A 57671-nucleotide genomic window follows, 5' to 3' on the forward strand; every position below is an offset into this window, starting at 1 on the left:
ATCATACCCTTGTAACAGCGGGTACAAAAATTCGTGAATTGCGATAGGCTGTCCTGTAGTATAACGTTTATTGAAATCATCTCGTTCCAGCATTCTTGCCACAGTATGTGTTGCAGCCAGTCGAATCAAATCAGCCGCATTAAATTTATTAAGCCATTGTGAATTGAAAGCCACAGTAGTCTTATCAGGGTCAAGAATTTTAAATACCTGGTTTTGGTAGGTTTTTGCATTTTCCAGAACCGTTTCCTGACTCAATGGCATTCGGGTTACATTTTTTCCACTCGGATCACCAATCATGGCTGTGAAATCACCAATCAAAAAAATAACCTCATGACCAAATTGCTGAAACTGCCTCAACTTATTAAGCAGTACAGTATGTCCCAAATGAAGATCTGGCGCTGTTGGATCAAAACCTGCCTTTATTTTCAATGGGATACCTTTTTGTAATTTCTTCTGCAACTCAGGTACAGGAAGAATTTCCTCACACCCCCGCATTAATTCGGAACAAACTGAATCTTGAACTATCATGTCATTAAAACCCGTATAAATGATTGACCTATCTTCTCGCAGCGAGTATCTTAGCCCGGTTAGCAATTTCCTGCTATACCAAATGATACATTTTGAGATAATTTATTACTCTAAATTGAGAAAAATATAGCAAAATATCCAAATAAGAGTCGATTTAGTTGACTCAAGGTAGCGGTCACTTCCAAATAATGACTGTGATATATTGATTGAAATTTAAATAGCAGCATTTTTCAGATGACGGCAATATAGGCAAAAAATGGATAAAAGACCGAATATACCAAAAAGAAAATCTAGTAACTCATCAAAGCTATTAGCGTTTTTTGCGTTGGTATTTGCCTTTTCGCTTCCGTATTTGCTAGTGAAAAATTTTTCACACCCTAAACGAAGCAGTTATACTGACCAAACTGATTTATACCCCGAACTATCAGACGAGTTATCAAGAGATATAGCTGCTGAAGCTTTCACGGAAATTCCGCATGAAAAACCTGATATTAAATCTGCTACAAAACCTATGCAAACAAAGCAAGATCAGCAAGGCAAGCCAATCAATACAAGTCATGTAAAAAAAGATAATGAATGGCAAATAGTCAATCCTCATTCAGGAGATTCTATGGCGACCATTTTCCATAGGCTAGGACTAACAGCGCAAAATTTAAATGATGTGATAAAAAATAACCCGCACGCCAAGATGCTTACAAGAATTAAACCCAACCAGAAATTACAATTTTTAATTAAAAAAAATAAATTGGAAAAGTTAATTGTCCCTGTAAACACCATTCAAACACTAACAGTTTATCGCGCAGGGAAAATATACAAAACCAAAATTGACTCAAAAAAAACAACCACTCAAAATCGTTATGTGACTGCAACAGTCCAAGGTTCTTTGTATACAACAGCCCAACGATTTAATATCCCCTCAAAATTAGTCCGTCAAATGACCACTATCTTTAACAAAGAAATTGATTTTTCCAGATCTTTGCGCTCCGGAGATCAATTCTCGATAATTTATGATGCTTATTATATTGAAGATAAAATGGTAGGAGTTGGTGACATTCTAGTAGTGACTTATACTAATCGTGGAAAAACCTATCAAGCAATACGTCATACTAACGCTCATGGTGAGCAAGACTATTTTACCCCGCAAGGCACCAGCTTTAAAAAGGCCTTTACTCGCTATCCAATTAAATTTAGCCACATAAGCTCGACTTTTGCTTTATCCAGATACCACCCCATTCTTCATTACAGGAGAGCGCACAAAGGCATCGATTTGGCAGCCCCGATTGGCACTCCGATACATGCTACTGGTGATGGGGTTATTACCATCATCGATAGACATAACGGATATGGCAATATGATTAAGATTAAACATGATAAAACATACAGTACAGTTTATGGGCATTTACTCAAATTCCAGAAAGGTCTATCAAAAGGCAGTAGAGTAAAACGAGGTCAAGTAATTGGTTATGTAGGACAAACCGGTCTAGCAACCGGACCTCATTGCCATTATGAGCTTCATGTCAATAATCAACCAAGAAACCCAACTACAATAAGCTTGCCTACTGCAGCACCAGTCCCAGCAAGAGAAATGGCGGCATTCAAAGCAAAAGCCAGTACACTTTTAGCCCGGCTAAAACTTTTCGAGCAAGCCCAATTAGCAAGTAAAGGGAAAAAGAAAGTTAACGTTGGATAAAAACTGTGCGTGGGATTTTTCCATACCTAAATACCTAATCTAAATGACAGCAGACTCTTCTTTATAAGCCGAGTAAGCTGCAAGTAATTCAAACATAACGTTACTCTTTTTGTGTTAAAAAAATCTTATATCATGTAAATAAATATCGACAAATTAAAACCGAGGCAATGATTCCAGCTAAATCTGCCAATAATCCGGCAGGAATAGCATGTCTTGTTCTTCTGATACCCACAGAACCAAAATAAACGGCAATCACATAAAAAGTAGTCTCTGTACTTCCCATCATTGTTGCTGCGGTTTTTGCGATGAATGAATCTCCTCCGTATTTATGAATCAGCTCTGCCATAACTCCTGTTGAAGCACTTCCAGAGAAAGGTCTGATAAGAGCTAAAGGCAATAATTCGGAAGGCATTCCTATCATAGTCAACGCTGGCGATAAGATCTGACTCATTAAGGAAAAAAAACCTGAAGCTCTTAACATGCCAATGGCAACCATCATCGCAACTAAATAAGGTATGAGCTTTACGCTCACATCAAAACCTTGTTTTGCTCCAATTATGAAAGCATCAAATACATTTACTTTTTTAATTGCAGCGTACAAAGGGATACCAACGATGAAAGTCAAAAACAACCAATTGGATAAATGATTAGCGAATCCATTCATAAGCTGTCTGTCCTTTCAATTTTAAATCGCGGTAATTTAGCCAATTGTTTTACAGCAACGATAGCTACCAGAGTAGAAACAGTAGTCGCGATCAAAGAAGTGAAGACCACACTACTTGGGTTTGTGCTCCCGTTTGCAGCAAGAAATGCGATAGCGGTGACTGGAATTAATTGCACACTGGAAGTGTTTATTGCTAAGAAAGTACACATGGAATTCGTGGCAACTTTCAAATTCTGATTAAGGCTCTGCAATTCTTTCATTGCCTGCAATCCAAAAGGGGTCGCGGCATTAGCAAGACCCAACATGTTCGCAGCAATATTCATTACCATTGCTCCCATTGCAGGATGCTCAACAGGTATATCAGGAAATAATCGCTTTAACACTGGTTTGAGTACTTTACCTAAAATAGAAACTAAACCCGATTCTGTAGCAACCGACATTATTCCTAACCAGAAAGTCATTATCCCAGCCAAACCAAGCGCTAACTCAAATCCCAGCTTGGCAGAGTCAGTAACTGATCTTACCACCTCGTCAATACGCCCCTCAATAACTCCAACCACCACTGAAATCAGTATCATTCCTAACCATATTAGATTGAGCATTATTGCCTCCAACCCCTGAAAAAGGTTAATATGTAACTAAAATTAGATTTAAAATACCAATCAGGACTTATGAAACATACTTACAATCCCTTAAGATACTTAATATATTTCGCTTTTTTTATCACCAGCCTTTCCAGTTATAGCAGCCAAACAACCAACATTAAGGAACAAACTGATACAGGTTTAGCCCCACCCGCCCCTTCGATTACCACTAACTCAGCTGCTATTGAAGAACAGGCTAATTCTTCAATTAGGAAACTATATCACACACTCAATACCATGCCGAACACTTCTATGGCAGATAGAATTAGCCAGATCAGCGCATACTTTAAAGGGACAAAGTATATTCTTGGCTCTTTGGGCGAAGGTCCGAATGCTCGTTATGATCAATTTCCCAGATATCGAGTTGATGGCTTTGATTGTGATACCTATGTCAATACCGTACTTTCTCTAGCATTAGCTAACTCTCTGGAATCATTCCAGGATTGTTTAAAACATACTCGCTATAAAAATGGAAAAAGATCTTATATCAACAGAAATCATTTTACCTCTATAGACTGGAATAACTATAATCAGAAGAGAGGTTTACTTAAAGACATTACCTTCTCTATCAGAAATGAAAAAAAGCAGCCTGTTGCTCTTTATGCTAATGCCTTAATCAACAAACCACAATGGTACAATCATAAAACGATCGATACCATTCGATTGCAAAAACAAGATAAAAATGAGCAGGAAAAACGTCTTGTGGAACTAAAGGCCAAAGGTAAAATGCTGGAAACCTCTCTTTCTAATGTCCCTTACATTCCGTTCACTGCCTTATTTTCAGAGAACAAACCTAACCTGCATTTATTTTCCCAAATTCCTAACGGGGCTGTTATCGAAATTATCAGACCTAATTGGGACTTACGCCAACAAATAGGGACAGAATTAGATATTTCGCATTTAGGCTTTGCTATTTGGATTAATAACGAACTGTTTTTTCGACAAGCCTCTTCTCAATATGGTAAAGTAGTTGATGTATCCTTAATTGATTACCTTGATAAAGCACGCAGTAGCCCAACTATAAAAGGGATTAATATTCAAGTTGTATTGCCTGAAAAACCAGTATCCAATGGGTGCCAGCTTTTTGATATTCGATAGCTTATAAATTAATATCTTAATGGTTAACCTATAATTTTGCGTAATTATGCCCGTATAACTATTATTTATTTTATGAAATGTCCGGAGTTTTTATTAGCGATATACTCGTGTTTCTTAATAAAAAATCGATTTCTATTTTAATTGACTCACTTGGCTATTATCTAGCATTTGGCGGCTGGAAATATGCTCAATGATATGAAAATAGAAAAGGCTTATTTTGATCAAATAAGCCTTTTAAAGGAATTATTTCTTTACTTCAGCAGTTGTTTTTTTAGCTTCTTGCACCAAACTTAACATGGCTTTTTCAATAATTTGAAATGATTTTTGCATATAATCCAAAGCCTTGTGGCCATTTTCCACTGCCAAATTAATTTGTTTTTCCAGCATTTCTTCGGGCTTTTTAACTTGAGCCAGTTCATCAGGCTTCAAATAACTTAACCCTTGCAGGGTTTTAACATTCAGTTCAGCAATGGCTTGGAAAGGCTCTTGTATTTTTTTTGCCATTTCACTCCATCTTTCAAAATTGTATTGGGTCATAATATTCTCCATTTGTTGCACTGCACAATACAATAGTAGACCTTATCTTTATTATTTGTCAATATCTTATCTAATTATTTTTTGCAGTGCACCAAAAATCACGATTACATTCATGGATTTTTGATGTGTATTGCACTTTCCAAATCATCAGTAAAATTCGTAAAGGGAAACATTCTATTAACTACAAAAAAGTTTGGGAGCAATTTTTAGACTTTAAACATTTTTTGCCATTGATGCACCATTTGTTGCATTTGCTTATTCCAGACTTCAGTCGCTTGCTGGTAAGGATTGTTTTGCAAAGGTTTGTCCATTGCATGAAACATTTGTTCCATCATTTCCTTAAAGGAAACATGCATTGGATGATTAGCTAATGAAATGATTTGACGTAAAATTTCTGAAGACAAAAATTGCGTTGGTCCCGCCTCCATTTCCACTATAATTTGCAACAGAACCGAATTAGTTAAATCCTTTCCTGTCTCTGAATCTTCTATCTTGAAATCAATTCCATCCACAACATACTTTTGTAGTTGCTCAACAGTAATATATTGACTAATTTCAGTATCATACAGTCTTCGATTTTTGTATTTTTTTATGAGTCGAGTCATTATTTTCTCAAGTATCAGAATATAATTATAAAATGATGTGCAAAATTGGTATAGTTTGCTTCTTTAAGCCCAAGAGTAAATCTTTCACACTTCTTTTACAAATTCTTTCAAGGTTAAAAAAGTTAATACATATGCAAACCACCATTGACACTAAGATTTGCTCCCGTGATATATCGACTTTTCTCACTAATCAGAAATTCAATAGCCCAACCAATTTCTTGTGGCTCTGCCAATCTTTTTGCGGGTATCAAATTAATAATCCCCTCCAAAATATCTGGTCTAATACCTTTCATTAGACGAGTATTAACGTAACCTGGAGAAATACTGTTTACTGTAATATTTTTAATCATTAGTTCCTGGGCAAGACTTTTGGTGAAGCCATATACTCCAGCCTTTGAAGCAGCATAATTGGCTTGGGAAAATTGCCCTTTCTGGGCATTAACCGAAGACACATTCACTATTCGGCCTGACTCCTGAGCTTTCATACTCTCTACTACTTGTTTAGTTACATTAAACATTCCATCAAGATTGACACGTAACACTTCATCCCATTGCCTTTTGGTCATTTTGGTGAACACGGCATCTCGAGTAATTCCAGCATTATTAATCAGCACATCAATACCGCCAAACTCTTCAATAATTAAGCCTATTACTTCAGCACATTGCTCATAATCAGTTACATCCATATGCCTGAAATTAATATTTTTATAACCTTGTGTCTTCAAATCATGAAGCCATACTTCACCCTCATCATAGGAAACTAAATCCAAAGCAATGACATGTTTAAAAGTTGAATCCAGTTGTTTTGCAACAGCCGTACCAATGTCACCAGTTCCACCAGTAATTAATACCACATTATTATTCAGCATGAATTTCTCTATTAGTTTTTCCCTATCCCCAATTGATGATTCGATATTGGAGCTTATATTTTATTCATTGTTAACGCTAATCGCAGCCACTTTTTCAAAATCCCAAGGTGCCTTGCGAGCAGTAAATAATATGTTCACAAAACCTCTTGAGAGTCTTAATCGGTGAATCAAACTCTGACTACATATACTGACCACCATTGACGTCCAGATTTGCCCCCGTAATAAATCCGCTATCTGGTGATGCTAAAAATGCAACGGCATCTGCAATTTCTTTTGGGTATCCCAATCGACCAACAGGAATACTGGATATGATTGAATTGAGTACATCTTCTTTCAATGCAGCCAGCATGGGAGTTTCAATATACCCAGGCGACACTGTGTTTACCGTAATACCTTTACTTGCTACTTCTAGTGCAAGACTCTTGGTAAAACCAAATAAAGCCGCCTTGGTGGAAGCATAATTGCATTGGCCAAACTGCCCTTTTCTTCCATTGATTGAAGATATACTGACGATACGGCCATAACCTCTTTCCAACATCACTGGAACGACATTGCGCGTCATATTGAATACACTGGTCAAGTTGGCGTCTAAAACCTGTTGCCATTGTTGGGGTGTCATTTTTCTTAAACTGCAGTCTTTAGTAATACCTGCGTTGTTAACCAAAACATCTATACGGCCATAACGCTCCATCACCAGGGATGTGATTTTTTCGCAATCACTATATTGAGCTATATCTCCATATACGATATCAATGTCATAACCAAGTTGCTTTTGTTCATCTTGCCATTTTTTTGCTTCTTCATGTCTTCCATCTTTATAGTAGCATGCCACAACTTGGTAACTATCAGCTAAGCGCTGACTAATAGCAGAACCAATACCGCCTGTTCCTCCAGTTACAATCGCTATCATTTTATCCATCGACAACTCCTTTTGTTGCTAGTTCACATTACATTACTACAATCTAATTTCACTTTCTTGTCAATGACATATATATAATACTAAGTTGGTAATAATAATTCAGCTACTTTATTTTTGATCATGTTACGGATCTGATATAAATGTATTAATGATGACTAATTTGCATTACAAATCGAATAAAGATACCCTAAATCTGCTTTTAAGTAAGCATCGTAATATAAGTGTTTTTTAATATTAGAAGTAACATTCAGAGAATGAGGGTATTATGTTTAATAAATTTTTAGTTATAACACTATCCGTAGTCACATTGACACTTTCACCATATGGTTTTGCCAAAGATGATTCATGCGAAGTTCAAGTGGCTGTTTCCACTCCCCCTGTTCAATTTGATCAAAGTGTGGCGTTTAACGTAACGAATGATGATGGGATTAGTAAATCCATTATTTTACAAGGCGGAAGCAGTCCAAAAACTATAGGGAAATTAATTTGTTCTCCACTACCTTATACCATTAGCGCCACCCAATATTTTACACCAACAGGCTTAACCAATAAGCATGCTCAACCTGTTGGCCAATGCGTATTAAAAGCTGGAAAAGTCATATTGGATGGTTCTAACAATAGCGTTGCTGTTGTTTTCCCCAATGATTTTATATGCCACCACTAAAATATTAGCTGCATTGTGCATTGATGGGGAGTGCAAAAACATCACTCCCTGGTATACACCGGTACGTAGCCTTTCAATTGTTGAGCAAACTGTTTCAGCACATCAAGACCCGATTCCTCTGCCTGGCGGCACCATTGCTGCAGAGCTTCTACTAATTCTTTTTGAGTCGTTGCTGTTTTCAGCCAAACATTTTGTAATGATTGCTTGTAAGAGTAAACTACTCTCAACTGTTCGCGGGCATCAAGCAGTTTTTGCAAACGAGTTTTAGCTTTTGTCGATAATAGCTTATCTTCTCGACGCAGTAATCTACCTGCCCGTTGAAACAATTTCTTGTCTTCTTTTGTCTCAATGCTGGTATTTTTTTCATACTTCAAAATAGGTCTGATGACATTCTTATAGTAATTAGACATCACTTGAAAGCGATTTGAAATAACTGCTCTCACAGTATCCAGATCAACCTGGAATTTTCCTTCATCCATAGCCAATTTGGGAGGTAATTTTTTTACCTTGGCCAAACCGAAAAAGGAAAGAATGCGAATATACATCCAACCAATATCAAACTCCCACCATTTCACTGAAAATTTGGCTGAGGAAGCAAAAGTGTGATGATTATTATGTAATTCTTCTCCACCAATCCAAAATCCCCAGGGAATGATATTAGTAGCAGCATCAGGGCATTCAAAATTCCTGTATCCCCAATAATGGCCGATGCCATTGATAACTCCCGCAGCAAAAAGCGGAATCCACATCATTTGGATTGCCCATACAGTCATTCCAGGAATCCCGAAGAAAAATAAATCCAGTAATAACATCAGCAAAATACCTTTACTTGAATGGCGCGAGTAGACATTACGCTCTATCCAATCGGTTGGTGTGCCATGAGAATATTTGGCAACCATATCCCTGTCCTTGCGTGCCTCTCTGTAAAGTTCAGCGCCTTGCCAAAATACCTTCCTGATTCCCTCAACCACTGGGCTATGAGGGTCTCCCTCAACATCAGTTGTTGCATGGTGCTTGCGATGGATAGCAACCCAATCCGCAGTAACCATACCCGTAGTTAACCATAACCAAAAACGGAAAAAATGACTGACCACAGGATGTAATGTTAGCGCTCTATGAGTCTGGTTCCGATGAAGATAGATAGTAACAGATGCAATTGTGATTTGAGTCAGGATAAAAGTTGCAAGAACATATCCCCAGAAAGACAGGTTTAAAAAGCCGAATACCATAATAACCCCACATTGTACGGAATTATAAAAATAACTATAATTTAAGAGTAAATGTATTTTATTCCTAAATTATAGAATCAATATATGTGTAATGATAACACATTTTTTATCATTTCATTGCATGATTTCATGATGTAGTCGATAATAAATTTACTCATCTTATTTTATCAGGATATAGACATGAGCGATAAAGTTCAGAAATTGATTGAAAATATTGTGCCTTTTATAGTGATTGGTGTTGGGATCGCAATAGTTATAGCCTTATTGTTCATGTTTTTTTATGTGGCCATTTGGGGCGTAATCATCGGTGGAATACTCTGGCTTGGGGCCTTAGCTAAGGAATATTTCTTCCCCAGCAAATCATCCCAGAAAGAACAAGGAAGAATTATAGAACATGATGATAAGAAATAATGCCTGAATTACCCGAAGTCGAAACAACAAAGCAAGGTATTAAACCCCATCTTGAAGGCCGTATGATTACCGCGTTGCAAGTGCGTAATCGAAAACTTAGATTACCAGTACCTCTAAACCTGAATGAATTATGCCAAGGAAAGCATATAACAGCTATTACCCGGAGAGGGAAATACATCTTACTTCATATGGATAAAGGTTATCTTCTCATCCATCTTGGAATGTCCGGACATTTGCGTATCGTCTCCCAGACAGCAAATCCTCAAAAACATGATCATGTTGATCTGCACATTAATAATGGGCTTGCTCTCAGATTCTGCGATCCAAGAAGATTTGGCTTATTTATTTACATTGATGAAAATCCTTACCAACACCCACTGCTAGCACATTTAGGCCCGGAACCTCTGTCTGATGACTTTAATAGCGAGTACTTATTACGTAAAGCTGCGAATAAATCGCAATCCATCAAGTCATTTATTATGGATAGTCAAATTGTTGTCGGGATAGGTAATATTTATGCGGCAGAGAGTCTTTTTCTTGCCAAAATCCATCCAAATACCTCTGCAAAAAAGATAACTACAGAAGAATTCAATTCTCTGACTGGTCACATCAAAAAGATACTTGAATCTGCCATAGAGGCTGGAGGGACGACACTTCGTGATTTCTATTCTTCTGATGGTAAACCAGGATACTTTCGTTTTGCTTTAAAGGTTTATGGCAGGAAAAATCTCCCCTGTTTGGTATGTGAAAATAAAATAGAAACTGTTGTGATTGCCGGGCGCCACTCCGCATTTTGCCCACATTGCCAACCAATCATTATATAATAAGTTTAATAATGGCCACCTGGAACCATTTTTGTTTCTTAATTGATTCTGTTCTTGTGACAAAAGGTTAATTTATGGATATTAAAAAACTAAAAAAGGCAGCCTCTGATTTTCTGGAAAGATATCCAGGCGGTTTCTACCACCCTGAAATGATTGAAATAGGTAAAAAACATAAAATGGATAAGATGGTTGCTTTGGCCCAAGGGAGTTTTGCCAAGCAAAATTTTAAAAACCCTGATGAAATAACAAATTCCATGTTGAAAATTGTTACTCAGTCATCTCTGATTTCAATATTTGAAAAACCTAAATTTAGAGATTTTATTAAAAGAACTCCTCCAAACGATAAAGTACTTATTGCAAAAGGATTAAAAGAACTTTTGTATGGAAATGAACAGGAAGGCTTTGAAGAGCTTCTTTTTCAATTTCAAAGAGAGAAACTGGCGAAGTGGACTTTAATGACTATTTTTCAGGCTTACTTCAATCCGGAAGTGGATGTGTTTATAAAACCTACAACAACCAAAAATATCATTAAAGAACTGAACCTTGATATCGTATATAACCCAACCCCTTCCTGGGAGTTCTATGAATCTTATAGGAATATCATTAACCAAATGAAAACAAAAATTGAAAAATCACTAGCGCCCAGCAATGCGGCATTCTGTGGTTTTTTAATGATGAGCCTGGATGATGGTTAAATTTTCTATGAGTATCGCTTGATGGGCTCTATGAAGACATGCCACATTTTTTTATTGAGCGGGTGATGGGAATCGAACCCACGCCATCAGCTTGGGAAGCTGAGGTTCTGCCATTGAACTACACCCGCAAAAACTCACGAACCCTTTCGTCAATAGAATATTAAGGTACCATTTTATAATAATTGATTCAATTAAGTTATCACAACGGCGATTTAAATTTAAAAACAGGTTTTAAAACTCAACTATTAACTTAAACTATACAAATGTATGGTAAGTGTAACTCCCAGAACATAGCTTGGTTGCTTCTTTTGATTACAATCTTATATTGATATCTAAATAAAGTAAAAAATAGTTATTCTTTTAGACTATACTTTACAGCTTCAAGAAAATCAGCTAAGACCTAATATGAAATCCCTGTTATTGCAATCTGTGATTGAAAAATGAATCCGATAAGAAAAATTATCATATTGATATGGACTGTTTTTATGCGGCAATTGAAATGCGTGATTTCCCTGAGCTGGCAAATAAACCTATCGCTGTAGGCGGGGATGCAAAACGTCGTGGAGTTATAGCGACCTGTAATTATGCTGCCCGCCAATTTGGCATACGCTCTGCAATGCCAACAGCCCATGCGCTTAAACTTTGCGGAGAGTTAATCTTGCGGCCAGTACGTATGGATGTATACCAAAAGGAAAGCCAATATATCAGATCCCTATTAACAGAATATACGGACCTCATTGAACCTTTATCATTAGATGAAGCCTATCTGGATGTCACTGAATCCACAGAATACCAGGGAAGCGCCACCTGGATTGCTGAAGAAATACGCACCCGCATTTATCAAACAAGACAACTCACTGCGAGTGCGGGCATTGCACCAAATAAGAGTCTCGCAAAAATAGCCAGTGATTGGCTTAAACCGAATGGGCAAATGGTTATTAGACCTGAGGACGTTAGCGCATTTGTTCTTGATTTACCAGTACGCAAGTTATTTGGTGTAGGGCCCAAGATGGAGGAAAAATTGGGTGCGCTCAATATTAAAACCTGTGCTGATTTGCAGCGATATTCCATTGAATATTTATTACAAAAATTTGGCACCATGGGTCAAAGACTTTATGAATTAGCGCGAGGCATTGATAATCGCCCCGTCAATCCTGAGCGTATTCGAAAATCCATCAGTGTTGAAGAAACCTATACAAAAGACTTGCCAAATAGTGAAGCCTGCCTAGCAGTCTTGCCAGATCTTATGGCGCGCCTTGAAGCAAGAATACAACGTGCAGGTAAAATTTCTGGCATTCACAATTTATTTGTAAAATTGAAGTTTAATGACTTTCAGCAAACAACTATTGAACGAGTTATGGACAAACTTGATTTAATCGTTTTACGTCAATTGATACAAGAAGGTTTTGCCAGAAGAAGCATCCCAGTACGATTATTAGGTATAGGAATTAAATTGAAACAAGAAAATACGTATCAAAGCATACAATTGCCATTACTTGACTTATAACAAGTATCTAAACAGTTGATATCAGATTCTTTCCCAAACTTGCCATAATTATCAGAACTTAATACATCAGCTCTCTTTTTTATGCAACATCCTGCAATAGTTAACAAAATCAGGACTTGTATATTGAAAATATCAATCAACTGACGTGCGTACTGTAATTTTCATAACATAAACAAATAGATAGGATAAATTTAAAAATAGTCTTATTATTCATGTATCATAACACTTAGTAATATTATTTTGATGCAGCCATTAATTATCAGGCATTGTAAACACCAATGCAATGAAAGTGCAAAACCCTGCCGTATTATTAATGAGCTATTCTTAACTGAGCTATAATCTATACTATATCGCTCAATTTGACTCAGGGAATACTATTTCCTTGTAAGCAGCGATATGCTATAAAATAATCTCCGGACGAGACGCGCCGTACCCGGTTAAGACAAGACGACGCCTTTAATCAATCTAAAAGGAGTCGTTATGCTACTACCCTGGCTTTATTTAATTATCGCAGGGCTCTTGGAAATCTGTTGGGCTGTCGGTTTAAAATATACCGATGGTTTTTCGAAATGGCAGCCAAGCCTGTTTACAGTCACCACACTGATTATCAGTATGTTTTTATTAGCCAAGGCCGCCCAAACATTACCTATCGGCACTGCCTACGCGTTATGGGTAGGGATAGGTTCACTGGGGACTGCAATCATGGGAATACTGCTGTTTCAGGAACATCTATCTGTCTTCCGATTGCTATACCTTGTATTAATGCTAATATCTATCTTTGGTTTAAAATACACGGCTTGATTTGAATCGTTCCAGTATTTCTCAACTTGTTGTATGATGGCCCTCTCATAATCCCATGCGCTCTAACGATGAAAATAAGTCGATTAAAAACTTTTTGGATAATTACCCGCCTATTTTATTACACAGGTGTTGCTTGCACTCGCTCCATATTTAAGTATCTTTTTAGCACTCCTACGAGGCCATGGGTTGATAAAGTCATCCACCATTGGGTTGATCAACTCTTAAATGCTGTGAAAGTAGAATATAAAGTAATCAATCCACATAATGTCCAGCCTCAGCCTGGCAAGGCAACGATCCTTATGTGCAATCATTCCAGTGCTTATGATATTCCTTTAGGCTTCAAAGCATTCCCTAATAACTCTATTCGTATGCTTGCCAAACGAGAACTCTCCAAAATTCCACTTTTAGGGAAGGGAATGGCTGCAGCGGAATTCCCTTTTATTGACAGAAAAAACAGATTTCAAGCCATAAAGGATTTGGAATTTGCCCAGCAACTGATGGAAAGTGGAATTATTCTATGGATTGCACCAGAAGGAACTCGCTCAAAAGATGGCAAACTAGCCCCATTTAAAAAAGGTGGTTTTATCACTGCTATTCAAGCCAAGGCTATTATAATTCCCATAGGAATTCGCGGAGCTTTTGATATTCTCCCTGCCCGCACCTTTAATATACATTTGAATCAAAAAGCAGAAATTCATATTGGGGAGCCTATTGATGCAGCTCAATATACAATTGAAAATAAAGAGGAATTAATCGAAAAAACCCATCAATCAATAAAAAAGCTGGTTGGGGAGAATTGAAAAAACTCACATTCCGGTTTGCTGAAAAGATGACTAAAAATACCTACAATAACTAGTAAAAAAAGACCTCGTTATACAAAAAATAAAATTGATTTCAACAATAGAATAAACAATCCAGGCTACCTGTTTTTTAATATCGGTACTAACTGTTTTGAAATTTCCTAAAACTTCACCTAGACTTTAAAAAGAAAATCAATATGGCCGTGCCATGAGCATTGATAAAATAGAAGAAGACAGGGATACCTCTTCTGATCTGGAAATGAAAGCCAAGATGTACTTAGTACACCGAATGGATAAAGCGGGGCCATTAACAGTTAAAGATGTTCACATCCTGATAAACAAGTTAAGTAAAGATTTGCAGAAAAATCAATTAACATTAATTGATTGTCAACTAATAATAAATCTTGTTGAATCTCGCTTTACTTTGGTCAAACAAGCAATAAGATATCTACAGTTTTTTCTAAATAAACTTGATGGCAAATCAATTAACCCAATCTTAATCCCACTTTCAAATAAACCCTTTTGGCAAAATGGACCACATCCATTCGATCATTATCGATCTACCGATCAACTACCTGAAAAAGCAGATATCGTAATCATAGGAGCAGGTCTAACTGGCGCTTCTACCGCATATCATCTGATCGATGCAGTCAAGAAAAGAAACCTTACTGTTGTATTGTTAGATAAAGGAAATCCAGCCACTGAAGCAAGTGGTCGCAATGGGGGTAATTTTGAATTATTACCTGAAAACTCTGTGGGAATCTATAGTGGTTTAGTCTCAGAGCGGTTTCGTTTTTTAAAACGATGCTACCCCCATGTTCATCCGTCAATATTACAAATTGAAAGCGAATACCATGCCTCACTGGTTTTTCAATTTGCTTTAAAAAATCGCAATCGCTTTAAGGAAATTGCCAGAAAAGAACGTATTTATTGTGATCTGGCAGCAAAAGGATGGCTCTACATTGCTCATACTGAACAGGAAGAACAAGCAATTTGTGATGAAGTCACTCTGGCTGCCCAACATGGCGAGCGCATCTACATTTGGTCTCGAAAAAAAATTAGAGAACAATTCGGCATCAACTCCAAGTTCATAGGCCGATTTATTCCAGATGACGGCACCTACAATCCCTTTAAATATACGTGCTGTCTGATTAAGTCGGCAATCAAAAGTGGTATCAAGCTCTATACGTTTGTGAAAGTTCAACAAATTAAGAGCATGGATACAGAATACCATCAATTGAAAACCAATATGGGTTTGCTTAAGGCTCGGCAAGTGATTGTTGCAACAAACGCATTTACTAGTGAGTTGCTCCCGGAATTGAGCGCGATTAAGCCTCACCAAAGTCAAATTGCAATTACCGAGTTAACACCAGATTACTGTAAGGGTCGATTAATAACTAGCGAAGATGGACCACTCTATCTCAATCAACCCAGAGTCAGATCAAAAAATGGGTTGGTGCCATTGCTTATTGGTGCCGGTGACGACCGACCAATGAAAAACCCTTATTATCGCAAGCGTTCAAAAAAAGTTCATGATCTTATTGTGCAGCAAAGAGATAAGTATTTCCCGGATCTTAAAGGGAAACCATTTTCAACCGAGTGGGTTGGCGCCTTAGCTTTTACACCTGATCAATTACCCGCTATTGGTTACCTGTCTCCAGGAATAATTATTGTGATGTGCTGTAATGGATATGGAGGAAGCTATACCACAGCAGCAGGATTTGCCGCAGCTGAAATTGCATTAACTGGAAAAAATCCCCCATGGTTACCCGCAGATGTATTTTCTCCTAAACGCCTCCTATCAGACAAGCCACTATTTTTGGAAGATAGTGACAGTTTATGGCGGATTGGAAAAACACTTTGTACAACACTTAATAATCTCAATCAACTTCTGGCTGAGTCCCTTTCATATCAGTCCATGTATCAACCTTATTCTACAATTTCTTCATTACCGCATGGGCACCAAGAGAGGGCTTGCAATCTTGAACCACTAAGAGTAATGCATCAATTAGCAATCTTTAGAACTTTTGCATATCAGGAATTAGAAATATTAATTCGCTATACCTCGCCTGTTTGCTTAAATAAGGGAGAAATTCTTTTTAAACAAGGTGATGCGGGACATTCTTGTTTTATTCTGATTCAAGGAAAAATCAATCTTTATTATGAGCATGCTGAAGGCTTTACTTCAATGGTTGCAGAACTGGAGGCCGGGTCAGTATTTGGTCAAATGGCATTATTTCTTGAGAATAAACGTATGGCCACTTGCCAAGCTACAGAAAACTGTTCCATGTTAGAAATCATGGTAGAACCTTGTAAATCGCTTTTTATTCAGCAACAGGCTCTTGGAATTAAATTACTCCGCCTCTTAAACCAGGGAGTCATCGATGCGTTACACAAACTCAATAAGCGATTGAAATACACTTAACAAAAATCATAAAACACATATTGATTTTGATTGCTTTATTCAGCACTAACAATTTATACACCAAGTGTAGCTTGCCAATTCATTTCAAAAATGTATTCTAGTAATTAACCCCATACCCATATGCCATATTGGATATCGCAGCAGCTAAACCAATATGTCTTGGATCAGAAGCAGCCGTTAAGACATTACTTTCTTTGTCCCATGTAATGGCTTGCATATCTCCATAATATTGTTTCAATGGCATTAAATGGTATCCCATAGCTTGTAAACCTTGTTGAATTGAACTTGGGAAAGTATCAGGCTCAAATTGCAAAACATCTGGTAAATATTGATGATGAAATCGCATGGCTGAAACCATACTGATAGCTCCATACCCATCATAAAATAATAGTGAGGCAAGTAAAACCATAGTAGGAATACGGCTTCCTCCAGGAGTCCCCAGGATAGCTACACGCCCTGGCATCTCCAGGAAGGTTGGAGCCATACTGGATAGCGGCCTTTTTCTTGGTTCAATGGCATTGCGCTCACTTCCCACCAAACCAAAGACATTTTGCTTACCCACTTTAGTAGAAAAATCATCCATTTCATCATTTAATAATACCCCTGTTCCCTTTGCAACTACACTGGACCCAAAAATGTAATTAATCGTCATTGTTGCAGCAACACGATTTCCTTCCGTATCAATAATCGAAATATGTGAGGTATTTGAGTGTTTTCCCGTCGGAACTGAGCCTTGCAAGACTTTACTATCAATCGCTTTATTTGGTGAAATCAAGCGGCTTAATTGTTTCGCATTATCTGAGGAAATCAATTTATCAAGAGGAACCTTAATAAAATCAGGATCACCCAGAAATTGATCTCTTTGCCAATAAGCCAATCTCATCGATTCAACGACGTAATGAACCCATTTTAATTTGGGAAATGAAGACAAAGGAAATTTGGATAATATATTGAGCATGGTTACCAATGCCACTCCACCGGCCGAAGGCAAAGGAGCTGTGATAATTAACATATTATGATAAGCACTAATTAAAGGTGGCCTCACTTTAATTTTATATTGAGCCAGATCATCAAGAGACCAAATTCCACCTGCCGCATTGACACCTTGAACGAGCAGAGAAGCCGTTTCTCCTGAATAAAATCCGGCATTTCCGTACTTGGCTATCAATCTGAGTGTTTTTGCCAAATCTTTTTGAACAAGTTTTTCTCCAATTTCAAAAGGCTTACCATTCTTTAAAAAAATAGCGGCGGTATCGGGATATTTCTTCAAGTTTTCCAATCTATCATCCAGAGTGGAGAAATAACGAAATTGGGGATCTACAGGAAAACCCTCTTCCGCAAGCTTAATAGCCGGAGCTAATGTCTTGCTAAGCGGAAGACGTCCATAGTTCTTGGCTATATAAACCAGGGCAGCTGGCTGTCCAGGTATAGCCGCAGATAAACCACCATTTAGAGAAAGGCCGGGAATCACTTGGCCGTCAGGAGCCAAATACATATCCTTACTTGCGGCCAAAGGAGCTACCTCCCTGCCATCAATAAAGAGATTTAAATGTTCCTTTTCCTGATGAAGTAGCCAAAAACCTCCTCCTCCAAGCCCCGAATGATATGGCTCGACTACTGCCAAGGCAGCAGCTACCGCAACTGCAGCATCAAAAGCATTTCCTCCTGCTGCCAAAATCTCCAAACCGGCATGAGTTGCCAAGGGGTGAGCACTTGCTACAGCATATCCAGGAGGGTGTTGTGGAAATGTTTTTGCATTAACCTGATAAATATTACAAATTAAAAAAAATAAACAACTCAGCCATTTATAGTTATATTTCATTTTGTCTCTTTTTTAATTCTCTAACTACATTGGGAGGAACAAATTGAGAAACATCGCCATTTAAGGCTGCAATTTCACGAACTAAAGTGGATGAGATATACATTAAATGCTCTGCGGGAGTTAAAAATAATGTTTCCACCTTTTTAGATAGCTTTCTATTCATTCCAGCCAGTTGAAATTCATATTCAAAATCAGAAACAGCTCGCAATCCACGTAAAATAATGCCTGCGCTTTGTTCTAATACAAAATCAATTAACAAATTATCAAAACCCACAACTCTCACGCCAGTTAAATGTCCAACGGACTCTTCCAGTAAACTAATTCTGCTTTCCCAAGATAAATAAGGCCGCTTGTTTTTATTACTCGCTACAGCAACTATCAATTCAGGAAAAATACTGCTGGCCCGAGTAATAATATCAATATGGCCATTGGTTACAGGGTCAAATGTTCCAGGGTAGATTGCTTTTTGTTTCATCTCGTTAATTACCATTTGCATATAGAAGCAGTCTAGCGTATTGTAAATTGAAAAACTATAAAAAAATGGAATTGAGGTAAGCAATGAATGCGATAAAACGTTTGACAATCATTTTAATTTGCTTTTTAACAGCATGCGCTCCCCCAAGACCCTCTGAAGAGCCGCCTACAAACCGTGAAATTCCTCTTGAAGAACGTAAAGCCGAAACAGCCACTGTTTCCTCATGGGAAATTAAAGGGGCTCTGGCTGCAAAAACCAAAGCGAAAGGATGGTCTGCTACTATGAATTGGGTCCAACAAGGGGCTAACTCATACCAAATTCGTTTAATAGGGCCATTAGGTGGTGGAGCCGTTCTAATCAGCAAAAAAGGGAATACTATTACATTTCAAGATGGCTCCAAAGTAACTACTTCGACTAATGCCGATGAGTTATTACTAAAACAAACTGGCATTCGACTTCCAGTAAATAATTTGTATTACTGGGTAAGAGGTTTACCTGCACCAGGTGGAGTCCAATCAGAAAAACATGACCAATTCAATCACCTGATACAATTAAAGCAAAATGGATATACCATTGATTTTACTAAGTATACTTCGGTCAAGGGAATAGATTTACCAAGTATGATTCGCCTTGAAGGAAATGGCGTCATGGTAAAGGTAGTGATAAAGAATTGGGTTGTATAATTTAATTCTTGTAATTTATTTGCTTTCTGAAGTTGACATCGATAAAAAAGCACTGCAAAATACGCAGCACATTGCAGGGAAGAATACTATTTATAAACTCATGGATGATTAAAGAATCTACAATTATAGGGGTGTCGCCAAGCGGTAAGGCACAGGGTTTTGATCCCTGCATACCTAGGTTCGAATCCTAGCACCCCTGCCATTTTCTTGTTGATTCAACCTAGAATATGAAGTTGAATCTAGGTACAAGTAAACAGACGGCAGAAGATAACCTGGAAGGATGCGTACTTCGTATCGCTCAAATAATAATAATATCTTTTTGGCTGTCTTCTGCTATGTGTTTAAGTTATGTGATTAACCTAAATCTAAGGCTTTTGACACATGTCCACGATGATGATTTTTACAGGGAATGCTAACCCTGAATTAGCACTAAAAATTTCCTCACATTTGCAAATACCTATTGGCAAAGCCACCGTTGGTACCTTCAGCGATGGAGAGACTATGGTTGAGATTTTGGAAAATGTCCGAGGTAAAGATGTTTTTGTCCTCCAATCAACTTGTGCGCCTGCAAATAATAATTTAATGGAATTGCTGATTATGGCGGATGCCCTCAGAAGATCATCTGCTGGTCGTATTACAGCTGTAGTTCCTTATTTTGGCTACGCACGCCAAGATAGGCGAGTGCGCTCCGCACGTGTTCCTATCACAGCTAAAGTAGTGGCAGACATGATGGCTTCCGTTGGAATTTGTCGAGTCCTTACTGTTGATTTGCACGCGGATCAAATACAGGGTTTCTTTTATATGCCGGTTGATAACGTATACTCAACTCCGGTATTGCTGGAAGATATAACCAAACAAAAATTAAATAGCATCATGATTGTATCACCAGATGTCGGTGGGGTTGTTCGTGCAAGAGCAGTTGCTAAAAGGCTGAATGACGCTGAGCTGTCGATTATTGATAAACGCCGTAGTGGGCCAAATAAATCAGAAGTAATGCACATTATTGGTGAGCCCGCCAATAAAAACTGTATTATTGTAGACGATATAGTAGATACTGCTGGAACACTTTGTACGGCTGCTCAGGAATTAAAGAAAAACGGAGCAAAAAGCGTAAGAGCTTACATTACACATCCTGTGTTGTCTGGTCCTGCAGTTAACAATATTAAACATTCAGGTCTTGATGAGGTGGTAGTAACTGATACCATTCCTTTATCAGCCGAAGCACAAAACTGTGAAAAAATCAGAGTGGTCAGTCTTGCTGATATGTTAGCTCAAGCAATCAAACGAGTAAATGTTGAGGAGTCAGTAAGCTCCATGTTTGCTGAATAAAATGAAATATTCTTTGATGATAAAAAGGGAGCCTTAGCTCCCTTTTTATCATCAATCTATCTTAATCCCTTGTACCAACATATTTATCATCAAAATAACGTCTTAATTTAGTTCTTAAAGTTCCACGACTAATTCCCAGCATGATTGCAGCGCGGGACTGATTATACTTGCAATGTTCCATTACTGCACGAAATAGAGGGGTCTCAATTTCTTCAAGTACAAACTGGTATAAGTCAACAGGATCAGTTCCCTTAAGCTCTGAAAAATATTTTTGTACGGATTGAGTCACGCTTTCGGCTAGTGAAGCAGTGGTATCTCCTGCATCATTACTGATTGTTGTCATTATTATTAGCTCCTCCTTTTAAAAGCGGTATATTACCGAATTGAGCAATACGAGACAAGGGCAGAACAGAAAAAACTGCATTAAAATTCAATATATACTGTTTGCTCTTGAATCATTGCCACGTTTCTCACCACAGTGGATTGAAAAGAGGATAAGCCGCTCTCAACAGCTTATCCTATATCTAACGAACTACTGAAATTTCATCATAGATGGATCAAATGGTTTCCCATTAACTGTGAATTTTCCTTCACTCAAACTCATCTCAATAACATAGTCTTTGCCATCGACAGTAATTAAACCAGATTGCTCCAACTCATTAATTTGCTTATCTACTTGCATTGCAGCGATTTGCTCAGGAGTAAGTTCTGCTTGGTTTGATTGACCTTGACTGTTTTGCAGCTGTTGAATTAACGCTTGTTGCATTTCTGGCTGTTTTGCCATTTGTTGCATAATCGATTGCTGCATCAGTTGCTTCACTACCTCGATTGGCATTTTTAACTTGGCATTACCTTGAGTTTTTTGAATCAATTCAAAGGGATTAGAACTATCTCCTTTGGGTAAAGTGATTAACAAATTACCATCAATCATGCCTTGTGGAAGTTTGATACTTAATTTGGAGATTTCAAACTCTGCACCTTTACTAAATAACTTTGGCAATTCTGGCAGCATTGCCATCAACGCTTGTTGACGCTCTTGATCTGTGCCCCTTTGCATCGCATTAGCTTGTTCATTGATTTTAGCCAATACTTCAGCATCAAGGTTTCTTAAGGACATCTCCACTTCACCAGGACCGTAATTTTGCCCATTGGCGAATAGTGATTTTAAAGCGGCACTAAAATGCGTGCTGAAGAGATTATCGTCTATATCGCTGCTTGAACTTAATGTCAATTCACTAATTTCAAACATCTTTTGATCTTTAACAACTACAGCAAGTGATGGCAATGAAAAACTGGCTTGACCCAAGTATAACCCTGTAGTCGTTTTATGTAAGTCATACTCGCTGGTTACCTTACCCAAAGAGAGATTGGTATCATCTTTAGAAAACTCTGCACCATCAAATTCAATTTCCCCTTCCACTTTATCCAAATTGGAAGACATTGATGTAGTACTGTCCATACCCATCCAATTAAATTTACCATTTCCATCTTTAGCAGTTAATTTGAAAGAAGGAATGGACAACTCAACTGTACTTTTATTCAAATAATTTACAAAAATACTTAAATCCAGCTGAGGCTTTTCTGAATCTTGAGAAAAAAGCTCATTGAATTGCTGATTATATTTTTCTGGAAATGGAAATACGGTTTGTGCAAAGCCCATTCCAAAACGTAACTGCTTATTCGCGTATATAATGGGGCCATGATAAATCTTAATCGGCATTTCCATTTGATAATCTTGGGCAGGAGTAGTTTGCAATTTTCCATCATCGTCTTTTACTACTCGCTCAGGTACGTGTAAACGCCATTTAACTAATGCATCAGAGCAAAACCAACCTCTCTTATATTGCTGAATGTCAGCGAAAAGCCCATTGGATTGATTAATTACCTCGACAGTTTTTTTAACCGTTCTTTCGGTTAGAATTCCCATGCCATAATATCCACCTAGGATTAAAACAGCCAGGATAATTACTAATCCTGTAAGTTTTTTCATTATTATCTCCATGTTATTAATTTGCAAATAGCATTACTCGAGCGCAGCAAAGTGCTGCGAAAAGTATAACAGCAAATAACCTAAAAGTGCGACAGTCTAATGCAAGAAGATTAAAACTTAATGAAAAATATTTTCATTAAGTTTCATAAATTTGATGTATTTACAGCAAAAATCAAACAATGATGGCATATTTATAATGCGATGCTCAATGTTTGATTTTTACTATCTTAATGTCTTATGGGTTTGCAATAAGTCTCTTTAACAGTAAACGCGAGGATTAAGGCCACTAAGGAACATAAGGGAAGTAATTTTAGACCGGCTTGGAAATCCGATAATAATAACGTTTCAACATTATAGGCTCTAGGCCCAGACACCATGTCTATGATACGTCCTACTAAAGGCTGGAATAAGGCCCCGACAAAAATTGAAGTCATATTGGTAAATGCGATAGATGTACCAACAACACTCCTGTCATGTATTTCTGTAGAAACAGCGTATGAAATCGCAACTCCAGTGTTTGTGAGACCAAAAACAAAAAATAGTATGTAAGCCGTTGTTTGGCTCATTTCAGGAATAAAAACAAATAAACTGCTCAAGATCACACCACATACTGCGGAAATAATCATCAATGGCTTACGACGTCCCATTTTATCAGAAATCCAACCTGATAATGGGCCACTAATTCCCCAGCCTATAAAGATCAATCCTGTTGCAAATGCAGCTGCGTGCGCCCCTAAACCACGTCCGAACTGTAAATATGCCGGACCTATTGCCTCTCCAATTACAGCGGTGGGGCCAAATAAAAATCCAGCATACATCGCATTAAGCCAAGTTTGTTTATTTGATAAAATGATCTTTAAGCTATCCAAAATACTGATTCGATTAACAGAACGAATTTCATTGCGATGCTCACCGGGTTTATCTTGCACAAATTGATACAATAATCCTGATAAGGCAATAAATAAGAAGGCGATAATCAGCATACTATGGCGCCAGCCAACATTACTCACTAAAAATGAAACAGGGGCCTCCCCTGCAGCAGCACCAAGCATTCCTAACGCTTGAGTTAATCCAGATAATAATCCAAGCATAGTTGGAGGAAACCATGAAGTGGCAAGGCGAAGTGAGCAAATGAATGCAAAAGCGGCACTGAAACCAATCAACATTCTTCCAATTGATGCAGTCAGCAGACCATCCGCAAGGCCAAATACACAGCAGCCAAAAGCAGTAACTAATGACATAATAGTCAATAACCATCGTATGCTTAATCGATCAACCGTCAATCCTACAGGAATTTGCATTAAGATATATGGAACATAGAAGGATGCAGTTAATATGCCGAAGCCAGCCTCATTAATGCCAAAGTCCATTTGTAGATATCGGTGCATTACACCAGGCGCTACTCTAGCTAAATAATCAGAAAAATAAAAAGCAGCTGCCAACCCCCAAACTAACCACGCAAAACCCAGGTAATTTTTACGTTTATAAATTTCCACTTTAGATATTCCCATTTTGGTATAACCACCACATGCTGTATTTATTTAAAAAATGATCAATAAATTAACAATGATAACTTATCATTATACTGCTGTTGTAACTTATTTCAACATATAGTTTATTTTTACCTTTTCCCTATTAGTAATGTATTGAGGATTTAGGATATAATCCTAATTTTTAACGACTCATCATCATCCAGTAAAACAAAAATCCTCTGGATTGAATTGAAAGATTAAAAGACCAGGGCTTGCGAAAAAATCCAAGGTCGAGGAAAAAAGTGTTTTAAATGAGAGAATTTAGACAAATTAAATGACTGAATTAAAAACATTTTTTAACCAAGAGATTGGAGTTTTCCGATATCCAGTGGATGAACTCAAAACAAAACTAAATAATCCTCGAGGGTTCACCAAGAAGTTTTAAAGAGAGTAAGGCAAAATCATATTTTGATTATATAATGAAATATTCGAGTCGCTTCGCCTGTGCGGGTGACCAAAATAGGTTCAAGTTTATCAAGTACCAGGGCTCATAATTGACCGAAATTGGTATGCCCTTGTCCGCTTAAAGTTGAATCTTCATATATTTTCATGAATGGAAGTTGGTTACTCTGAACAAGTTTAAAAAGCAAATTTTCAAGATACTATACAGACATGAGATCTACCCCTAATGAACAAACTAAATATAGCCATTAAAGAAGCTTTTGAATCTTCCGGAAGCTCAAAAGAAGCGAATAAAGTTTACCTTGAATTTATCAAGGCAAATTTTATTATTCCTATTGAATCCAATTCTGATGATAGTGAACCCAGAGTATTATTTTTGGAAGAAAATAACCATGTTTTTTTGCCGGTATTCACTGATATGAAATACCTCGATGCTTGGGCAAGTGAAATTAGCCAACATATCAAATTACTTAAATTATCAGGGGTTGACCTGCTGAAAGGTTTAGGTGAGGAAGTTACAGTTTGCCTTGATATTGGCAGTGAGCTTTATAAAGAATTCAATCCATCTGAAATTGAACGAATGAGGTCGATGGTTTTAAAACTATTTAAAGACTGAACTCAATAAAAGTAACACTCCTATTCAATTGAAGAAGCATTACATTATGCTCTTCAATTGAACGTGATGATCATGCTACGAGCTCAAGTAATTGGTAGCCTACTATTGCGGAAGCGGCTATCGCACCACCAATTTCAAAGACTAAAGATAGAAAGCTGTTTTTATGATGATATTGCTGATCATTTGCAGCTGTGGTTTTATCTAAAAGAATATCTTCCTCGATATTGTTCAAATCAAATAATGGTTTTTCTCCATATATGCCAGCCCACCATCCTTCGAGCCATTGTTCTGCTTCTTGAGAACCTTCACGGAAAGGATTATCCTCTTCTGGAACTTCTGCCAATGCACATTCGTACCCAAAAATATAACATTCTTCATAGCTTGGGTGTTCAATGTTAAATCGTAATCTAAGATGTGATAATAATGATGTTGTATCGTTCATGATGATAGCCTCTTTTATGTATCCTGAATATATTTCCGCTTTTCAACTCATTTACTCCTAAGTCTATAATTATTAACGCAATTGGTGCAGAACTGCTTTTTAGTGCATATAACTCCGACACTTAAATCAATTTTACGACTTTAATTTGCCCCCTGCCTTCGAAGATCAAATATTTACATTATCTTGACAAAAATCTTTTTACCTTTGGTTCTTTAAAACGATACTTCATTAACTTATTGATTTTATTGATAGAGATGCAAGTATTAGGCCAACTTTTTCATCTTATTTTTTCATGGATTTTTATGATTAATAAATGGTTTTATTGCTTAAAATAACAACTGCCAAGAACGATAAAATATCCCGCTCTAACCCATCTATCCCCAACAGAATATTGATAAAACGGACACATCATTCTAAGGTCAAAGCTCAATATATTTTTAACAAAGAGATTGGAATTTTTCGCGAGTCCTGATTTATAAATCTGGGAAAATTTGCGAATCCCGTGTGCTTATTCAAAAGAATTCAACCATTAACTAACCTGCCATGAAAACTCATCCTTCTATATCTTAATAGTAAAATGATACCGGCAGGAATGATGACAAAAACTGCCGGTCAAGGTGCCAATCTACGGTGCGTCCATTCATGACCATGCCGGTAATAATGAATTCGATCATGTAATCTGTTATCTCTACCCTGCCAAAACTCAATCTCATCCGGGATTATCATATATCCACCCCAGTTTTCCGGTCTGACTACGGGTTTTTGGCCATATTCTTCAATCAACTGATTTAAAGCATCTTCTAAAGAAATCCTATCCAGAATTTCTTGGCTTTGGGGAGACACAATCGCACTAAACTGACTTTTTAAAGGTCTGGAGGAGAAATAAGCATCGGATTGCTCGCTACTGATTTTTTTTACTCGACCACGAACACGTACTTGTCTTGCCATTTGAGGCCAATAAAAATTAAGTGCGGCATAAGGATTCTTTTGGATTTGCATTGCCTTGGCACTTTGATAATTGGTATAAAAGATAAAATTACCGTTCTCTAATCCTTTTAATAAGACAACTCTTGAATCTGGATAGCCCTTTTCATCTACTGTAGACAGAACCATTGCCGTGGGATCATTTTTTTCATTTAGTAATACATCATCAAACCATAGTTTGAATTGAGAAATGGGATCATTTTCAGCGGATTCTTCACTGAGCTGCAACTCACCATAATCTCGTCTAATATCCGCAAGACTTCTAAATTTGCTCATAGCAAACCTTCACTAAAAAAATGTAAATAATTATACTCTCTAAAATTTATAATTTGCGACAAATTTTGCAGTTAAAATTTTTCAATCGACTTCTTGCATAAACTGATTATTTTCAGAACTTATGAGAACCCCCATGGCCAAGGCAAAAGTTCTTTTAATGAGGGAATATAGCAATAAACTAAATTAAAAAAATTTTTAACAAAGAGATTGATGGTCCTAAGACCTGATTTTGTTTTAGGGCAGGTTATGAAATGGATCTAATCTTATTTAACCAAGTGACAATATTATCATGATGGCTGTTGGGCTGCGCTTGATACACAGCACCAACGTGATTCGAGGAAAAATCACCAATTTATTTTAATCAGTTCCTATTTTTATAATGCAAGAGCTGTTAAGTGAGAAAAAGTACTTTCTTACCAACCAGTTACCTCAGCTATTGCATCTCCCAAGTCAGCAGGAGATCGAACTGTTTTCACACCAGCCGCTTCCAGAGCAGCATATTTTTCTGCTGCGGTCCCCTTCCCGCCAGAGATAATTGCTCCAGCATGCCCCATACGCTTTCCAGCAGGTGCTGTGACTCCAGCGATGTATGATACTACAGGTTTTTTTACATGAGACTTAATGAATTCAGCTGCCTCTTCCTCTGCTGAACCACCAATTTCTCCTACCATGATGATAGCTTCTGTTTTAGGATCTTTTTCAAATAAAGACAAAGCATCAATAAAGCTGGTTCCTGGAATTGGATCGCCACCTATTCCTATGCAAGTACTTTGACCAAACCCTTTATCAGTAGTTTGTTTTACTGCTTCGTAGGTTAAAGTTCCTGAACGTGAAACGATTCCAACTTTTCCGGGTAAATGGATATAGCCAGGCATAATACCTATCTTGCATTCGCCTGGTGTAATTATTCCTGGACAATTTGGACCAATTAATCTAGCCTGTGTATTGTTTTCTATATACACTTTTACTTGCAGCATATCCAATACAGGCACACCTTCTGTAATACAAACAATCAATTTAACACCTGCTTCTGCTGCTTCAATAATGGAATCTTTGCAAAATGGTGCAGGAACATAGATAACGCTTGCATCCGCCTGGGTTTCCTCAACTGCTTCACGCATAGTATTAAAAACAGGCAACCCCAGATGCATTTGACCACCCTTACCTGGAGTAACTCCCCCCACCATCTTAGTCCCATAAGCCAGCGCTTGCTCTGTATGATAAGTACCTTGTTTTCCAGTAAAACCCTGACATAGTACTTTTGTATGTTTATCAACTAATACACTCATTGTTAACCTCGTAATTTAATGGCATATCCGCTTTGAAAACTACCTTACCAATAATGCCAAAATTAATTTATTCTTTATTCGGAAACTGCTGCTACAATTTTCTTGGCTGCGTCTGTCAAACTCGTTGCAGCAATCACATTTAAATTGCTTTTATTCAATATCTCAGCACCTAACTGGGCATTATTACCTTCCAGTCTGACAACAACAGGAATTTTTACATCCACTTCTTTTACAGCGGCAAGAATTCCATCAGCAATAAGGTCACAACGAACGATTCCACCAAAAATATTAACTAGAATTCCTTTGACTTTTTCATCTGACACAATAATCTTCAAAGCTTCGCTGACTCTTTCTTTTGTGGCGCCTCCCCCAACATCGAGGAAATTAGCCGGCTCACCACCATGTAATTTTATCACGTCCATGGTAGCCATAGCCAAACCAGCACCATTTACCATGCAACCTATTGTCCCATCCAAAGGAATATAATTAAGTTCCCAATCACTGGCACGATTTTCTCGATCATCTTCTTGGGAAACGTCTCGCATATTTTTCAATTTAGGCTGTCGGAATAAAGCATTTCCATCGATATTAATTTTTCCATCCAGACAAATCAGTTGCCCTGATTTTGTTATGACAAGCGGATTTATCTCTAATAAACTTAAATCACAATCAACAAACATTTTTCCTAATCCCATCATCAAATGAGTGAATTGTTTGATTTGATCGTCTTTTAATCCAAGTTTAAAAGCTGTTTCACGACATTGAAAGGGCGTAACACCAACTAAGGGATCAACAACCACCTTGAAAATTTTTTCAGGTGTTTCATGAGCAACCTTTTCAATTTCAACACCACCTTCTGTGGAGGCCATAATGACAACTCGTCTGGTGGATCTATCAACAACAGCACCAAGATATAATTCCTTGTCTATTTCGCAGGTTTCTTCAACCAAAATAGCATTAACCGGTTGACCTCTGGCATCAGTTTGATAAGTAACCAGACGTGTGCCTAACATGGATTTCGCAACTGTAGCCAATTCATCTTTGCTAGAAACCAGTTTCACACCACCTGCCTTACCTCTTCCACCAGCATGGACTTGTGCTTTCACAACCCATCGAGAAGTTGATAATTGAGAAGCAACGAGCAAGGCATCCTCAACATTATAAGCGACCTCACCACGAGGAACTGGTAAACCATAGCTAGCGAACAATTGCTTGGCTTGATATTCATGTAAATTCATTCTAATTACCTTTTAAAAAAGCAAAACCCGTCAAGACGGGTCTTGCAGTTAAACATGATTCATTAAACATTCAGTAAAAGTCGGGATGGATCTTCCAACAGCTCTTTAACACTCACTAAAAATTGTACAGAATCTTTTCCATCAATTAAACGATGATCATAGGATAAAGCAACATACATCATAGGACGGATTACTATTTGCCCTTTCTCTACAATAGGCCTTTCCTCAATTTTATGCATCCCTAAAATACCAGTTTGCGGTGGGTTGATAATGGGAGTAGCTAATAGTGAACCGAAGACTCCACCGTTAGTTATGGTAAATGTCCCCCCTTGCATCTCTTCCATAGATAATTTTCCGGTTCTGGCTTTTGATGCAGCGTCATTAATGGCTAATTCAATTTCTGCCATACTTAACTGATCAGCGTCTCTAATCACCGGAACGACTAAACCTCTTTCAGTAGAAACAGCAATTCCTATATCATAGAAGCCATGATAAACAATATCTTGGCCATCAATTGAAGCATTTACAGCCGGAAATCGTTTAAGCGACTCCACTACCGCTTTCGTAAAAAAAGACATAAATCCAAGTTTTACACCATGTTTTTTTTCAAAGCTATCTTTATACTGAGAGCGCATATCCATAACTGCCTTTAAATTCACTTCGTTAAAAGTGGTTAACATGGCAGCATTGTGCTGTGCTTGTAATAAACGTTCCGCAATCTTGGCTCTTAGTCTCGTCATAGGGACACGTTTTTCTTCCCTACCACCAAAAGAAAGTGCTCTCATAGAAGATTCTTTTTGAACTTCAGCAGTCTGGTTTGATTTTTCTCTTTTGGATTCTATGTAAGATAAAACATCTTCTTTGGTTATCCTGCCATCTTTACCAGTACCTTGAATCTGACCGGCTTTCAAATCATTTTCAGCCATCATCCGTCTTACCACCGGACTGGTTGATTTATCTTCTTTTGTGCTAACTGATTCATTTTCGGAAATTTTTATTTCTTCTTTTTTGACAGGTTTCTCTTCTTTCTCAGTTTTTTGAGATTCTACGGAAACACTTTGAGAAATTTTTGCCAGTAAGTCTCCTGAACCAACCGTATCTCCGGTATTAAACAGAATGTCAGACAATACCCCATCCACAGGTGATGGAACTTCAAGCACAACTTTATCTGTTTCCAGATCAACTAGGTTCTCATCGCGAGATACTTTATCACCCACTTTCTTATGCCACGCAGCCACTGTTGCATCAGCTACTGACTCAGGTAGAACAGGTACTTTGACTTCAATAGACATGGTTATACCTTCTCTTAATATTATATTGTTTAGATTTATTTTTTACTAAGTAATGCTTGCTCAACCAGAGCAACTTGTTGCTCCGCATGCAACCCGGGACTACCAACTGCAGGTGCAGCTGCAAACTCTCTGCCAGCATATTGCAAGGTTTGGTCAGAACGCAAGCAATCACGTATATTATGCTGAGAAGAGAACCAGACTCCTTGGTTTTGTGGTTCTTCCTGACACCAGACAACTTCATTAGCCTTTTGATATTTCTCCAATTCAGTCATTAATGCTTTTTTGGGAAATGGGTACAATTGTTCTATACGGACAATCGCTACGTGGTTTAAGTTTTTATCGCGACGCATTTGCAATAAATCATAATAAACCTTACCACAGCATAACACCACCTTTGTTACTTTTTGTGCGTCCAAGGCATCGATTTCCGGAATTACTGTATGAAATTTTCCTTTAAACAAAGCTTCCAAAGGTGAAACAGCCAATTTATGTCGTAAAAGACTTTTGGGAGTCATGACAATTAAAGGCTTCCTGAAATTACGAATAACTTGTCTTCTTAACAAATGAAATATTTGTGCTGGAGTTGTTGGAGTGCATACTTGAATATTGTGCTGTGCACAAAGCTGCATATAACGCTCCAATCGGGCAGAAGAATGCTCAGGGCCTTGTCCTTCATAGCCATGGGGTAATAGCATCACCAATCCGCACAGCCGCCCCCACTTTTGCTCACCGGAACTTATAAATTGATCGATAACAACTTGTGCTCCATTTGCAAAATCACCAAATTGAGCTTCCCAAATAACCAGGAAAGATGGCTCAGACGAAGCAAAGCCATATTCGAAAGCTAATACCGCTTCTTCGGAAAGAACTGAATCTATAACAGTAAAATAGCGCTTGGGATTGGTTGATATATGTTCCAAAGGAATAAAAGTATCGCCTTTTTCAATATCATGGAGTGCAGCATGTCTATGGGCAAAAGTTCCTCGGCCACTATCTTGTCCAGAAATTCTTACGCCATAGCCTTCATGCAATAAACTGGCATAAGCCATGATCTCAGCATAGCCCCAATTCATAGGAATTTCACCAGCGGTCATTTTATTTCGTTCGGCTAACAAACGCTCTACAACGGGATGCAGTTTCATTCCATCAGGCAATTTGTTTAATTGAGATGAAATTTTTTCCAATTTTTCCTTGCTAATGGTTGTCTCTACTTTATCCGTCCACTTGGCATTTATATAAGGAGTCCAATCTAAAGATTGCTTTCCTTCATAATCTTCATGAACCAAATCGACAACCGCCTTGCCTTTATCTAGTGCTTCTCTATAAGAATCGACCAATTTGTCTAATTCTGTTTTAGTTAATAAATTAGCACTGACCAATTGTTCTCCATATTTTTCACGTAATGTAGGCATGGATTTGATTTTTTTATACATCTTTGGCTGGGTAACTGAAGGTTCATCAGCTTCATTGTGGCCATGACGTCTGTAACAGACAAGGTCAATTACTATGTCTCGTTTAAACTTCATTCGGAAATCAAAAGCGACTTGAGTAGCGAAAACTACTGCCTCAGGATCATCTCCATTGACATGAATAACTGGTGCCTGAACCATTTTGGCAACGTCTGTACAATACAGAGTTGAGCGGGCATCCAAAGGATTGCTCGTTGTAAATCCTATCTGATTGTTGATAACAATATGGATCGTTCCACCAGTACAATAACCACGTGCCTGGGAGAAGTTAAAGGTTTCCATAACCACGCCCTGACCTGCAAAAGCAGCATCACCATGAATGACAATGGGAACTACTTTATCTTTTTTAGCCAAATCGTTGCGTCTTCCCAAACGTGAACGTACGGATCCCTCAACTACTGGCCCAATAATTTCCAAGTGTGAAGGGTTAAACGCCAAAGCCAAGTGCACAATAGCACCTGATTCTGTTTTTATGTCAGAGGAAAAACCCAGATGATATTTCACATCGCCCGTTCGTTCGTATTTAATTTTTCCTTCAAATTCTTGAAATAATAGTCCTGGTTCTTTACCGAGAACATTCACTAACACATTTAAGCGCCCTCTATGTGCCATTCCAATGACAAGCTCTTTAACCTGATTTACACCAGATCTTCTAATGAGTTCTTTCATCATTGGAATTAAAGAATCTCCCCCCTCAAGCGAAAATCGTTTTTGACCAACATATCGGGTTCCTAGATAACGCTCCAAACCGTCTGCTGCTATCAAATCTTTAAGGATATTCAATTTTTCCTGCGTACTAAATTCAGGACAGCCACGAACTGATTCCATCTTATGTTGTAGCCATTCAGTGACTTCAGTATCGGATATATGCATATACTCAATGCCTATACTGCGACAGTATGTTTCGCGAAGGGCGTTGTATATTTCCCCCAAAGTCATCTCCGGCCCATTAAAGCTGGTACCAGCAAAAAAAGTGCGATTAACATCAACATCGGCAAGATTATGATAAGCAAGCTCCAGCCGCGGTACTGGCATGCGTTCCGTCATTTCCAATGGATCCAGTTTTGCGGCAAGATGCCCTAATGATCTAAAATCATTAATCAAACTGGCCACCTGGTACTGTTGACTATCTGCAATTTGAATTATTTTATTAAGCTTCTTGTCAGCATTCTGCAAAAAATAATCGCGAATGTCCCTATGAGATACTTCTTTGGTAGCACCATTTACTTTGGGTAAAGCGCTAAATACCGCTCTCCAATCCTCTGACACTGAATCAGGGTCTGCGAGGTAATCCTCATAAAGACTATCAACATAAGCCATACTTCCTCCAGACAAATAGGAAGAAGCCCATTCTTTTTGCAGATCAGAACTGCTCATTATCATTCTCTCCAAAGGGTTCACTCAGAAACTTTCTGAGTAACAAGGACTGATTTATTACGTTTCCTGCGTCAACATTTGCGTGCGAATTTTTGCAATCGCTTGCGTTGGATTGAGTCCCTTCGGGCATACATTCGTGCAATTCATAATAGTACGACAACGAAATACACTGAAAGGATCTTGTAATAAATCCAAACGATGTTGCGTTGCCTTGTCACGACTATCTGCTAAAAAACGCCTAGCTTGTAAAAGTCCCGCAGGGCCTACAAATTTATCAGGATTCCACCAATAAGAAGGACATGAACTGGTACAGCAAGCGCATAAAATGCACTCATACAAGCCATCCAATTGTGCCCGCTCTTCAGGAGATTGTAACCTCTCTCGAGCAGGCGCTACTTCATCATTCTGTAAATAAGGCTCAATGCGTTCATACTGCTGATAAAATTGTGTCATATCAACTGCCAAGTCACGAATTACTGGAAAACCTGGCAAAGGACGAATGACAATTTTATCTGTTTTTAATTGTGAAAGATGTGTAATGCAAGCTAATCCATTAGTCCCATTGATATTCATACCGTCAGAGCCACATACTCCTTCTCGGCATGATCGTCTGTAAGTAATAGAAGGGTCTTGCTCAGCTTTCAATCGCTCCAGCAAGGTAAGTAACATGGGATCACTTTTAGCCGGGATTTCTATCTCATAATCTTTCATGTAAGGCTTGGCATCCACCTCAGGATTATAGCGATAAATCGACAGGATTACATTTCTACTATCAGCCATAAAATATCCTCATTAGTAAACGCGTTCTTTCGGCTCAAAAGGCTCGACATACTTAGGTGAGGTATTAACCGGACGATAATCTATCACCTCACCTTCCTCAAAATACAATGTGTGCTTAATCCAGTTTGCATCATCTCGTTTTGGATAATCTTCCCTGCTGTGCGCTCCTCTGCTTTCAGTTCGCGCGATTGCAGATAAAGCCGTTGCATAAGCAGTTGCCATTAAATTATCCAATTCCATAGCTTCAACGCGTTCTGTATTAAAAATTTGACTTTTATCATCAAGTTTAGCATGTGCTAATCGATCGCGCAGGGCTTGTAAACGTTTCAATCCTGAAGCCATTACCTCACCGGTACGGAATACTCCAAAATCTTCCTGCATTACTCTTTGCATTTCATCTCGTATTACCGCATGGCTTTCACCATCCTTTGAGTTTTCCCAACGCTCATAACGAACCAGGGAAGCCACTACATCGTCTTCACTTACATAGGACATATCAGGCAATTGATTTGATTGCCATAATTCTTCAACATGTATCCCGGCTGCACGGCCAAACACAACCAAATCCAATAAGGAATTACCACCTAATCGATTAGCACCATGCACTGAAACGCAGGCACATTCCCCTACAGCATACAACCCCTCCACCACATGCTCTTTGCCATCAGTTTTAGTTATAACCTGGCCATGCATGTTGGTGGGGATTCCTCCCATACTGTAGTGGCAAGTTGGAACAACTGGAATCGGCTCAACGATTGGATCCACACCGGCAAACTTCATTGATAACTCACGAATGCCAGGCAAGCGAGACATAATCAAATCAGCGCCCAGATGGTCAAGCTTTAACTTAACATGGTCGACACCTTTTGGATCAAATCCTTTCCCAGCTCGAATTTCCAAAGCCATAGCGCGAGCGACCACATCCCGGGAAGCCAAGTCCTTTACTCTGGGAGCATAACGCTCCATAAAACGCTCACCATCTTTGTTTATTAAATAACCACCTTCACCTCGGCAACCTTCCGTAACCAGAACACCAGCTCCCGCTATGCCAGTTGGATGAAATTGCCACATTTCCATATCTTGAAGAGGTATACCAGCTCTGAGTGCCATTCCAAAGCCATCGCCTGTATTAATAAAAGCATTAGTTGTAGATTGAAAAATTCTACCGGCTCCTCCAGTCGCCAAAATACAAACTCGAGTCTGAAAAAATACAATCTCGCCAGTCTCCATACACATGGCAGTAACACCTGCAATTCTTCCTTGCGAGTTTTTTACCAGATCGAGAGCATACCATTCACTAAATACATGAGTTTTAGCTTTTAAATTCTGTTGATAAAGAGTGTGCAGCAAAGCATGCCCTGTTCTATCTGCCGCAGCACAGGTACGGGCCGCTTGTTCTCCACCGAAATGTTTTGACTGGCCACCAAACTGACGTTGGTAGATTTTTCCATTATCCATTCGTGAAAAAGGTAGCCCCATATGCTCCAGTTCATAAACTGCTTCAGGCCCGGTTTTACATAGATACTCTATACAATCCTGATCACCAATGTAATCAGCACCTTTCACGGTATCATACATGTGCCAGCGCCAGTCGTCTTCATCAGCATTTCCCAAAGCAGCTGTAATACCACCTTGAGCCGACACAGTATGTGAGCGAGTTGGAAATACTTTTGATAACAACGCTACTTTTAAACCAGAATTTGTCATCTGGAGTGCAGCTCGCATTCCTGCACCGCCAGCTCCTATAATTACCGCATCAAATCTGTTACGTGCCACTGTCATGCTATTGTCCCCAAATGATCATAAGGCCCCAGATAAATTGACCAAGGAGCCATAAAACAACCAATAACTGTACTGATAAACGTATAACAGTACATTTCATATAATCTGTAGTTACTGTCCAAATACCTATCCAGGCATGCAATGTTAAAGCCATCAACCCAATTGTTGTTGCAATTTGAAATACCTTATTGGCAAACAAAAGATGCCATTGAGAAAAATTTAAACCAGGATTTGCCAATATAAATCCAAATAAAAAAATTAAATAGGCTGCAAAATAGACAGCAGTAACTCTTTGAATTAACCAATCCTTTAACCCATTTCCTGTTAAGCTGGTGACATTGTTTACCATATCCAGATTCCTAGAAAAATTGCCAAAATAACTGCAAGAGCTATAATTGAAACGGCCGACATACGACCAGCACGAAGACTCTCACCAAATCCCATATCCATTATCAGATGTCTTATACCTGCAATCACATGATAAATCATAGAGGCGCCAAAAGCCCATAACAGAAGTTTATAGTAGGGATTAGCTAAAATTATTTTAGTCTGTGCAAAAGATTCCTCTGATTGCAAGGAACAACCAAGAATAAACAATACGAAGGGAAATAATAAAAATATGAGAACTCCTGAAACCCTATGTAATATCGATGCGATAGCCATAGGCGGAAATTTCAAACTGCTTAAATCAAGATTGATCGGTCTTTTCTTGTTCACTATTAATTTCTTCCTCATAAGAAAATGTCATCAACATATTTTCTTCTAAATATTGAATCCCATTCAATTATTTCACATTCACCCTTTAGACTTATTGAGAAACATAATTCATTAACTATACTGCGCAACAAATGGCTTTGAAAAATAAAAAATTGGGTCTTAAAAACTATTTAGAATTACTAAATTTCAATTCATGCATGGGAAGTATAGCACTCTGTTTTTATCACGCAAAGTTCAGTTTATAAGGAAAATGAATAGTCCATTGGCCAATTACAAAAACCGGTACTATGATTACATAATGTGAGCAAAAGGAGATCTTTATGATCGCCAAAAGACCAATATATAATCAACAATTAAAATGTGTCGCCTTTGAAATATTATCCTGTCGCAATGTAATACTTAATGAAGAATTAACAAGGCAATTTTATGAGCTCATTTACCACACAGACACCCAATTACCTTTATTTGTTCCTTTTTCCCTAAAAAAATTGCTTGAGCAATTTGCGACGCCAATCAACAACCCCATTATTTTAAAATTATCCGCAGATGAAATCGAATCGGTTTATTCACTAACTGAGCTACAAGACTCTGTATTTTCTATTGCTTTACTGATCAATACCCCTCAACAATTGGCTTGGCTAAATTTTGCCGAATACATAGGATTGACTGAGCAGTTAATGAGTAAATCGGATGTAACCAAGGTAGTACAATACAGTAAGGCAAAAAATCGTAAAATCATCGCTTATGATCTAAATCAACACGTTAATTTTGAAAAATGTAAGGCTATGACCATGGATTATTACTGTGGCGATTTCCTGCTTAACTACATTGCAGAGGAGCACACAGAAATAGCAGCAAACAAATTAAATGTACTTCAACTCATCCAGGAATTACAAAAAGAAGATTGCGATTTAAACACGATCACTCATATCATCCAAGAAGATCCATTATTAAGCTATCAACTTCTAAAACTGGTCAATTCAGTTGGATTTTCTAGTGGACCAAGCATAGAATCCATCGATCAAGCCGTTGCCAGGCTTGGCACCATTAACCTGAAAAAATGGGTTATGCTGTTTTCCATGAAAAATATCTCTGATAAACCTGTAGAAATATTGGAGTCCGGTCTAATCAGAGCTCATATGGCGGAAGAGCTCGCTAAAAAAAGTTCAAATATTTTCAGCCAAAGTGCCTATACTGCAGGATTATTATCCATATTAGACTGCTTATTAAACAAACCCATGCCAGCATTGGTAGAACAAATCACCCTGGCTGAGGAGATAAAAAATGCTCTGACAAATAAATCAGGACCATTAGGAAATCTATTATCTTTGGTAATTGCTTATGAAGAAGGGCATTGGGAAGAAGTAACTCAACTTAACATCAATGGAATTGATTTAAGTCAATTATATATTGACAGTTTAGCCTTGGTAAGCCAGGGTACAAAAATCATGAGTAACTGATTGCGCAACAATTTAAACAATATTCTTTTTATTTTTCTATGCCTGACTCAGGCTTCTCTTTGGGCAACAAAAAATTTAGAATGTGTTTTCCTATATGATCAATATTCCAAAAATTAATAGTTGAAATCAATAAAGGATATTTATTAGTCATGTTTTTCATCAAATACACTGGTGCATTGATTTATGATTTAATCATCTTATCCATTTTATTTTTTGCATACACCTCTGTCCTACTATTATTCACTCATGGACAAGCCATACCTCCTGCCACCCGTTGGTATCAATTTTCATTATTCATTATCACTCTTGTTTATTATTATGGTTCTATTCGCTGTGGTGGACAAACTGTAGGTATGAAAGCCTGGAGATTTAAACTCACAACTGATTCTAATAAAACACTATCAAGACAACAAATTATCGCCCGATTTTTTTATTTTATTCCTGCCACCTTAATAGCACCTTTTTGCTTAAAGGGGAATTATATGCTTTTGCATCAATGGACCCAAACGCATTTTAAAAAAGTTTAAAACACTATTGAGCCATTCTCGCTAATTATTTATTTTCGTGCAGTAGTTGCGGAAGATACCGGATGCTTATAATTTTCTCTTGGGGACTCAGGAGGATAACCATACCCTTTATCCGCCAGACGCTTCACATTTTGTAAATATTTTTCACCCCATATTCCGGGATCAAAATTAGTCACAACAACATTATAAGGTAAATTAATAATTGACTCAAAAGCCTTTCTCTGGGCTATTTCATGGCCAGCAAAAGCTATCTGAACCTCTTCCTCTATACTGACACCGCCAGATTTTAAGCGATCTACCAGAATATGAACCATTTTTTCAATAGTATAAAAAAGTTTGCACATAGACATACCCGCACTAAACATATCCTGGCTTTTGGATGTAGATAATTTAGAGCCACTATCATGAATGGAATAAACAAATTCATGATCATTAGAACCAGGTATCAGTTCGGGTTCGATGACTATCGCAGGAGTAATAGTATCAATATGCGGAGAAATAACATGAAGATGAAAATCTGCCCAATGCCACCATATCAGATAGACTCGCTCCACTATCGCTAATGGATTATTCAAATCATCTATCATTGTCAGTTTGCGATCGTCTAGATCAGTATCTACGAAACCTGCTTTGATTTCGATATCGCCGTCTGCCATTTATATTTACCCGGGTAGTAAGGATATTATTGATATATTAGCCCAAAATTGACAATAGAACATTAAACCTACCTTAAGAAAAGGTAAAAAAGCCGTAAAATCAACGTATAGCATAAAATAGATACTTTTTTATTCAGAATAATTTGTATTTATATCGTTTCATGTTGATATGCTAGGGATTGTTTTGGGGTTAATTTAAGTACCTATCGACGGATAAATTCACTTCAAGTACAATAACTCGTATACTTTATCAAAGTCTTAATTGAATGAACCTTCAAACAAAAGCGGAGTGTAGCTCAGACTGGTAGAGCACTGCCTTCGGGAGGCAGGGGTCGCAAGTTCGATTCTTGTCACTCCGACCAATAAAATATGTAGTTACAACCCCCTGATTGAGGCGCATTTTAATTTATAAAGTGCCTATTTAATAGGCCATAATAAAGTGTGATTATGTTTTCTGATGACACGATGGAGACCACTTATTCAAAGTGGCAATTTTGTAGGAAGTATTCAGTATATGAATGTTTCTGATATAGACGAATGTATTGGTCATGATTGTATTGCTTATAAAGATTTTAGCGGCAACCCCAATAATTTGGCACCGATGGAAATTTATAAAACCAGACTAACGAAGAAATAATTTATGTCCTCTAAACAAAGTACTATTGATTTTATTCTTGACCAAATCACAGGTACTGGCATAGTCCGTGCGAAAAAAATGTTTGGAGAATATGCAATATACTATCATGAAAAAGTAGTAGCTTTAGTTTGTGATGACCAATTATTCATCAACCCCACTAATGCTAGCAAAGAATTTATTAATAACTATGTTGAAGGAATCCCATATGCAGGCGCAAAACCTTACTTACTCATATCTGGTGATTTGCTGGAGGATAGTGACTGGCTTACACAACTTCTTAGACTGACTGCTTCAAAACTCCCTGAACCTATTAAGAAACGTGCAAAAAACAGATAACAATGTACATAAAAATCACAAATTTAGAATAACCAATGAAAATTACTTTTAAGACTCTTTCTGAGTCTGATTTTACTCTCCTCTTGAAATGGTTAGAAGAGCGGCACGTAAAGGCCTGGTGGGATCAAGATGTCAAGTGGACATCTGAACAAATTCAAAAAAAATATGGTAGCTATGTTAAAGGGTATAAGATTGAAAATAATGAGGCAAAATCTATCAGCGCTTATATTATTTATGTAGATGAAATTCCTATTGGATACATTCAAGTATATAATGCTTATGATTTTGCTCGCTCAACCCCCTTAATAGGATTGCCTTCTAGTCTTGCTGCTTTTGATGTATTTATTGGAGAAAAGAATTTTTTAAATAAAGGTATTGGATCCAAAGCGATTGATCAGTTTTTAAAAGAATATGCTCATTCATATACACATGTCTTTGCTGACCCAGATAATACCAATAGCGCAGCGATTAGAGCCTATGAAAAGGTAGGCTTTAAAAAGATTAATAAACAGCCAACTACAGGTGAATTATGGTTGATTCGAGAGCAAATTTCGTTACATACTGAAGAATTACCAAAATTAATTTATAAACTAGAACTATCTCTCTTAAATCAAACCATAAGACAATCTAAAAGTAAGTTAAATCAATTAATAGCTGATGAGTTTGTTGAGTTTGGGAAATCAGGAAAAGTATACAAACAACATAATATTCTAGATTCTCTTCCCTTTGAAAAAACGAGAACAGTTAGCGTGCTCGATTTTGAAGTCAAAGAATTATCTCAAAATGTAATTCTTGCAATGTATAAAGCAATTGAAAATGACGCTGTTTCATTACGCTCCTCAATTTGGAAACTATATGGTGATGAATGGCGGATAATCTTTCACCAAGGTACGAAAATTCCAGAGGCATGCAATGATCACAAAAAATAATACTACAAACAACTCCTGCATAATTTATCTCATTGGAAAACCTGGTACTGGTAAGTACACAATAGCAAAAGAACTTGAAAAATTCGGGTTCATTGTTTGTGATAATCAACTCATCAATAATCCCATTTTTACATTGCTGAATTACGACGGTTTTAGCAAAATTCCTGACATTGGATGGAATGCTATAGAACAGATACGTACAGCAGTCTTTGACTTTATCGCTATAGAACAGCAACACAATTATGTATTAACTAATTGCCTTTATGAAAATGAAGGAGACCTTAAATGTTACTTGCAAGTGGAGTCAATGGCATTAAAACGTGGGTCATTATTTATTCCAATTAAATTACTCATCTCTGCAGAAGTGCACTTAAGGCGTATCTCCGAACCTTCCAGAAAAGCAAGATGGAAATCAATCGATCCACTAGATGTGTTTCAAACAGAACCACTCATTACTATAAACCATCCACATTCATTCGAATTAGATGTCAGTCAATTATCTGCCACACAGGCAGCAGAGAAAATTTTAAACCATATACAGAGATTAACAAAATGAACATAAATTTTGAAAAAGCCAATTCGAGTCATGTCAATATTATCTTTAGCTGGCTTAAAGAACCCTTTGTTCAGGAGTTCTGGGACAACACGCAAGCTCATAAAGATGATATTGTAAATTTTATCAATGGCCGCACAGAGCCTTCATCCTATGCAGACGGTAAATATGTTTATTGGATAGCAAGCTGTGATGAGTATCCTTTTGCAATGTTGATGACAATCCAGGAAACAAGCGACGATGAGATCGATGAAATTAAATTGATTAACCTTTCCAAAACTGGACATTCATATGGTATCGATTACATGATTGGTGATAAAAATTATTTTGGCAAAGGCTATGGAGCCAGAACCTTAGTAGAATTTATTGATTTTTTTATAAAAGAGGTCGATCCGAAAGCCGATACGTTTTTAATTGATCCCGCAAGTGACAATCCTAGAGCCAAGCATGTTTATATAAAAGCAGGTTTTGAGTATGTTGCTGATTTTTTGATGTCAGGTGACGTCTCTGGAGCAGGTAAACTTCATCATTTATTGATTAAACGCTTGGGGCATAATATTAAAATAGTACCGGCCTCCCTCACAAATTATCCAACTATTCAAAATATGGCGCGATTTTACGTTTACGATAGAACTGCCTATATGGGTTGGGAATGCCCTGAAAATGGATTATTCGAATGCATTGATTTCAAGCATTATTTTGAAACTCCCGATGAAGAAGCTTCTTTAATAATAGTTAATAATGAAATTGCGGGATTTGTCCTGTTAGATAAAATACCAGTGCTTGATCCCGTCGACTGGAACATGGGAGAGTTTTTCGTTCTTGCTAAATTTCAAGGAAAAGGTATAGCTAATCTAGTTGCCCAACAAATATTTAATGAGCATCCGGGAAAATGGTCAGTAGCTGTAATGTCAAAAAATATAAAGGCCGTAAAATTTTGGCGCAAAATTATTTCTGCTGTTTCCAGAGGAGAATATACAGAAGTTTTTAAAACAGAAGATGAACTAAGGACAGCAGAAAATCCCGAGCCTTATGCGATGAATGTTTTTAGTTTTAAAACACAAAAAGTTAGCTATGGTTAAACTCGCCTCTCATAAAAAAAAGCTCCTCTCTATGCTTGGAGATATTAAGGGCTGCACTGTCCTAGATTATGGATGTGGTCGAGGAGATTTTGTTGCACTATTACTAAATTCTAAAAACAAGGCACAATTGATTTATGCAGTTGATTCAAGCTCTGAGATGATTGATACAATAAACTCAAATTTCTCGAAGGAGATTAGCTCAGGCGTCGTGATTACAAAAATTGTTTCTAGACCCCAAAGTTTAGAAGGTCAAAAGTTTGATAAAATTATCTGCCATAATGTTCTTGAATGCCTGGAAGATAAGATCAAATTTATCGATCAATTTGATGCCTTACTGGATAATAATGGCATATTTCTTCTTTCCCATCATGATTTTGACTCAGCAATTTTTAATAGTAGTTACAAAGAGATAACCAGAAAGTTAGTGCATTACTTTTCAGATACACAGCAGGCTTGGCAGGAACATTGTGATGGACAAATGGGACGAAAAATGCCAGGTCTTATTAATCATAGCGTCTTTAAAAATTTTGCAACATGTCAAACGATCAGGATAGTTGAGACTGAATTTCAACCAGGTAATTATGGTTATTTAATGGCTGATATGCTTTTATCGATTGCTGAATCTCATTATGATGCAAATACAATTAAAAAATGGTATCACGATCTTGAAGTTTTAGATAAAGCTAATGAATATTACTTTGCAATTGATTTAGTTGTAGCAACTATAAAGCGAAGCAAATTATGATCACCATCGACCTTCTCAAAAATCATCCACAAAGCATAGCAAGATGTGCGACAATTTGGCATGAAGTGCTTGGGAAAATCTGGGTTCCTGAGATCCCGGTTGAACAAGTTATTCAACGGTTCAGTGAGCAACTAAACGCTGACAAACTACCCATTACGTTTATCGCACTTGATGCCGGGAAGCCCGTTGGGATGTGCTCTTTACGTGAAAATGATGGCATCAGGCCAGAAATAACCCCATGGCTTGGCTCACTTGTGGTTGACCCTGTCTATCAGAAACAAGGTATTGGAAATAGGCTAATTGAAGCCGCAAAAAATAAAGCCAGAGATTTAGGTTTTAATAAACTGCATCTTTTTGCCTTTGACCCAACCATTCCTAATTATTACTCCCGTCTTGGTTGGACCATAATCGGCATGGATAAATTTAAAGGACATCCAGTCACTGTAATGGAGATATTATTATGACTCCGCATATTATTGGCATTAGCGGTATAACAGGCGCTGGAAAGTCCACTTTGGCAAAAGCATTGTCCCTGGATTTAAAAGCAACTCTTATTTCATGCGATGACTTTGATGACATTTCTTTAGAACCTGAAGATTATATCGAGTGGTATCATAAGGGTTGTAATTACAGTGAATTTCAAAGGGAAGACCTTGCAAAGGCTTTGGCAGAGCTTAAAGCAAAAAGAGAAATTATGCATCCAGTCTTAAGCACTTTGCTCAACCCCGCGGAATACATAATTTTTGATGCTCCCTTAGGGAAACTTCACGTACAAACAGGTGAATATATTGATACCTGTGTTCATATTAGGGTGCCACTTGATATTTCATTGTGCCGTCGCATTTTGAGGGATTTTAAAGATAAATTACAAACTAAAGAAAATCTTCTTGAAGAAATCAGTTTTTATTTAAACCACTCAAGACCTTTGTTTTTTGATGATGAACTGAAACAAAATGCCGCTATAGTCATTGACGGTCTCCTAAGTACCGAAGTGCAAATTCAAATAATCAAAAATTTTTTAATTGGTAAACAAGATGACAAAATTAAAAAACCTGGATACTTATCTTAGCTTGTGCACTGAGGTCTATGACTTAAGCAAACCCAATCCTCCTGAAGAGGATTATGCATTTTATCGCAGTTATGTAATGAATGTGAAAGGCCCTATTTTAGAGCCAATGTGTGGTACCGGTCGTTTTTTACTTCCATTACTTGAAGAAGGATTCGAAATACACGGCTTTGATGCAAGCGAATATATGCTTGAAGCCCTCAATATTAAAGCCAAAGCTAAAAATCTCAAACCAACAGTATGGAGAGGTTTTGTTGAAAATTTAATGAGGCCAGAAAAATACAATTTGATTTTTATACCAAGCGGTTCCTTTTGCTTGCTTATAGAGCCTGCAGCAGTAAGACTAGCACTTCAAACATTTTATAATCAGCTAAGCGATGAGGGTATTTTATTGTTTGAGGGCGAAACACTCAAAGCAGTGCCACAACTCGATATCTGGAGAGGCTCAGTTTGGCATAAGCCCAATGGCCAGATGATTATGCTCAGCCAATTAGCGACCCTGAAGGATCAGGTTTGTCATTCTATCGGTAAATATGAACTCGTTCACGACAATAGTATAATTCATACGGAGGTTGAAGAATTGAGGGTAAGAATTTACGACCCGCAGGAGTTAACAGTAATTCTTAAAAGTTGTGGTTTTAAAAATGTCCGTTTGATTAAAGCATTTGATAGTGCTGCAACTCCAGATGCCCAAGATGAGACAATTGTTTATGAATGCCGAAAATAATGTTCTTAATACCCTAAATAGCTTATCTAAAGAAATAAATAAACTCTATGGGTACGTCACCATTTCTGGGGACAATTTTGGCGAACCTGCAATTAACTCAGGCCCTTGTGGCCCATTTGCCAATGCTTTTTACAAGATTTGGAATCAAAAATTTACTGAAAAAGTAAATATTGCATTTATTATGATGAAAAATTCTGATGAATGCTGGCATATCTTAATCCGATTACCTAATGGGTTGCCTTTTGATGGAGGTTTCGGTGTTCATAATGAAGACAAATGGAATACAGATACTTTCGATATAGAAGATATGTTGGAATATGACCTTCAACTTTTAGAGAAGCATTCTGGTGGTTTAAACAGGACATATCCCCGGTATTGCCCTGATTTTTCGATTGATGTCATTACCAATTTAATACACAAACATCTGGAACTGGTTGAAAAAAATAAGTGAAAACTTGCTACCGAAAAATCTATTTATTGTTTTTAATTCGATAAAATTCACCTTGTACTTCACGCCCCACTCCGTTTTTGTAGTATTTCATACCTCATTTCTCCATCACAGGATGTGCAGCATCGTGGTCGATTGGGGCATACGCAATAATAAAATTTGTCTTGATATTCGATTGCCCCCAACTAAGAAGTGCTTTCAAAACCTCGAAAGCATATCCCAAGCCCAAATAATATTCACCTTGAACATACTTATTGATCTCCGATTAATCAATAAGCTTAATTTTCCCTTAATTATGGAGTGGTAATATACTTTTCGCCAATAAATAATGCATTTCATGCGGGAACAATTATGCAAAACCAGGAAACCATTTACGAACAAATTCAAAACGACAAAGGAAGCTACAAAGGCGTTACCTTATCCTATACCGGTGCACAATATTTGCCTTCTTCTTTTCATAATAATAAATACAGTGCCGATAACCCTGAACTAACTCCCTTACAAGCATTCACCGAGCGTTTTAAGAACATTGGCGCACTAGTAATTCGTTTTCATCTGGGCCAAGGGCAACGTGCTGGTTTATTACAACAAGTATCTAAATTCAATTATTCCGAAAATCCAGTTGAACGTCCAGCTCAAGGTGGCGATGAGGAAACCTTATTTTTCAAAGAAGAAAGCGCAAATTCCGGTAGAATTAATGGTGATGTACTTGAGTTTGCTAGCCATCTAACTTTAGGGCGCTCAAAAGTGTTAAATGAACTAGCACAACCCTTAGTTCATGTGAATCAAAAAAACACTTACGGAGAACAGGGAATATGGGACATTATACACGCCCCTGTTTGGAATGTTGGTCGCGCAATGAAATATGAATTAAATAAACAAGGCTTTATTTATATAAATTGCCCAGCTCAACTTAATTTAAAAGAAAAAGAAATATTAGATCGGCAATTACGCACCTCGGGTGCTCCTCCCGCACTGGTTTTCGAAGAGATGGGGCTTGAAGCAGTAGAATCGGATATCAGTAATTTAGATATTTATTTAGATGACAAACAAGAATTTACTAAAGAACCCAATGGACTTGCAATTGCTAACAATAAAGAGGATAAAAAATATGCTCCTATGGGCTGGATAATCCATAAAAAAACAGGTGAAGTTCTACCGCAAGAAGTTACAGAAGATATTATTCGTGTTTCTGCCATAGCTGAAGGTGGGTTTTATGAAAAACGTCCCACCCAGCAAAAAATTCTGCAATCGGGTAATTTAATGAATTCAAGTGGATTAGGGTTATTCACTCAAAATCAGGCTTTTAACGCAATGTATGTTATTTTTGATTATTTACAAAGATACCAATTCGATCCACGTCCTTTGTTAGACAATTCCTTACAGATTGCATACAACCGATTACAATCGACTCTAGAAAAAGATCCTTCTTTAATTGATGACTTTCTTGTTGGAGCTATGCAAGATGAAATGGTGCAACATTTAAGAGTGAGTCAACCTAAAAGTATTCGAAGTGTCTTACCGGTTCGCTTTACCAATAGCTTTCCTGTAACAATTAATAATCTAAAGGCTATTGCTTATGCTTTTGGAATTAAAGATAAATCAGGGCAGCCTATATTTAGAGGGTTCGATGACAATGCTGTTTTATCCAAAAGCGAGAATATGATTGATTCTCAAATAAGTGGCGCATTGGTGACACCATCTTTCAATACAGCTGCTCATGTAGCAGCAATTGTTTCAACAGCAGAATTGATTGCTGAACAGATGATTTTAGAGCAACTAATACCGGATGCTTTTGCTAAAAAAAATCTCAAGGATAGTGCATTATTCATTCTTCTGGCAGAAGTTTTAGGTAAGGAAGAAGCTGACAAACTCTTCACTGAATTAATGGATGAAACAGCTAAATTACCCACAGTAGATGACAAATTAATTGTAGGAGCTCAGTTTGCTTATTGCAAAAAATTAGTGCAAAAACTGCAACAAGGCTTAGGTTTAGACTCTATGAATATTCTTTTGTGCAAATTATCGAAGCCGGGATTAAGCAGACAAGAAGTTTGGGAAAATCTTGATTCAAGGGAACTTGAGCTATTAACTAATGTATTAGAAAGATTGTTCAAAATTGGAAATATATTGCAAGAATTGCCTTTAACGACTGCAGCTCCGGAGTATTCTCGGGGAATAAATGCGGGGATTGCTCCTTTAATTGCCTGTGTTAATCCACATTTAGCGGTTAAGTTAAATATACAAACTCAATCGATAATTAAAGCAGATATACCTGCGATTGATAAGGAAAAAGTACGCGATCGTATGTCGGCTCGGGTTTATAATCGTTGTCCTTTTTTGGCCAAGCAGTCTGGGCCACAGCAAGTTTCTGGAACCAATAATGTTTTGGTATCCAAAAACACAGGGCCTTCTTTTTTCCAAATAATAAGAGAGAATCAGGGTAAGATCACCGCAGTACTTCTAGGAGCTACTTATATTGGTCTTAGTTCCCTTTTAGGCTAAATCTAATCTTTGGCAGTGAAATGATTATTTATTTCACTGCTTCTTTATTTCTGTTCCACAAAAATCTTAATTACCCAGATTTTGGGTGAACTATAAAGTTAGATCGAGAGTATGTAATAAGATTTTTTTGATGATATACCTTTTACAAACTATCCGGGTGAGCAACAGTAGCTGCGCGCGAGGCTACTACTAAAAGGTGCTACAACTAGCCCACTTCGCATTCCTTTAGCTTTCTTGAGAAGGAATTAATTTATTCGGGCTTTATTTAACTTTTCTTTTATCTCTTTTAATAAATTTTGGCAAAATGTATACAAATACAGTTGTGTGCGATAACAGTTTTTTCGACATTATGATTCCCATATGACAATTGGTCAGGAAGTACCTGAAACTCATTTGTTAATAAATAAGGATAGAGACGAGCTTTAATTTGTTCTCAGTAGGCAAAAGAGAACAGATGCAAACATCAAAAACAACATGGGCCAATATTAGTCATTTATGTTTTTTTTGGTTATACTCTCCCCGCTTGTTTAATTAACATAGAGAGAGACCATAATGACAGACCTTAGAACAGAAATTGAATCGCTCATTAATAATGGATCATTGCCAGATAGAGAATATGTTTCAGCCAAGCGATTTATTAATCATTATGCCAATACAAATGAATTTTGGGCTGGTTTGGCATTAGTAGGGATTACCCCTATTATCAATGGGTTATATGCTTGTTACTATGCCTCAAGGGCAGTATGGGCCACCTTGCGAACTGTAGGTAATTTATTAATTTTAAAACCAGGTTTGGCATTGGACGCGATCAAAGATGTGGGTTGCCATTTAACTCTCTCTACCTGTTTACTGCTTATGGCTCCAATTCACGCTCTGACTAATGCCGTTGAAATTCTTACCAGAGTTATATCATCATGGTTTGTTGGTCAAGAAGCTCGCCATGATTTATTAGAAACCGGGCTTATGGCAAAGTGGGCAAACAGAGTAAGTGGATATAAAATGGTTAATGAGTTGCCTTCATCCAATTACTTCAATAAAGCCAGGTTCTTTTCTTCTTATAACAATGCCTGGGATTGTTTAGAACAAATGGCATCCCCAATGACCTCCTTGGCTAAAGGCGGATTTCATTCATTAGTCGAAGCATTGTATGGAGTTGAGTCTGCGATGGAATGTATTGTCAATTTGGCTATCTGTAAGCCTTTACATGCAAAAGAGAATTTCCATAACTTACAAGTACATTTCGGTTTGGCTGTCTCTTTGGCTGTGATGACACCAATTAACGCTCTGGTCGAAGGAATTGCCTTTATGACACGTCTTGGTACTACCTGGGTTTCTGCTTGCCTCAAACCAGAAGTGACTGAGACTGAGCATGAGAATACAACCGCTTATCAATTCAACTAATTCTTACCTGCCTGCTACAGTCGCTTGCGACTGTAGCTCATTAAAAAATACCAAGGTCTTTGTGATTAAGGACTGATTTCCTTGTATAATTCCATAAAATTAGTACGTTCTTCGAATAACCTTTTGAATTAATCCCGCCTGTTGTCTTTTAGGTAAGGATTTGTAACTATTGAAAATGAAAACAACAGGACTTAGGAAAAACCCTATGTAAGACACACAATTAGCTATGGTTTGCTCTGTTTTTTTGAGTCAAAATAGAGTCTGTTTGCAGATAATAAATCGAGAAGGAGATTGAACGATGGACCTTGGCTTTCCAACTTTTATATATGGAACCGCCTGGAAAGAAAAGCGTACAAGCGAACTGGTCGAGCTTGCATTAACTACCGGATTTCAGGGTATAGATACTGCAAACCAAAGAAAACACTATTATGAAGAAGGTGTTGGATATGCCTTGCAACAATACTATAAAAAATCAGGTATCTTGCGTGATGATATTTTTTTACAATCCAAGTTCACCTATGCTCATGGCCAGGATCATCGCAAACCTTACGATGATACAGCAAGCCTGACTATTCAAGCCCAGCAATCTTTTGCAAGCAGCCTTGAACATTTAAATACTGATTATTTAAATTCCTATATTTTGCATGGCCCTTATTATCAATATAATTTTTCTGATGAAGATAAAGAAGTCTGGAACAAGATGGAATCCCTGCATAAAGATGGGAAAGTAAAACACCTAGGCATATCCAATGTGAGTTATGAACAGCTAATCGAACTTATTTCATTTGCTTCGGTAAAACCCAAGTTTGTTCAAAATAGATGCTTTGCCAGGGTATTATGGGATAAACAAATTCGTAACTATTGCCAGGCTCATGGAATTATTTATCAGGGGTTTTCTCTGTTAACAGCCAATCAATATGAGTTAAGACATCCGAAACTTGAGAATCTCAGCAAAAAGTATGAGAAATCGATTGAGCAAATCATTTTTAGATTTTCACAGCAGATAGGAATGTTGCCTTTAACTGGCACGACAAATTTGGATCATATGAAAGAAGATCTTGCCATCCATCAGTTCAGTCTGACTGATGATGAAATCAATTTCATTGAAAACATTGCCTTTATCCCATAGAATTTTTTTTCGATTTGACTGGGAAATTCATATTGTAATCCCCTGTAAAAATGGCATTCCCTAACCAAAAAAATGAACTTCATGATGAATGCTTCCTGGCGTTCGAGAGATAATCCAATCCCGCACTTCGCAAAATATTTTATCACCCAACGATTCGTCTTCCATTTGCAAAAAAAACAAAATCAGCCATCTCAACTTCTTTATAAGTATAAAATTTCTCTAAATGATTCCCAATATAATGCCTGAACTGCGATTGAATTTCATAAATTCCATGACATCCTCTGATAACAATTAAAGAGGAGTCTCCTGCTTCATGAATCTGTTTAATTATTTTTGGCAAATCAGGGGACCAATACAAACACTGCGATGCAAAAATTCAACCAAAATGGTCAGTGCATACATCAAAATAATCTTCTGCAGTTCCAGCAAAAGTATTCGTTTGGACTGGAATTGGAAAATTTGCTTTTGCATATTCTTTAATTGCTTGCAAACTAGGATCCACTCCGGTAATAACTAACTTTTCCGGTAAATGATTTGCGTAAGCATTCACTATATTTTTCATCAATGCGCCATCATGGCAACCCAAATCCAATATCGCTAAATTTGATTGTAAAATGCTAGGAAATAAATTACCGTCTGCTTGCAGGCTTAATATATATGGGGAATCTGGTTTATCTGACACGGTTATGACCTCTTTAATAAAAAATAAAGAAACCATCACCAAAAACCTAATCGCGTGTTCAATCAGGATGACTAAAAGAATACTGAACACTAAGGATTTTCTTGTAGGAAAATTTACAAGTATTTATTATGGGTGTCAACACAAAACCAACACATAAGCTTGCCGAACCATAATGGTATAGTTAAACAGCAAAAACCATTTTATTTAAACAATGTATTTAATTTCTGACATCATCCGGGGGTTGGTATATCAGGGTTTGGCTCATCATTCTCAGGGGATAAATTTTCTATTTTAGTATCTTTAGGCCCTAAATTATTTCGCTGGGCATCCGCTTCTTCAACAGTATCAATTGGACTGCCTACCTGTGTGTCCAGATAAAGCTTTTTAATTCTATCCGCCGTTGACACTGGTGCTTGATTGTTATCTACTTTATTATCACCTTGTGATAGACGTTTAATTTCATGCCATTTGGATTTTGGAGGTTGATCTGCCATTGCGTTTCTCATCTAGAGTGATTTAGTACAATTATAGATCACAATGTTTGTAGATCACAACATTAAGATTAGGACTTCTAAATACGTTGATGCATCGTTTAGATCTAACCCTGAGCCAAAAAATCCAAGTTCGTTACACCTATTTATCCTTGTCTGCCCATGATAATTTATTAATTTTGAGCTAATTTTAAAATTTGGTTGATAAATTCACTTTTTGCATCAGTGTATTGCTCCCTATCATATTTGTGTTCCTGAGCCAGTTTGATTTTTAGTTGCTGATATTTTTCGGCTGCTTCTGGATGAGAGAGTAAATAGTCTCTAAAAAATATTTTTCCTTTCCAATGCCTGGATGATGTTTCGACGATATGAACATGGTGCGTTCGTCCATTACCATAGGGTGGCATGCCTTTTACAAAAAACATTCGTTCAGGATCCGGATTATCTTCCCAATATTCATAAGCTAATTTCTGTAATATCGGCACAGCAATAATCTTCATTTCCTCCAATGACCTGACTGCAATCTGAATATCAATAATGGGTTTTGATGCCATGCCAGGTATTGCTGTACTGCCTACATGCTGAATATCAATAACACTATTTGCAGGAAATGCGGCGCGTAACTTCACCATTTCTGCCTTGGCTAGAAGCGGCCACTCCGTATTGTATGCAACAATATCGATATGATCTTTTTCAAGCACATCATTATTATCCTTGTTAAAATCTTCGTAAGTCATAGCCCAATGCTCATGACCCTGCCACACGTCATTCACTCTCAAATATCGTGGAGAAAATCCTTCATAGCGAAAACCATTTTTCTTCACAAGCCAGATTGAACGGATATTCTCAGGTTGTATATTCGCTTCTAAGCGATGCAACCCTATGTCCTTAAAAACTTTGGTTAATATTAATTTCAAACCAGTACTCATATATCCTTTACCCGCATAAGCTGCAACAGCATAAAAGCCCAAATACGCATTCTGAAAGTAACCACGTACTATTTCACTGATATTAAAGACACCCGCTAAGTTATTGTCAGAAAGAAGCAGATAGCTTTTTTGGTTTGGTTTTTGATAGCGAGAAAAATACTCATCAAGCTCTTCAGGCATTATCGGTGCCTTAACCCAAGGATGATGTAATGCTTGACTACTTTGCATAGCACAAAGAAACATCTCTTTATCTTCAGATGTTATCTCACGAATAATTACCTCGTTCATTGGATTCTTGACTCCAGAATGTTTCATGAACCATAAACTAAAATGTGATACTTAAGATTCAGAATAATTGATATCTATGGCTTTTGGCCAGATTCTTAAGGAAAAATCAAAATGTTTCATTTGGATTAGTTCAGAGTTACTGGATATTTTTCTTAAAAATACTCAAGAGGCGATTGATTTGATTCAATGTAGCCTATCTATTGCTCTTTCCTATTGAAGGCTAACTTTTAAGAAGAAATATCCATGATTATGAGCAAACCTATTTCACAGAGATAATATCAATACCACCTAAATAAGGTTTCAAAGCATCCGGTATATGAATGTTTCCATGCTCATCTTGATAATTCTCCATAATGGCAACTAAAGTTCTTCCAACAGCTAAACCTGATCCATTTAGAGTATGGACTAATTGAATCTCATTAGTATCCGGATTGCGGAAACGCGCTTTCATTCGGCGTGCCTGAAATGCTTCCATATTGGAACAAGAGGATATTTCTCGATAAGTATTCTGGCTAGGCAACCAAACCTCAAGATCATAGGTTTTGGCTGAACCGGCGCCTATATCCCCGGTACACAAAGCAACCACTCGGTAAGGCAAGTTCAAACGCTGTAAAATAACTTCAGCATGCTGAGTAAGTTGCTCTAAAGCATTATAAGAATCTTCCGGTTTGGTAATCCAGACCAGTTCAACTTTCTCAAATTGATGCTGTCTAATCATTCCCTTTGTGTCTTTTCCGTAAGAACCCGCCTCACTACGAAAACACGGGGAATGGCAAACATAACGAATAGGCAATTGCTCAGCAGACAATATCATTTCCCTTACTGTATTGGTCACTGGAATTTCTGAAGTAGACGTCAAGTAGTACCCATTATCTCCTGTTAATTTAAATAAATCAGCCTCAAATTTTGGTAACTGTCCAGTCCCTAATAAGCTATCCGCATTAACAATATAAGGTACATATATTTCCTGGTAAGCATGTTGCTGAATATGTATATCCAACATGAATTGAATTAAAGCCCGATGTAATCGGGCCAGATGCCCTTTCATGACGACAAAACGACTGCCCGTAATTTTAGCTGCAAGCGCAAAATCCATTTGCCCTAGTGCTTCACCCAATTCATCATGTGACTTTACAGGGAAAGAAAAAGCAGGTACGTCGCCCCATTTTCTGATTTCCTGATTATCCAATTCATCTTTACCAACAGGTACTGATTCATGAGGAATATTAGGTAATGATAGGCTAATTACCTCAATTTGCTTAAGAATCTCGTCCAGCTCAGTCTTTTGTTGCTCCAGTTTAGCGCCAAGTTTACTCACTTCTTCGCGCATAGGTTCTATGTTTTCACCTCGAGATTTTGCTTCACCGATGGCTTTCGAACGCAAATTTCGTTCGTTCTGTAATGATTGCGTACTTACTTGCAAAGCCTTACGCTTTTCTTCCAACTGACTGAAAGTGACCGCATCAAATTGAAATCCTCGCTTCAGCAATTGGGTTGCTACATATTGAGGATTATCTCGAAGTAATTGATTATCTAACATAAGCCAACACTCTAAAAATTATTAATTGGAGCCCTGATGTCCTAATAATACATATTTAGCAACTAATGTTCCAATGAAGACCATGGACAATGAGCCAACATTATTAACCAGTATATTGGTAATTAATTTAAACCAATATCCTTGCTCAAACATAAATAAAGATTCTGCAGCGAAACTCGAAAAGGTAGTAAAAGCTCCTAAAAATCCCGTAAAAAGGAATAAACGAAAAGACTCCTCGGCACTAAAACGACCTACTAATACAATAAGAAAAAAACCAGCTAGAAAAGAACCTAGTGTGTTCACTAAAAGAGTACCATAAGGAAATTTAATCCCCCAGGCATTTTGAGCCATTATTGTAACTAAATAACGAGACATTGCGCCTAAAGAGCCTCCGATAGCTACAGCCAAATAGGGTGCAACAACCATTGCTTACCTCACAATGCCTCTTGTGGATTGATTCAAAGCATCAATCATAGGAATAATTTCTGGACACTCATTTTGAATCAACTCTAATTCTGAAACTGCCTGTTGAACGGTTAACCCTTTGCGAAAGATAATTTTATATGCGCGTCGCAAACAATCAATCGCAGCAGAAGAAAAACCTCTCCTTCTTAAACCAACAGTGTTGATTCCACAAGCAGAAGTGGTATGACCTGCAATCATAACATAAGGCAATACGTCTTTAGTTACATAGGTAGCTCGGGCTATGAATGCGTAGGCTCCCACCTGACAAAATTGGTGAACTGCAGCATAAGGGCCGATAATTGCGTAATCATTAATTGTGACATGGCCTGATAAGGCTGCATAATTGACCATAATAATATGATTGCCTACCATACAATCATGGCCAATGTGTGAGTAGGCCATTAAATAATTGCTATTGCCAATGCGAGTGACACCTCCACCTTTGACAGTACCTCGGCTAATCATGCAATATTCTCTGATTACATTATTATCGCCGATTTCAAGACGAGTTGGCTCGCCCTTATAAGTGATATCTTGTGGCTCATCTCCTACGGAAGCAAATTGAAAGATCTTATTGTTTTTACCAATTACAGTAGGTCCTTCAATTACCACATGCGGCCCTATCCAGGTATTTTCACCAATCTCAACATCAGCGCCTATCACGGTCCCAGGGCCTATTGACACTCCGCTTGCCAGCTTCGCCGATGGGTGAATCATTGCTCTTTCATCTATCACTTTTTAATTTCCTTTGCTGCGCTTAATAAGTCTGCGGAACAAGCTAATTTGTCTCCAATATAAGCTTCTCCGTGCATACGCCAAAAATCTCTTTTTTGTCCAGCCAGTCTCACCTCTAATCGCAACTGATCCCCGGGAATCACTACTTGCTTGAACCGAGCATTGTCAATACCGGCAAAATAATGCAGAAACTCATACCCTTCTTTGGGTTGGCGAGACAAATTGGCTAAAATGCCACAAGCTTGGGCTAAGGCCTCAAGCATTAGTACCCCAGGCATAATAGGATTTCCTGGAAAATGCCCGGTAAAGAAGTTCTCATTAATAGTCACATTTTTGATTGCAATCAAATATTCCATTACTTTGTAATCTATCACTCTATCAACCAGAATAAATGGGTAGCGGTGTGGTAACAAAGTAAAAATTTGATGTATATCTATCGATTCGTTCATACCCTAGTTCTCGTTAATCGCCTATTGCATTACAAAATGGTTCATTATCTTGGTTTAGCTCGTTCTAATCAATTAAAAATTTCAAAAATAATCTTACTTCAAATTGATAAAACATAATTAGTTGTTATTATTCAATTTTTTTTCTATTGTTATCAGCTTTGTAATGTAGTCATCCAAATGCCTGAACCGCGCTGTGTTACGACGCCACTTGCGATGATCGTGAACCGTCGTTCCCGAAGAATAAATCCCGGGGCGAGCGATGGATTTTGTCACTGTAGACATTCCTGTTATTACTACATCATTAGTCAAACGAATGTTCGCTGCAAGGCAACTTGCCCCACCTATGATACAATCACTGCCTATTTGCACTAAAGCACCAATTGCAGCAGAACCTGCAATAGCAGTGTTATTCCCTATATAAACATCATGCGCGATGAGTACTAGACTGTCTATACAGACTCCATCGCCTAAATAAGTATCGCCAAT

Annotated in this window: 58 protein-coding genes, 3 tRNA genes, 1 pseudogene and 1 riboswitch (2 of these 63 cut by a window edge); of the genes and pseudogenes, 29 read left to right on the forward strand and 33 right to left on the reverse strand. The window is 37.6% G+C overall.

Translation table 11 applies throughout. The annotated features are described in order from the left end of the window. Positions 1-528, reverse strand: partial view of a tyrosine--tRNA ligase gene (tyrS, locus tag OQI99_RS09040; RefSeq protein ID WP_265731757.1) — the beginning only. The gene continues 678 nt to the left of window position 1, outside the view; 528 of the gene's 1206 nt are visible here — the first part of the coding sequence; its start codon is at positions 526-528; its stop codon lies beyond the left edge, outside the window. A 256-nt stretch (positions 529-784) separates the two neighbouring features. On the opposite strand from tyrS, the gene OQI99_RS09045 reads away from it, so the two are divergent. Further along, positions 785-2218 (forward strand): M23 family metallopeptidase, encoded by a 1434-nt coding sequence (locus OQI99_RS09045; RefSeq protein ID WP_265731758.1) that lies wholly within the window; start codon positions 785-787, stop codon positions 2216-2218. Between the two features lie 130 nt (positions 2219-2348). On the opposite strand, the gene OQI99_RS09050 is transcribed toward OQI99_RS09045, so the two are convergent. Both OQI99_RS09050 and OQI99_RS09055 read right to left on the reverse strand, forming a co-directional pair. Then, positions 2349-2882 (reverse strand): spore maturation protein, encoded by a 534-nt coding sequence (locus OQI99_RS09050; RefSeq protein ID WP_010946311.1) that lies wholly within the window; start codon positions 2880-2882, stop codon positions 2349-2351. After that, positions 2879-3484 (reverse strand): nucleoside recognition domain-containing protein, encoded by a 606-nt coding sequence (locus tag OQI99_RS09055; protein ID WP_061513255.1) that lies wholly within the window; start codon positions 3482-3484, stop codon positions 2879-2881. The genes OQI99_RS09050 and OQI99_RS09055 overlap by 4 nt, the downstream gene beginning before the upstream one ends. Positions 3485-3553: 69 nt before the next feature. Between OQI99_RS09055 and OQI99_RS09060 the strand changes: the two genes are divergently transcribed. Beyond that, a complete protein-coding gene (locus OQI99_RS09060; protein ID WP_061513254.1) occupies positions 3554-4624 on the forward strand; it encodes a DUF1460 domain-containing protein in 1071 nt (356 codons plus the stop codon). Positions 4625-4867: 243 nt separating this feature from the next. On the opposite strand, the gene OQI99_RS09065 is transcribed toward OQI99_RS09060, so the two are convergent. The 4 genes from OQI99_RS09065 to phbB all read right to left on the reverse strand — a co-directional run bounded on the left by OQI99_RS09065 (position 4868) and on the right by phbB (position 7554). After that, entirely contained in the window at positions 4868-5161 is a 294-nt protein-coding gene (locus OQI99_RS09065; protein ID WP_011213182.1) for a phasin family protein, read from the reverse strand. A 206-nt stretch (positions 5162-5367) separates the two neighbouring features. Further along, a complete protein-coding gene (locus tag OQI99_RS09070) occupies positions 5368-5766 on the reverse strand; it encodes a polyhydroxyalkanoate synthesis regulator DNA-binding domain-containing protein (protein ID WP_011213181.1) in 399 nt (132 codons plus the stop codon). Between the two features lie 122 nt (positions 5767-5888). Further along, positions 5889-6635, reverse strand: coding sequence for a 3-oxoacyl-ACP reductase (locus OQI99_RS09075; protein ID WP_061513253.1), 747 nt, complete (start codon positions 6633-6635; stop codon positions 5889-5891). Between the two features lie 178 nt (positions 6636-6813). Further along, positions 6814-7554 (reverse strand): acetoacetyl-CoA reductase, encoded by a 741-nt coding sequence (phbB, locus tag OQI99_RS09080; protein WP_011213180.1) that lies wholly within the window; start codon positions 7552-7554, stop codon positions 6814-6816. A 265-nt stretch (positions 7555-7819) separates the two neighbouring features. Here phbB and OQI99_RS09085 point away from each other — a divergent pair, with 265 nt between their 5' ends. Continuing rightward, positions 7820-8218 carry a hypothetical protein gene (locus OQI99_RS09085; protein ID WP_061513252.1) on the forward strand — a complete coding sequence of 133 codons (399 nt, stop codon included), beginning with the start codon at positions 7820-7822 and terminating at the stop codon, positions 8216-8218. A gap of 41 nt (positions 8219-8259) precedes the next feature. Here OQI99_RS09085 and OQI99_RS09090 read toward each other — a convergent pair whose 3' ends face one another. Further along, positions 8260-9447 (reverse strand): fatty acid desaturase, encoded by a 1188-nt coding sequence (locus OQI99_RS09090; RefSeq protein WP_061513251.1) that lies wholly within the window; start codon positions 9445-9447, stop codon positions 8260-8262. Between the two features lie 180 nt (positions 9448-9627). On the opposite strand from OQI99_RS09090, the gene OQI99_RS09095 reads away from it, so the two are divergent. The 3 genes from OQI99_RS09095 to OQI99_RS09105 all read left to right on the forward strand — a co-directional run bounded on the left by OQI99_RS09095 (position 9628) and on the right by OQI99_RS09105 (position 11377). Beyond that, complete coding sequence (locus tag OQI99_RS09095) at positions 9628-9858, forward strand: hypothetical protein (RefSeq protein WP_011214789.1); 231 nt, start codon at positions 9628-9630, stop codon at positions 9856-9858. Next, a complete protein-coding gene (gene mutM, locus OQI99_RS09100) occupies positions 9858-10682 on the forward strand; it encodes a bifunctional DNA-formamidopyrimidine glycosylase/DNA-(apurinic or apyrimidinic site) lyase (RefSeq protein ID WP_061513250.1) in 825 nt (274 codons plus the stop codon). Before OQI99_RS09095 ends, mutM begins: the two co-directional genes overlap by 1 nt. A gap of 74 nt (positions 10683-10756) precedes the next feature. Then, positions 10757-11377: a hypothetical protein gene (locus OQI99_RS09105; protein WP_265731759.1), complete on the forward strand. Its 621-nt coding sequence runs from the start codon at positions 10757-10759 to the stop codon at positions 11375-11377. A 57-nt stretch (positions 11378-11434) separates the two neighbouring features. Here the strand turns inward: OQI99_RS09105 and OQI99_RS09110 are convergent. Next, a tRNA-Gly gene (locus OQI99_RS09110) sits at positions 11435-11505 on the reverse strand. A gap of 312 nt (positions 11506-11817) precedes the next feature. Here OQI99_RS09110 and dinB point away from each other — a divergent pair. The 4 genes and pseudogenes from dinB to OQI99_RS09130 all read left to right on the forward strand — a co-directional run bounded on the left by dinB (position 11818) and on the right by OQI99_RS09130 (position 16910). Continuing rightward, positions 11818-12884: pseudogene (dinB, locus tag OQI99_RS09115) on the forward strand (DNA polymerase IV). Positions 12885-13277: 393 nt separating this feature from the next. Continuing rightward, positions 13278-13341, forward strand: a riboswitch (guanidine-III (ykkC-III) riboswitch). A 23-nt stretch (positions 13342-13364) separates the two neighbouring features. Further along, a complete protein-coding gene (locus OQI99_RS09120; protein ID WP_061513247.1) occupies positions 13365-13685 on the forward strand; it encodes a DMT family transporter in 321 nt (106 codons plus the stop codon). Between the two features lie 68 nt (positions 13686-13753). Then, positions 13754-14485 (forward strand): lysophospholipid acyltransferase family protein, encoded by a 732-nt coding sequence (locus OQI99_RS09125; RefSeq protein ID WP_265731760.1) that lies wholly within the window; start codon positions 13754-13756, stop codon positions 14483-14485. Between the two features lie 208 nt (positions 14486-14693). Next, complete coding sequence (locus tag OQI99_RS09130) at positions 14694-16910, forward strand: FAD-dependent oxidoreductase (RefSeq protein ID WP_265731761.1); 2217 nt, start codon at positions 14694-14696, stop codon at positions 16908-16910. A gap of 97 nt (positions 16911-17007) precedes the next feature. Here OQI99_RS09130 and ggt read toward each other — a convergent pair whose 3' ends face one another. Further along, positions 17008-18732, reverse strand: a complete 1725-nt coding sequence (gene ggt / locus OQI99_RS09135; RefSeq protein ID WP_265731762.1) for a gamma-glutamyltransferase — start codon at positions 18730-18732, stop codon at positions 17008-17010. Next, positions 18722-19228 carry a pantetheine-phosphate adenylyltransferase gene (gene coaD, locus OQI99_RS09140; protein ID WP_265731763.1) on the reverse strand — a complete coding sequence of 169 codons (507 nt, stop codon included), beginning with the start codon at positions 19226-19228 and terminating at the stop codon, positions 18722-18724. Before coaD ends, ggt begins: the two co-directional genes overlap by 11 nt. Before the next feature lie 62 nt (positions 19229-19290). Between coaD and lolB the strand changes: the two genes are divergently transcribed. The 3 genes from lolB to OQI99_RS09155 all read left to right on the forward strand — a co-directional run bounded on the left by lolB (position 19291) and on the right by OQI99_RS09155 (position 21219). After that, a complete protein-coding gene (gene lolB / locus OQI99_RS09145; RefSeq protein WP_265731764.1) occupies positions 19291-19890 on the forward strand; it encodes a lipoprotein insertase outer membrane protein LolB in 600 nt (199 codons plus the stop codon). Between the two features lie 127 nt (positions 19891-20017). Beyond that, positions 20018-20092 (forward strand) — tRNA-Gln (locus OQI99_RS09150). Positions 20093-20271: 179 nt separating this feature from the next. Continuing rightward, on the forward strand, positions 20272-21219 hold the full coding sequence (locus OQI99_RS09155; protein ID WP_061513242.1) for a ribose-phosphate pyrophosphokinase: 948 nt from the start codon (positions 20272-20274) through the stop codon (positions 21217-21219). A 61-nt stretch (positions 21220-21280) separates the two neighbouring features. Here OQI99_RS09155 and OQI99_RS09160 read toward each other — a convergent pair whose 3' ends face one another. The 3 genes from OQI99_RS09160 to OQI99_RS09170 form a co-directional block, all read right to left on the reverse strand. Beyond that, positions 21281-21562 (reverse strand): helix-turn-helix domain-containing protein, encoded by a 282-nt coding sequence (locus OQI99_RS09160; RefSeq protein WP_010946289.1) that lies wholly within the window; start codon positions 21560-21562, stop codon positions 21281-21283. Between the two features lie 189 nt (positions 21563-21751). Further along, positions 21752-23209 (reverse strand): YdgA family protein, encoded by a 1458-nt coding sequence (locus OQI99_RS09165; protein ID WP_265731765.1) that lies wholly within the window; start codon positions 23207-23209, stop codon positions 21752-21754. 227 nt (positions 23210-23436) lie between these two features. Next, positions 23437-24720: an MFS transporter gene (locus tag OQI99_RS09170; RefSeq protein ID WP_010946287.1), complete on the reverse strand. Its 1284-nt coding sequence runs from the start codon at positions 24718-24720 to the stop codon at positions 23437-23439. Between the two features lie 649 nt (positions 24721-25369). Between OQI99_RS09170 and OQI99_RS09175 the strand changes: the two genes are divergently transcribed. Next, positions 25370-25759, forward strand: coding sequence for an SseB family protein (locus OQI99_RS09175; RefSeq protein ID WP_265731766.1), 390 nt, complete (start codon positions 25370-25372; stop codon positions 25757-25759). Between the two features lie 70 nt (positions 25760-25829). On the opposite strand, the gene OQI99_RS09180 is transcribed toward OQI99_RS09175, so the two are convergent. The 10 genes from OQI99_RS09180 to sdhC all read right to left on the reverse strand — a co-directional run bounded on the left by OQI99_RS09180 (position 25830) and on the right by sdhC (position 37405). Then, the gene (locus OQI99_RS09180) at positions 25830-26201 is read right to left on the reverse strand and encodes a transmission trait enhancer LetE (protein ID WP_010946284.1); all 372 of its coding nucleotides are present in this window, start codon (positions 26199-26201) and stop codon (positions 25830-25832) included. Positions 26202-26813: 612 nt separating this feature from the next. Further along, positions 26814-27461 (reverse strand): pyridoxamine 5'-phosphate oxidase, encoded by a 648-nt coding sequence (gene pdxH / locus OQI99_RS09185; RefSeq protein ID WP_010946283.1) that lies wholly within the window; start codon positions 27459-27461, stop codon positions 26814-26816. Positions 27462-27874: 413 nt separating this feature from the next. Then, positions 27875-28750, reverse strand: coding sequence for a succinate--CoA ligase subunit alpha (sucD, locus tag OQI99_RS09190; RefSeq protein WP_011213165.1), 876 nt, complete (start codon positions 28748-28750; stop codon positions 27875-27877). A 74-nt stretch (positions 28751-28824) separates the two neighbouring features. Beyond that, positions 28825-29988, reverse strand: coding sequence for an ADP-forming succinate--CoA ligase subunit beta (sucC, locus tag OQI99_RS09195; RefSeq protein ID WP_265731767.1), 1164 nt, complete (start codon positions 29986-29988; stop codon positions 28825-28827). A gap of 62 nt (positions 29989-30050) precedes the next feature. Further along, on the reverse strand, positions 30051-31280 hold the full coding sequence (gene odhB, locus OQI99_RS09200; protein ID WP_061513236.1) for a 2-oxoglutarate dehydrogenase complex dihydrolipoyllysine-residue succinyltransferase: 1230 nt from the start codon (positions 31278-31280) through the stop codon (positions 30051-30053). Between the two features lie 35 nt (positions 31281-31315). Further along, positions 31316-34126 (reverse strand): 2-oxoglutarate dehydrogenase E1 component, encoded by a 2811-nt coding sequence (locus OQI99_RS09205; RefSeq protein ID WP_061513235.1) that lies wholly within the window; start codon positions 34124-34126, stop codon positions 31316-31318. A gap of 57 nt (positions 34127-34183) precedes the next feature. Then, positions 34184-34906, reverse strand: a complete 723-nt coding sequence (locus tag OQI99_RS09210) for a succinate dehydrogenase iron-sulfur subunit (RefSeq protein WP_011213161.1) — start codon at positions 34904-34906, stop codon at positions 34184-34186. 12 nt (positions 34907-34918) lie between these two features. After that, complete coding sequence (gene sdhA / locus OQI99_RS09215) at positions 34919-36688, reverse strand: succinate dehydrogenase flavoprotein subunit (RefSeq protein ID WP_011213160.1); 1770 nt, start codon at positions 36686-36688, stop codon at positions 34919-34921. Position 36689: 1 nt separating this feature from the next. After that, complete coding sequence (gene sdhD / locus OQI99_RS09220) at positions 36690-37037, reverse strand: succinate dehydrogenase, hydrophobic membrane anchor protein (protein ID WP_061513234.1); 348 nt, start codon at positions 37035-37037, stop codon at positions 36690-36692. Then, positions 37031-37405 carry a succinate dehydrogenase, cytochrome b556 subunit gene (sdhC, locus tag OQI99_RS09225; protein WP_011213158.1) on the reverse strand — a complete coding sequence of 125 codons (375 nt, stop codon included), beginning with the start codon at positions 37403-37405 and terminating at the stop codon, positions 37031-37033. Before sdhC ends, sdhD begins: the two co-directional genes overlap by 7 nt. A 320-nt stretch (positions 37406-37725) precedes the next feature. On the opposite strand from sdhC, the gene OQI99_RS09230 reads away from it, so the two are divergent. Together OQI99_RS09230 and OQI99_RS09235 are read left to right on the forward strand one after the other, a co-directional pair. Beyond that, positions 37726-38865: an EAL and HDOD domain-containing protein gene (locus tag OQI99_RS09230; RefSeq protein ID WP_061513233.1), complete on the forward strand. Its 1140-nt coding sequence runs from the start codon at positions 37726-37728 to the stop codon at positions 38863-38865. A gap of 149 nt (positions 38866-39014) precedes the next feature. Next, entirely contained in the window at positions 39015-39392 is a 378-nt protein-coding gene (locus OQI99_RS09235) for an RDD family protein (RefSeq protein ID WP_061513232.1), read from the forward strand. A gap of 29 nt (positions 39393-39421) precedes the next feature. Here the strand turns inward: OQI99_RS09235 and lvgA are convergent, their stop codons facing one another. Continuing rightward, positions 39422-40048, reverse strand: a complete 627-nt coding sequence (lvgA, locus tag OQI99_RS09240; RefSeq protein WP_061513231.1) for a Dot/Icm type IV secretion system effector LvgA — start codon at positions 40046-40048, stop codon at positions 39422-39424. A gap of 285 nt (positions 40049-40333) precedes the next feature. Between lvgA and OQI99_RS09245 the strand changes: the two genes are divergently transcribed. The 13 genes from OQI99_RS09245 (at position 40334) to OQI99_RS09305 (ending at position 51606) form a co-directional block, all read left to right on the forward strand. Next, a tRNA-Pro gene (locus OQI99_RS09245) sits at positions 40334-40410 on the forward strand. Between the two features lie 278 nt (positions 40411-40688). Next, positions 40689-41021 (forward strand): TfoX/Sxy family protein, encoded by a 333-nt coding sequence (locus OQI99_RS09250; protein ID WP_061513230.1) that lies wholly within the window; start codon positions 40689-40691, stop codon positions 41019-41021. 35 nt (positions 41022-41056) lie between these two features. After that, positions 41057-41950, forward strand: a complete 894-nt coding sequence (locus OQI99_RS09255) for a GNAT family N-acetyltransferase (protein ID WP_080447292.1) — start codon at positions 41057-41059, stop codon at positions 41948-41950. Next, positions 41934-42506, forward strand: coding sequence for a hypothetical protein (locus OQI99_RS09260; protein ID WP_195911911.1), 573 nt, complete (start codon positions 41934-41936; stop codon positions 42504-42506). Before OQI99_RS09255 ends, OQI99_RS09260 begins: the two co-directional genes overlap by 17 nt. Then, positions 42503-43585 carry a GNAT family N-acetyltransferase gene (locus tag OQI99_RS09265; protein WP_154694778.1) on the forward strand — a complete coding sequence of 361 codons (1083 nt, stop codon included), beginning with the start codon at positions 42503-42505 and terminating at the stop codon, positions 43583-43585. The genes OQI99_RS09260 and OQI99_RS09265 overlap by 4 nt, the downstream gene beginning before the upstream one ends. Beyond that, on the forward strand, positions 43578-44330 hold the full coding sequence (locus OQI99_RS09270) for a methyltransferase domain-containing protein (RefSeq protein ID WP_265731768.1): 753 nt from the start codon (positions 43578-43580) through the stop codon (positions 44328-44330). The genes OQI99_RS09265 and OQI99_RS09270 overlap by 8 nt, the downstream gene beginning before the upstream one ends. After that, complete coding sequence (locus OQI99_RS09275) at positions 44327-44794, forward strand: GNAT family N-acetyltransferase (protein ID WP_265731769.1); 468 nt, start codon at positions 44327-44329, stop codon at positions 44792-44794. The genes OQI99_RS09270 and OQI99_RS09275 overlap by 4 nt, the downstream gene beginning before the upstream one ends. Next, the gene (locus OQI99_RS09280; protein WP_061513227.1) at positions 44791-45399 is read left to right on the forward strand and encodes an AAA family ATPase; all 609 of its coding nucleotides are present in this window, start codon (positions 44791-44793) and stop codon (positions 45397-45399) included. Before OQI99_RS09275 ends, OQI99_RS09280 begins: the two co-directional genes overlap by 4 nt. After that, entirely contained in the window at positions 45365-46123 is a 759-nt protein-coding gene (locus tag OQI99_RS09285; protein ID WP_061513226.1) for a class I SAM-dependent methyltransferase, read from the forward strand. Before OQI99_RS09280 ends, OQI99_RS09285 begins: the two co-directional genes overlap by 35 nt. Continuing rightward, the gene (locus tag OQI99_RS09290; RefSeq protein ID WP_241495169.1) at positions 46092-46574 is read left to right on the forward strand and encodes a hypothetical protein; all 483 of its coding nucleotides are present in this window, start codon (positions 46092-46094) and stop codon (positions 46572-46574) included. The genes OQI99_RS09285 and OQI99_RS09290 overlap by 32 nt, the downstream gene beginning before the upstream one ends. Positions 46575-46871: 297 nt before the next feature. Continuing rightward, positions 46872-49076, forward strand: coding sequence for a Dot/Icm T4SS effector Ceg17 (gene ceg17 / locus OQI99_RS09295; protein ID WP_265731770.1), 2205 nt, complete (start codon positions 46872-46874; stop codon positions 49074-49076). Between the two features lie 552 nt (positions 49077-49628). Continuing rightward, complete coding sequence (locus OQI99_RS09300) at positions 49629-50477, forward strand: lpg0518 family Dot/Icm T4SS effector (RefSeq protein WP_061513223.1); 849 nt, start codon at positions 49629-49631, stop codon at positions 50475-50477. Between the two features lie 298 nt (positions 50478-50775). Then, positions 50776-51606, forward strand: coding sequence for an aldo/keto reductase family protein (locus OQI99_RS09305; protein WP_061513222.1), 831 nt, complete (start codon positions 50776-50778; stop codon positions 51604-51606). Positions 51607-51982: 376 nt separating this feature from the next. On the opposite strand, the gene OQI99_RS09310 is transcribed toward OQI99_RS09305, so the two are convergent. The 8 genes from OQI99_RS09310 to lpxD all read right to left on the reverse strand — a co-directional run. Beyond that, positions 51983-52324 (reverse strand): class I SAM-dependent methyltransferase, encoded by a 342-nt coding sequence (locus tag OQI99_RS09310; protein WP_265731771.1) that lies wholly within the window; start codon positions 52322-52324, stop codon positions 51983-51985. Positions 52325-52518: 194 nt separating this feature from the next. Next, the gene (locus OQI99_RS09315) at positions 52519-52782 is read right to left on the reverse strand and encodes a hypothetical protein (RefSeq protein ID WP_061513221.1); all 264 of its coding nucleotides are present in this window, start codon (positions 52780-52782) and stop codon (positions 52519-52521) included. A gap of 170 nt (positions 52783-52952) precedes the next feature. Next, complete coding sequence (locus OQI99_RS09320) at positions 52953-53996, reverse strand: GNAT family N-acetyltransferase (protein WP_061513220.1); 1044 nt, start codon at positions 53994-53996, stop codon at positions 52953-52955. A 259-nt stretch (positions 53997-54255) separates the two neighbouring features. Then, positions 54256-55536 carry a serine--tRNA ligase gene (gene serS / locus OQI99_RS09325; RefSeq protein WP_061513219.1) on the reverse strand — a complete coding sequence of 427 codons (1281 nt, stop codon included), beginning with the start codon at positions 55534-55536 and terminating at the stop codon, positions 54256-54258. 21 nt (positions 55537-55557) lie between these two features. Continuing rightward, positions 55558-55962, reverse strand: a complete 405-nt coding sequence (crcB, locus tag OQI99_RS09330) for a fluoride efflux transporter CrcB (RefSeq protein ID WP_011213139.1) — start codon at positions 55960-55962, stop codon at positions 55558-55560. A 3-nt stretch (positions 55963-55965) separates the two neighbouring features. After that, the gene (lpxA, locus tag OQI99_RS09335; RefSeq protein ID WP_011213138.1) at positions 55966-56736 is read right to left on the reverse strand and encodes an acyl-ACP--UDP-N-acetylglucosamine O-acyltransferase; all 771 of its coding nucleotides are present in this window, start codon (positions 56734-56736) and stop codon (positions 55966-55968) included. After that, positions 56733-57185 carry a 3-hydroxyacyl-ACP dehydratase FabZ gene (fabZ, locus tag OQI99_RS09340; protein ID WP_061513218.1) on the reverse strand — a complete coding sequence of 151 codons (453 nt, stop codon included), beginning with the start codon at positions 57183-57185 and terminating at the stop codon, positions 56733-56735. Before fabZ ends, lpxA begins: the two co-directional genes overlap by 4 nt. Before the next feature lie 117 nt (positions 57186-57302). Next, positions 57303-57671, reverse strand: partial view of a UDP-3-O-(3-hydroxymyristoyl)glucosamine N-acyltransferase gene (gene lpxD, locus OQI99_RS09345; protein WP_061513217.1) — the final stretch only. The gene runs 651 nt beyond the window's last position; only the last 369 of its 1020 coding nucleotides appear in the window; its start codon lies off the right edge, out of view; the stop codon is at positions 57303-57305.

This window comes from Legionella sp. PATHC039 (assembly GCF_026191275.1).
GTDB classification, from domain to species: Bacteria; Pseudomonadota; Gammaproteobacteria; order Legionellales; family Legionellaceae; genus Legionella; species Legionella pneumophila.

Excerpts from the sequence above, each read along its gene's own strand:
- OQI99_RS09125 (WP_265731760.1), top strand. The coding sequence starts at position 13,754 with ATGAAAATAAGTCGATTAAAAACTTTTTGGATAATTACCCGCCTATTT.
- OQI99_RS09205 (WP_061513235.1), bottom strand. The coding sequence starts at position 34,126 with ATGAGCAGTTCTGATCTGCAAAAAGAATGGGCTTCTTCCTATTTGTCT.
- phbB (WP_011213180.1), bottom strand. The coding sequence starts at position 7,554 with ATGGATAAAATGATAGCGATTGTAACTGGAGGAACAGGCGGTATTGGT.
- OQI99_RS09155 (WP_061513242.1), top strand. The coding sequence starts at position 20,272 with ATGTCCACGATGATGATTTTTACAGGGAATGCTAACCCTGAATTAGCA.
- OQI99_RS09170 (WP_010946287.1), bottom strand. The coding sequence starts at position 24,720 with ATGGGAATATCTAAAGTGGAAATTTATAAACGTAAAAATTACCTGGGT.
- lolB (WP_265731764.1), top strand. The coding sequence starts at position 19,291 with ATGAATGCGATAAAACGTTTGACAATCATTTTAATTTGCTTTTTAACA.
- OQI99_RS09235 (WP_061513232.1), top strand. The coding sequence starts at position 39,015 with ATGTTTTTCATCAAATACACTGGTGCATTGATTTATGATTTAATCATC.
- OQI99_RS09050 (WP_010946311.1), bottom strand. The coding sequence starts at position 2,882 with ATGAATGGATTCGCTAATCATTTATCCAATTGGTTGTTTTTGACTTTC.
- OQI99_RS09085 (WP_061513252.1), top strand. The coding sequence starts at position 7,820 with ATGTTTAATAAATTTTTAGTTATAACACTATCCGTAGTCACATTGACA.
- OQI99_RS09165 (WP_265731765.1), bottom strand. The coding sequence starts at position 23,209 with ATGAAAAAACTTACAGGATTAGTAATTATCCTGGCTGTTTTAATCCTA.
- OQI99_RS09280 (WP_061513227.1), top strand. The coding sequence starts at position 44,791 with ATGACTCCGCATATTATTGGCATTAGCGGTATAACAGGCGCTGGAAAG.
- sucC (WP_265731767.1), bottom strand. The coding sequence starts at position 29,988 with ATGAATTTACATGAATATCAAGCCAAGCAATTGTTCGCTAGCTATGGT.
- OQI99_RS09320 (WP_061513220.1), bottom strand. The coding sequence starts at position 53,996 with ATGAACGAGGTAATTATTCGTGAGATAACATCTGAAGATAAAGAGATG.
- pdxH (WP_010946283.1), bottom strand. The coding sequence starts at position 27,461 with ATGAGCAAATTTAGAAGTCTTGCGGATATTAGACGAGATTATGGTGAG.
- OQI99_RS09250 (WP_061513230.1), top strand. The coding sequence starts at position 40,689 with ATGTCCTCTAAACAAAGTACTATTGATTTTATTCTTGACCAAATCACA.
- OQI99_RS09075 (WP_061513253.1), bottom strand. The coding sequence starts at position 6,635 with ATGCTGAATAATAATGTGGTATTAATTACTGGTGGAACTGGTGACATT.
- OQI99_RS09255 (WP_080447292.1), top strand. The coding sequence starts at position 41,057 with ATGAAAATTACTTTTAAGACTCTTTCTGAGTCTGATTTTACTCTCCTC.
- OQI99_RS09160 (WP_010946289.1), bottom strand. The coding sequence starts at position 21,562 with ATGACAACAATCAGTAATGATGCAGGAGATACCACTGCTTCACTAGCC.
- lvgA (WP_061513231.1), bottom strand. The coding sequence starts at position 40,048 with ATGGCAGACGGCGATATCGAAATCAAAGCAGGTTTCGTAGATACTGAT.
- OQI99_RS09265 (WP_154694778.1), top strand. The coding sequence starts at position 42,503 with ATGAACATAAATTTTGAAAAAGCCAATTCGAGTCATGTCAATATTATC.
- OQI99_RS09285 (WP_061513226.1), top strand. The coding sequence starts at position 45,365 with ATGACAAAATTAAAAAACCTGGATACTTATCTTAGCTTGTGCACTGAG.
- ggt (WP_265731762.1), bottom strand. The coding sequence starts at position 18,732 with ATGAAATATAACTATAAATGGCTGAGTTGTTTATTTTTTTTAATTTGT.
- OQI99_RS09045 (WP_265731758.1), top strand. The coding sequence starts at position 785 with ATGGATAAAAGACCGAATATACCAAAAAGAAAATCTAGTAACTCATCA.
- OQI99_RS09230 (WP_061513233.1), top strand. The coding sequence starts at position 37,726 with ATGATCGCCAAAAGACCAATATATAATCAACAATTAAAATGTGTCGCC.
- OQI99_RS09315 (WP_061513221.1), bottom strand. The coding sequence starts at position 52,782 with ATGGCAGATCAACCTCCAAAATCCAAATGGCATGAAATTAAACGTCTA.
- mutM (WP_061513250.1), top strand. The coding sequence starts at position 9,858 with ATGCCTGAATTACCCGAAGTCGAAACAACAAAGCAAGGTATTAAACCC.
- OQI99_RS09175 (WP_265731766.1), top strand. The coding sequence starts at position 25,370 with ATGAACAAACTAAATATAGCCATTAAAGAAGCTTTTGAATCTTCCGGA.
- serS (WP_061513219.1), bottom strand. The coding sequence starts at position 55,536 with ATGTTAGATAATCAATTACTTCGAGATAATCCTCAATATGTAGCAACC.
- OQI99_RS09260 (WP_195911911.1), top strand. The coding sequence starts at position 41,934 with ATGATCACAAAAAATAATACTACAAACAACTCCTGCATAATTTATCTC.
- OQI99_RS09105 (WP_265731759.1), top strand. The coding sequence starts at position 10,757 with ATGGATATTAAAAAACTAAAAAAGGCAGCCTCTGATTTTCTGGAAAGA.
- OQI99_RS09300 (WP_061513223.1), top strand. The coding sequence starts at position 49,629 with ATGACAGACCTTAGAACAGAAATTGAATCGCTCATTAATAATGGATCA.
- crcB (WP_011213139.1), bottom strand. The coding sequence starts at position 55,962 with ATGGTTGTTGCACCCTATTTGGCTGTAGCTATCGGAGGCTCTTTAGGC.
- OQI99_RS09275 (WP_265731769.1), top strand. The coding sequence starts at position 44,327 with ATGATCACCATCGACCTTCTCAAAAATCATCCACAAAGCATAGCAAGA.
- OQI99_RS09310 (WP_265731771.1), bottom strand. The coding sequence starts at position 52,324 with ATGGTTTCTTTATTTTTTATTAAAGAGGTCATAACCGTGTCAGATAAA.
- OQI99_RS09270 (WP_265731768.1), top strand. The coding sequence starts at position 43,578 with ATGGTTAAACTCGCCTCTCATAAAAAAAAGCTCCTCTCTATGCTTGGA.
- fabZ (WP_061513218.1), bottom strand. The coding sequence starts at position 57,185 with ATGAACGAATCGATAGATATACATCAAATTTTTACTTTGTTACCACAC.
- OQI99_RS09130 (WP_265731761.1), top strand. The coding sequence starts at position 14,694 with ATGAGCATTGATAAAATAGAAGAAGACAGGGATACCTCTTCTGATCTG.
- OQI99_RS09210 (WP_011213161.1), bottom strand. The coding sequence starts at position 34,906 with ATGGCTGATAGTAGAAATGTAATCCTGTCGATTTATCGCTATAATCCT.
- sucD (WP_011213165.1), bottom strand. The coding sequence starts at position 28,750 with ATGAGTGTATTAGTTGATAAACATACAAAAGTACTATGTCAGGGTTTT.
- OQI99_RS09090 (WP_061513251.1), bottom strand. The coding sequence starts at position 9,447 with ATGGTATTCGGCTTTTTAAACCTGTCTTTCTGGGGATATGTTCTTGCA.
- sdhD (WP_061513234.1), bottom strand. The coding sequence starts at position 37,037 with ATGGTAAACAATGTCACCAGCTTAACAGGAAATGGGTTAAAGGATTGG.
- OQI99_RS09305 (WP_061513222.1), top strand. The coding sequence starts at position 50,776 with ATGGACCTTGGCTTTCCAACTTTTATATATGGAACCGCCTGGAAAGAA.
- OQI99_RS09070 (WP_011213181.1), bottom strand. The coding sequence starts at position 5,766 with ATGACTCGACTCATAAAAAAATACAAAAATCGAAGACTGTATGATACT.
- odhB (WP_061513236.1), bottom strand. The coding sequence starts at position 31,280 with ATGTCTATTGAAGTCAAAGTACCTGTTCTACCTGAGTCAGTAGCTGAT.
- OQI99_RS09060 (WP_061513254.1), top strand. The coding sequence starts at position 3,554 with ATGAAACATACTTACAATCCCTTAAGATACTTAATATATTTCGCTTTT.
- OQI99_RS09290 (WP_241495169.1), top strand. The coding sequence starts at position 46,092 with ATGAGACAATTGTTTATGAATGCCGAAAATAATGTTCTTAATACCCTA.
- OQI99_RS09065 (WP_011213182.1), bottom strand. The coding sequence starts at position 5,161 with ATGACCCAATACAATTTTGAAAGATGGAGTGAAATGGCAAAAAAAATA.
- OQI99_RS09095 (WP_011214789.1), top strand. The coding sequence starts at position 9,628 with ATGAGCGATAAAGTTCAGAAATTGATTGAAAATATTGTGCCTTTTATA.
- OQI99_RS09120 (WP_061513247.1), top strand. The coding sequence starts at position 13,365 with ATGCTACTACCCTGGCTTTATTTAATTATCGCAGGGCTCTTGGAAATC.
- OQI99_RS09055 (WP_061513255.1), bottom strand. The coding sequence starts at position 3,484 with ATGCTCAATCTAATATGGTTAGGAATGATACTGATTTCAGTGGTGGTT.
- OQI99_RS09180 (WP_010946284.1), bottom strand. The coding sequence starts at position 26,201 with ATGAACGATACAACATCATTATTATCACATCTTAGATTACGATTTAAC.
- sdhA (WP_011213160.1), bottom strand. The coding sequence starts at position 36,688 with ATGACAGTGGCACGTAACAGATTTGATGCGGTAATTATAGGAGCTGGC.
- coaD (WP_265731763.1), bottom strand. The coding sequence starts at position 19,228 with ATGCAAATGGTAATTAACGAGATGAAACAAAAAGCAATCTACCCTGGA.